The organism is Amycolatopsis sp. NPDC024027 (genome assembly GCF_040638975.1).
Lineage (GTDB): Bacteria > Actinomycetota > Actinomycetes > Mycobacteriales > Pseudonocardiaceae > Amycolatopsis.
Genome location: NZ_JBEZYY010000027.1, coordinates 1 through 57,210, shown reverse-complemented (window position 1 = coordinate 57,210; position 57,210 = coordinate 1). Strand labels below are relative to the sequence as shown.

The 57,210-nt window shown below is 71.7% G+C and carries 49 protein-coding genes and 1 other RNA gene (1 of these 50 only partly in view); 33 read left to right on the top strand and 17 right to left on the bottom strand.

Annotation, left to right across the window (positions count from 1 at the left end; translation table 11 throughout):
• Together AB0F52_RS43395 and AB0F52_RS43390 are read right to left on the bottom strand one after the other, a co-directional pair.
• Positions 1-239 carry the 5' portion of a hypothetical protein gene (locus AB0F52_RS43395; RefSeq protein WP_360183854.1) on the bottom strand. Its footprint begins 169 nt before the window's first position, so only the first 239 of its 408 coding nucleotides appear in the window; its start codon is at positions 237-239; its stop codon lies off the left edge, out of view.
• Positions 236-814, bottom strand: a complete 579-nt coding sequence (locus tag AB0F52_RS43390; RefSeq protein ID WP_360183852.1) for a sigma-70 family RNA polymerase sigma factor — start codon at positions 812-814, stop codon at positions 236-238. The genes AB0F52_RS43395 and AB0F52_RS43390 overlap by 4 nt, the downstream gene beginning before the upstream one ends.
• Positions 815-1,062: 248 nt before the next feature.
• On the opposite strand from AB0F52_RS43390, the gene AB0F52_RS43385 reads away from it, so the two are divergent.
• The 12 genes from AB0F52_RS43385 (at position 1,063) to AB0F52_RS43330 (ending at position 16,460) form a co-directional block, all read left to right on the top strand.
• Complete coding sequence (locus AB0F52_RS43385) at positions 1,063-1,731, top strand: DUF4142 domain-containing protein (RefSeq protein WP_360183850.1); 669 nt, start codon at positions 1,063-1,065, stop codon at positions 1,729-1,731.
• A gap of 8 nt (positions 1,732-1,739) precedes the next feature.
• Positions 1,740-2,552: a ferredoxin gene (locus tag AB0F52_RS43380; protein WP_360183848.1), complete on the top strand. Its 813-nt coding sequence runs from the start codon at positions 1,740-1,742 to the stop codon at positions 2,550-2,552.
• A complete protein-coding gene (locus AB0F52_RS43375) occupies positions 2,549-3,784 on the top strand; it encodes an FAD/NAD(P)-binding oxidoreductase (RefSeq protein WP_360183846.1) in 1,236 nt (411 codons plus the stop codon). Before AB0F52_RS43380 ends, AB0F52_RS43375 begins: the two co-directional genes overlap by 4 nt.
• A gap of 20 nt (positions 3,785-3,804) precedes the next feature.
• Positions 3,805-4,200, top strand: an RNA gene (gene rnpB / locus AB0F52_RS43370) — RNase P RNA component class A.
• 199 nt (positions 4,201-4,399) lie between these two features.
• Positions 4,400-5,254 carry a hypothetical protein gene (locus tag AB0F52_RS43365; protein ID WP_360183844.1) on the top strand — a complete coding sequence of 285 codons (855 nt, stop codon included), beginning with the start codon at positions 4,400-4,402 and terminating at the stop codon, positions 5,252-5,254.
• A 457-nt stretch (positions 5,255-5,711) separates the two neighbouring features.
• Positions 5,712-5,978, top strand: coding sequence for a hypothetical protein (locus AB0F52_RS43360; protein WP_004562703.1), 267 nt, complete (start codon positions 5,712-5,714; stop codon positions 5,976-5,978).
• A 12-nt stretch (positions 5,979-5,990) separates the two neighbouring features.
• Complete coding sequence (locus AB0F52_RS43355; protein WP_360183841.1) at positions 5,991-6,527, top strand: hypothetical protein; 537 nt, start codon at positions 5,991-5,993, stop codon at positions 6,525-6,527.
• A gap of 3 nt (positions 6,528-6,530) precedes the next feature.
• The gene (locus tag AB0F52_RS43350; protein ID WP_360183839.1) at positions 6,531-9,482 is read left to right on the top strand and encodes an ATP-binding protein; all 2,952 of its coding nucleotides are present in this window, start codon (positions 6,531-6,533) and stop codon (positions 9,480-9,482) included.
• Positions 9,479-11,563 (top strand): magnesium transporter, encoded by a 2,085-nt coding sequence (locus tag AB0F52_RS43345; protein ID WP_360183837.1) that lies wholly within the window; start codon positions 9,479-9,481, stop codon positions 11,561-11,563. Before AB0F52_RS43350 ends, AB0F52_RS43345 begins: the two co-directional genes overlap by 4 nt.
• A 3-nt stretch (positions 11,564-11,566) precedes the next feature.
• A complete protein-coding gene (locus tag AB0F52_RS43340; RefSeq protein ID WP_360183835.1) occupies positions 11,567-12,169 on the top strand; it encodes a hypothetical protein in 603 nt (200 codons plus the stop codon).
• 2 nt (positions 12,170-12,171) lie between these two features.
• On the top strand, positions 12,172-13,173 hold the full coding sequence (locus tag AB0F52_RS43335) for a C40 family peptidase (RefSeq protein ID WP_360183833.1): 1,002 nt from the start codon (positions 12,172-12,174) through the stop codon (positions 13,171-13,173).
• Between the two features lie 3,101 nt (positions 13,174-16,274).
• Positions 16,275-16,460: a hypothetical protein gene (locus AB0F52_RS43330; protein ID WP_360183831.1), complete on the top strand. Its 186-nt coding sequence runs from the start codon at positions 16,275-16,277 to the stop codon at positions 16,458-16,460.
• On the opposite strand, the gene AB0F52_RS43325 is transcribed toward AB0F52_RS43330, so the two are convergent.
• Positions 16,457-17,401 carry an ATP-binding protein gene (locus tag AB0F52_RS43325; RefSeq protein ID WP_360183829.1) on the bottom strand — a complete coding sequence of 315 codons (945 nt, stop codon included), beginning with the start codon at positions 17,399-17,401 and terminating at the stop codon, positions 16,457-16,459. The two genes, AB0F52_RS43330 and AB0F52_RS43325, sit on opposite strands and share 4 nt — an antisense overlap.
• A 127-nt stretch (positions 17,402-17,528) precedes the next feature.
• On the opposite strand from AB0F52_RS43325, the gene AB0F52_RS43320 reads away from it, so the two are divergent.
• Both AB0F52_RS43320 and AB0F52_RS43315 read left to right on the top strand, forming a co-directional pair.
• On the top strand, positions 17,529-18,935 hold the full coding sequence (locus tag AB0F52_RS43320; protein WP_360183827.1) for an RNB domain-containing ribonuclease: 1,407 nt from the start codon (positions 17,529-17,531) through the stop codon (positions 18,933-18,935).
• The gene (locus AB0F52_RS43315) at positions 18,932-19,705 is read left to right on the top strand and encodes a helical backbone metal receptor (protein ID WP_360183825.1); all 774 of its coding nucleotides are present in this window, start codon (positions 18,932-18,934) and stop codon (positions 19,703-19,705) included. The genes AB0F52_RS43320 and AB0F52_RS43315 overlap by 4 nt, the downstream gene beginning before the upstream one ends.
• Here AB0F52_RS43315 and AB0F52_RS43310 read toward each other — a convergent pair.
• The 4 genes from AB0F52_RS43310 to gabT are packed head-to-tail and all read right to left on the bottom strand — an operon-like array spanning position 19,638 to position 23,298.
• Positions 19,638-19,970: a hypothetical protein gene (locus AB0F52_RS43310; protein ID WP_360183823.1), complete on the bottom strand. Its 333-nt coding sequence runs from the start codon at positions 19,968-19,970 to the stop codon at positions 19,638-19,640. The genes AB0F52_RS43315 and AB0F52_RS43310 overlap by 68 nt on opposite strands.
• A gap of 39 nt (positions 19,971-20,009) precedes the next feature.
• Positions 20,010-20,519 carry a hypothetical protein gene (locus AB0F52_RS43305; protein WP_360183821.1) on the bottom strand — a complete coding sequence of 170 codons (510 nt, stop codon included), beginning with the start codon at positions 20,517-20,519 and terminating at the stop codon, positions 20,010-20,012.
• A gap of 5 nt (positions 20,520-20,524) precedes the next feature.
• Positions 20,525-21,952: an aldehyde dehydrogenase family protein gene (locus AB0F52_RS43300; protein WP_360183819.1), complete on the bottom strand. Its 1,428-nt coding sequence runs from the start codon at positions 21,950-21,952 to the stop codon at positions 20,525-20,527.
• Complete coding sequence (gene gabT / locus AB0F52_RS43295) at positions 21,949-23,298, bottom strand: 4-aminobutyrate--2-oxoglutarate transaminase (protein ID WP_360183817.1); 1,350 nt, start codon at positions 23,296-23,298, stop codon at positions 21,949-21,951. The genes AB0F52_RS43300 and gabT overlap by 4 nt, the downstream gene beginning before the upstream one ends.
• 101 nt (positions 23,299-23,399) lie before the next feature.
• On the opposite strand from gabT, the gene AB0F52_RS43290 reads away from it, so the two are divergent.
• Both AB0F52_RS43290 and AB0F52_RS43285 read left to right on the top strand, forming a co-directional pair.
• Positions 23,400-24,851: a PucR family transcriptional regulator gene (locus AB0F52_RS43290; protein ID WP_360183815.1), complete on the top strand. Its 1,452-nt coding sequence runs from the start codon at positions 23,400-23,402 to the stop codon at positions 24,849-24,851.
• A 25-nt stretch (positions 24,852-24,876) separates the two neighbouring features.
• Positions 24,877-25,275: a hypothetical protein gene (locus tag AB0F52_RS43285; protein WP_360183813.1), complete on the top strand. Its 399-nt coding sequence runs from the start codon at positions 24,877-24,879 to the stop codon at positions 25,273-25,275.
• Here the strand turns inward: AB0F52_RS43285 and AB0F52_RS43280 are convergent.
• Complete coding sequence (locus tag AB0F52_RS43280) at positions 25,272-25,979, bottom strand: cache domain-containing protein (RefSeq protein ID WP_360183811.1); 708 nt, start codon at positions 25,977-25,979, stop codon at positions 25,272-25,274. The genes AB0F52_RS43285 and AB0F52_RS43280 overlap by 4 nt on opposite strands.
• A 33-nt stretch (positions 25,980-26,012) precedes the next feature.
• Positions 26,013-26,747, bottom strand: coding sequence for an FCD domain-containing protein (locus AB0F52_RS43275; RefSeq protein ID WP_360183809.1), 735 nt, complete (start codon positions 26,745-26,747; stop codon positions 26,013-26,015).
• A gap of 110 nt (positions 26,748-26,857) precedes the next feature.
• Here AB0F52_RS43275 and AB0F52_RS43270 point away from each other — a divergent pair, with 110 nt between their 5' ends.
• The 5 genes from AB0F52_RS43270 to AB0F52_RS43250 all read left to right on the top strand — a co-directional run bounded on the left by AB0F52_RS43270 (position 26,858) and on the right by AB0F52_RS43250 (position 32,287).
• Entirely contained in the window at positions 26,858-28,279 is a 1,422-nt protein-coding gene (locus tag AB0F52_RS43270) for a gamma-aminobutyraldehyde dehydrogenase (protein WP_360183807.1), read from the top strand.
• 8 nt (positions 28,280-28,287) lie between these two features.
• A complete protein-coding gene (locus AB0F52_RS43265; protein ID WP_360183805.1) occupies positions 28,288-29,361 on the top strand; it encodes an ABC transporter ATP-binding protein in 1,074 nt (357 codons plus the stop codon).
• Positions 29,362-29,371: 10 nt separating this feature from the next.
• Positions 29,372-30,574: an ABC transporter substrate-binding protein gene (locus AB0F52_RS43260; RefSeq protein WP_360183803.1), complete on the top strand. Its 1,203-nt coding sequence runs from the start codon at positions 29,372-29,374 to the stop codon at positions 30,572-30,574.
• A gap of 76 nt (positions 30,575-30,650) precedes the next feature.
• Positions 30,651-31,481: an ABC transporter permease gene (locus tag AB0F52_RS43255; protein WP_360183801.1), complete on the top strand. Its 831-nt coding sequence runs from the start codon at positions 30,651-30,653 to the stop codon at positions 31,479-31,481.
• Positions 31,482-31,489: 8 nt separating this feature from the next.
• Entirely contained in the window at positions 31,490-32,287 is a 798-nt protein-coding gene (locus AB0F52_RS43250; protein ID WP_360183799.1) for an ABC transporter permease, read from the top strand.
• Here AB0F52_RS43250 and AB0F52_RS43245 read toward each other — a convergent pair.
• Positions 32,284-33,063: an SDR family NAD(P)-dependent oxidoreductase gene (locus tag AB0F52_RS43245; RefSeq protein ID WP_360183797.1), complete on the bottom strand. Its 780-nt coding sequence runs from the start codon at positions 33,061-33,063 to the stop codon at positions 32,284-32,286. The genes AB0F52_RS43250 and AB0F52_RS43245 overlap by 4 nt on opposite strands.
• 59 nt (positions 33,064-33,122) lie before the next feature.
• Between AB0F52_RS43245 and AB0F52_RS43240 the strand changes: the two genes are divergently transcribed.
• Positions 33,123-33,674 (top strand): TetR family transcriptional regulator, encoded by a 552-nt coding sequence (locus tag AB0F52_RS43240; RefSeq protein ID WP_360183795.1) that lies wholly within the window; start codon positions 33,123-33,125, stop codon positions 33,672-33,674.
• Here the strand turns inward: AB0F52_RS43240 and pip are convergent.
• On the bottom strand, positions 33,660-34,604 hold the full coding sequence (gene pip, locus AB0F52_RS43235; RefSeq protein WP_360183793.1) for a prolyl aminopeptidase: 945 nt from the start codon (positions 34,602-34,604) through the stop codon (positions 33,660-33,662). The genes AB0F52_RS43240 and pip overlap by 15 nt on opposite strands.
• Before the next feature lie 427 nt (positions 34,605-35,031).
• Between pip and AB0F52_RS43230 the strand changes: the two genes are divergently transcribed.
• Both AB0F52_RS43230 and AB0F52_RS43225 read left to right on the top strand, forming a co-directional pair.
• A complete protein-coding gene (locus AB0F52_RS43230; protein ID WP_360183791.1) occupies positions 35,032-35,961 on the top strand; it encodes an undecaprenyl-diphosphate phosphatase in 930 nt (309 codons plus the stop codon).
• Between the two features lies 1 nt (position 35,962).
• A complete protein-coding gene (locus AB0F52_RS43225; protein WP_360183789.1) occupies positions 35,963-36,835 on the top strand; it encodes a cytochrome c oxidase assembly protein in 873 nt (290 codons plus the stop codon).
• On the opposite strand, the gene panB is transcribed toward AB0F52_RS43225, so the two are convergent.
• Positions 36,832-37,695: a 3-methyl-2-oxobutanoate hydroxymethyltransferase gene (gene panB, locus AB0F52_RS43220; RefSeq protein WP_360183787.1), complete on the bottom strand. Its 864-nt coding sequence runs from the start codon at positions 37,693-37,695 to the stop codon at positions 36,832-36,834. The two genes, AB0F52_RS43225 and panB, sit on opposite strands and share 4 nt — an antisense overlap.
• Before the next feature lie 238 nt (positions 37,696-37,933).
• On the opposite strand from panB, the gene lysX reads away from it, so the two are divergent.
• The 3 genes from lysX (at position 37,934) to AB0F52_RS43205 (ending at position 42,553) form a co-directional block, all read left to right on the top strand.
• The gene (gene lysX, locus AB0F52_RS43215; protein ID WP_360183977.1) at positions 37,934-41,257 is read left to right on the top strand and encodes a bifunctional lysylphosphatidylglycerol synthetase/lysine--tRNA ligase LysX; all 3,324 of its coding nucleotides are present in this window, start codon (positions 37,934-37,936) and stop codon (positions 41,255-41,257) included.
• Positions 41,258-41,320: 63 nt separating this feature from the next.
• On the top strand, positions 41,321-41,890 hold the full coding sequence (locus AB0F52_RS43210; RefSeq protein ID WP_360183785.1) for a hypothetical protein: 570 nt from the start codon (positions 41,321-41,323) through the stop codon (positions 41,888-41,890).
• A gap of 72 nt (positions 41,891-41,962) precedes the next feature.
• On the top strand, positions 41,963-42,553 hold the full coding sequence (locus AB0F52_RS43205) for a DinB family protein (RefSeq protein ID WP_360183783.1): 591 nt from the start codon (positions 41,963-41,965) through the stop codon (positions 42,551-42,553).
• 129 nt (positions 42,554-42,682) lie between these two features.
• Here AB0F52_RS43205 and AB0F52_RS43200 read toward each other — a convergent pair whose 3' ends face one another.
• Positions 42,683-43,216 (bottom strand): methylated-DNA--[protein]-cysteine S-methyltransferase, encoded by a 534-nt coding sequence (locus AB0F52_RS43200; protein WP_360183781.1) that lies wholly within the window; start codon positions 43,214-43,216, stop codon positions 42,683-42,685.
• 93 nt (positions 43,217-43,309) lie between these two features.
• Here AB0F52_RS43200 and AB0F52_RS43195 point away from each other — a divergent pair, with 93 nt between their 5' ends.
• Both AB0F52_RS43195 and AB0F52_RS43190 read left to right on the top strand, forming a co-directional pair.
• Entirely contained in the window at positions 43,310-44,638 is a 1,329-nt protein-coding gene (locus AB0F52_RS43195; protein WP_360183975.1) for a S8 family serine peptidase, read from the top strand.
• 8 nt (positions 44,639-44,646) lie between these two features.
• A complete protein-coding gene (locus AB0F52_RS43190) occupies positions 44,647-45,261 on the top strand; it encodes a VOC family protein (protein WP_360183779.1) in 615 nt (204 codons plus the stop codon).
• Here AB0F52_RS43190 and AB0F52_RS43185 read toward each other — a convergent pair.
• The 3 genes from AB0F52_RS43185 to secA2 form a co-directional block, all read right to left on the bottom strand.
• Positions 45,258-46,979, bottom strand: a complete 1,722-nt coding sequence (locus AB0F52_RS43185; protein ID WP_360183777.1) for an NAD+ synthase — start codon at positions 46,977-46,979, stop codon at positions 45,258-45,260. The genes AB0F52_RS43190 and AB0F52_RS43185 overlap by 4 nt on opposite strands.
• Positions 46,980-47,143: 164 nt before the next feature.
• Positions 47,144-47,377, bottom strand: coding sequence for a hypothetical protein (locus AB0F52_RS43180; protein ID WP_360183775.1), 234 nt, complete (start codon positions 47,375-47,377; stop codon positions 47,144-47,146).
• 169 nt (positions 47,378-47,546) lie between these two features.
• Complete coding sequence (gene secA2, locus AB0F52_RS43175; protein WP_360183773.1) at positions 47,547-49,886, bottom strand: accessory Sec system translocase SecA2; 2,340 nt, start codon at positions 49,884-49,886, stop codon at positions 47,547-47,549.
• 143 nt (positions 49,887-50,029) lie between these two features.
• Between secA2 and AB0F52_RS43170 the strand changes: the two genes are divergently transcribed.
• The gene (locus AB0F52_RS43170; protein ID WP_360183771.1) at positions 50,030-51,604 is read left to right on the top strand and encodes an alpha/beta hydrolase; all 1,575 of its coding nucleotides are present in this window, start codon (positions 50,030-50,032) and stop codon (positions 51,602-51,604) included.
• Here AB0F52_RS43170 and AB0F52_RS43165 read toward each other — a convergent pair whose 3' ends face one another.
• Positions 51,605-52,222 carry an LppX_LprAFG lipoprotein gene (locus AB0F52_RS43165; RefSeq protein ID WP_360183769.1) on the bottom strand — a complete coding sequence of 206 codons (618 nt, stop codon included), beginning with the start codon at positions 52,220-52,222 and terminating at the stop codon, positions 51,605-51,607.
• Positions 52,223-52,309: 87 nt separating this feature from the next.
• On the opposite strand from AB0F52_RS43165, the gene AB0F52_RS43160 reads away from it, so the two are divergent.
• The 3 genes from AB0F52_RS43160 to AB0F52_RS43150 all read left to right on the top strand — a co-directional run bounded on the left by AB0F52_RS43160 (position 52,310) and on the right by AB0F52_RS43150 (position 56,557).
• A complete protein-coding gene (locus tag AB0F52_RS43160; protein WP_360183767.1) occupies positions 52,310-53,590 on the top strand; it encodes an MFS transporter in 1,281 nt (426 codons plus the stop codon).
• A gap of 61 nt (positions 53,591-53,651) precedes the next feature.
• Positions 53,652-54,995 carry a type I glutamate--ammonia ligase gene (gene glnA, locus AB0F52_RS43155; RefSeq protein ID WP_360183765.1) on the top strand — a complete coding sequence of 448 codons (1,344 nt, stop codon included), beginning with the start codon at positions 53,652-53,654 and terminating at the stop codon, positions 54,993-54,995.
• Positions 54,995-56,557 (top strand): amidase, encoded by a 1,563-nt coding sequence (locus tag AB0F52_RS43150; protein WP_360183763.1) that lies wholly within the window; start codon positions 54,995-54,997, stop codon positions 56,555-56,557. The genes glnA and AB0F52_RS43150 overlap by 1 nt, the downstream gene beginning before the upstream one ends.
• Positions 56,558-57,210 lie beyond the last annotated feature (653 nt).

Here is a 57,210-nt window from a genome sequence, read left to right as displayed (position 1 = left end):
GGGCCGGCCACCGGCCCCCGCAGGGCCGCCGCCCCGGCCGACTTCCGGCGCCGGGCCGCACCGTCGCCCGGCGGCAGGTAGCCCAGCCGCACCGCCTCCGCCAGTGCGCCGGCCACCGGGGCGAACCCGGAGACCCGGCCCCGGCAGCGGGCGCAGCCCAGCAGGTGGGCTTCGAACTCTTCCGGATCATCGTGGACGCCGAGCCCGTAGGCCGCGGCGTCCCCCTTCCGCTCCCTCATCGGATCGTCACTTCCCCGAGCGCCTTCCGCAATTGCCGCATCGCCGTGTACAACCGCGATTTGACAGTTCCCTCGGGAATTCCGAGAATTTCCGCCGCCTGTCGAACGGTGTTTCCCGCGAGATAAGTCTCGTAGATGACGGACTGATATTTGGCGTCCAGTTCCCGCAATGCCCCAGTAATCGTTAGCGCGGCTAACGAGCTGTCCGTGCGGTCCGTGGACTCGGCGTTTTCCGGGATCTCCAGAGCGACCTCCTGCGGGCGGACGCGGCGATTCCTCCAGCCGTCGATGACGATCCGCCGAGCCACCGTGAGCAGCCATCCGCGCAGCATTCCGGGCTCGCGTTCGAGCGTGTCGGAGTGCTGCCAGGCGCGGATCATGGTCTCCTGCACCACGTCTTCCGTCCACTGTCGATCATGGTTGGTCAGGCTCATGACCTGCGCAAACAGGGTGGCGCGGAAGTCTTTGTAGAGCAGTGGGACGAGATCGTCTCCTGCGGCGGGGCCGGTGTCGACCGCGGTCGCGGACGACGCGTAGCCGACGTGGCCGCGACCTTCTCTTCCCGGTACTTCCATAAAGCTCGCAACCTCACCTGACTGGCGGACCGTGGGGTCATCGGAGCGTAGCGCAAAATCACTTAATAGGCCATATGCATTAGTTTCACGCCTCAATTCGAGGCAGTGTGGGCGCGTGTCGTCGCGGACCGGTTCACAATGTGTCTTGTGATACACGTCACAGGTCACTAAAAGGTGACGGTGAGAACCGGATCGCACCTTCTCCCCGTAACAGGAGGTGAGGACTCCTTTGCGAAGGGACAACGGGGATGCCGCTCCGATTCGTGGCGTTGCTGGCCGCCGCGACCGCGCTCGTGCTGGGCTGTGCCGTGCCGGCGTCGGCCGGGGAACTGCAGCAGTCCGACCGCGCCCTGCTGACCCGGCTCAAGCAGCACACGCTGTGGTCCGTGCCGTCGAGCAGGCTCGCCGCCGACCGGGCCACCAACCGGCGGGTGCGGGCCGTCGCCGTCCGCATCGCCGACGACCAGGCCCGCCTCGACGTCGCCCTGCGCTCGGTCGCCGACCGGCTCGCCGTCACCCTGCCGGGGGAGCCGACCGACCAGGAGCGCGGCTGGGCCGACGAGATCGCCGCCGGCTCCGGCGACGCGTTCGACCGCGCCTACGTCAACCGCCTCCGCGCCGAGTACGGCACGCTCTTCGGGCTCGCCTCCGACGTCCGCGCGGGCACCCGCGACGACGACGTCCGCGCGTTCGCGCAGACCGCCGTCGACACCTCACTCGGGCACCTGACGCTCCTGGAGAGCACCGGGCTCGCCGAAACCACGTCCCTGCTCGTCTCCGCCACCGAGGACGACACCCTCGGCGGCGGTGCCCTCGCCGCCGGTGCCGTTCTGGTGGCCCTCGCCGCCGTCGCCACGTTCGGCCTGCTTCGCCTGCTCGGAACCCCCGGCAGGCCCTCGCCGCGCACCCGGAGGTAAGCCGCCCCATGTCCCTTTCCGCCGCGCTGATCCCGGTGTCGCCGCACGACACCGGGATCGCCGAGGCCGCCGCGCTGTCCGGCCGCCTCACCTACCTCTGCATGTGCCTGACGCTGTGCTGGGGCGTGCTGGCCGCCACCGGCTGGGTCCGCCGGTTCAGCGGCCAGGACGCGATCCGCACCGGGCACGTCGTGCTCGCCGCGTTCACCCTCGCCACCGGGACCATGCACGGGCTGACCTTCCTCTTCCTGGAGGACGACCCCTTCGGCGTCGCCGACCTGCTCCTCCCCTTCTACGACGGCACGCCGCGGCACGCGCTGGGCATCGCCGGCCTCGAGCTCGTCATCGCCGTGTCCGTGACCGCGGGGCTGCGCCGCAGCGCCGGCGACGGCCGCTGGCTGCGCTTCCACCAGGCCGGGTACCTCGCCATCGGCCTGCTCGCGGTGCACGCCTGGCTCGGCGCCATCGCGAGCGGGCACCTCGCCGTCGTCTGGCTCACCGGCATCACGCTGCTCGTCCCGCCGGTGCTGCTGTCGGTCCTGCGCGTGCTGCCTGCCGCGGTGCTGGCCCGCGCCGGCCTGGTGACGCCGCCGCCGGCCGGGGACGACCCGGAGCCGGCCACCGTGCGCGTCGACGTCGACAGCGAGCGCTGCCACGCCTACGGGGTCTGCCAGTCCGAGGCCCCCCAGGTCTTCCAGCTCGGCCTGGACGGGCAGCTCGCCTACGAGAAGCGCCCGGGTGCCCAGCTCGTCCCGCACGTCCAGGCGGCCGCGCGCGCCTGCCCCATGAGAGCCATCCACCTGTTGGGAGCCACCCGATGAGCGAACGCATCGTCATCGCCGGAGCCGGCCTCGCCGGCCTGCGCGCGGCCGAACGGCTGCGCGAACTCGGGTTCGACGGCGAAGTCGTCGTCCTCGGCGCCGAACCCGACATCGCCTACCACCGGCCGGCGCTGTCCAAGCAGCTGCTCACCGGCGCGGTCAGCCGGGCCGACACGCTGCTCGCCGACCCCCTCGAGGTCGACGCCGAATGGCGGTTCGACACGCCGGTCACCGCGCTCTCGCCGAACCGGCAGGTCGTCCACCTCCGCGACGAGGAACTGCACTACGACGGCCTGATCATCGCCACCGGCGTCGAGCCGCGCCGGATGCCCGGCGCGCCGCACGGCCACCCGCGCGTGGTCGTCGTCCGCACCCTCGCCGACACGATCGCCCTCCAGCGCGCCCTCGCCGGCAACCCCGGCCCGGTCGCGGTGATCGGCGACGGCTTCATCGGCTGCGAAGTCGCCTCCAGCCTGCGCGAGATGAACCGCGAGGTCGTCCTCTTCGGACGGGCGAGGTCCCTGCTGGCCGACGTCCTCGGGCCCGACATCGGCGAGTGGCTGACGGCGCTGCACACCGCCCGCGGCGTCCGCCTCGAACTCGGCACCACGATCCGCCGCTGGCGGCCCGCGCCCACGCACGTCGGCCTCGAGTTCGCCGACGGCCGCGCCCTCGAGGTCGCCTGCGTCGTCGTCGCCGTCGGCAGCGTCCCGGCGGTCTCCTGGCTGCGCGGCGCCAAGCTGCCGCTCGACGACGGCGTCGTCTGCGGACCCACCTGCCACGTCGTCGGCTCGTCGACGATCGTCGCGGCCGGCGACGTCGCCCGCTGGCCCAATCTCCGCTTCGACCCCACGCCTCACCGGGAGGAGCACTGGCTCAACGCCGTCGAGATGAGCCGCGCCGCCGCCCAGAACCTCCTCGCCGGCCCCCAGGGGTCGCCGGCCTACACGCCGGTGCCGCGCTACTGGTCCGAACAGCACGGTGTCCGCATCCAGGTCGCCGGCCGGCCGTCCCTGGCGACCGACACCGTGCTGCTGGAGTCGCCGGTCCCGGGCACCCGGCCCATCACCGGCTTCGTCCGCCAGGGCCGGCTCGTCGGCCTGATCGGCCTCGACAGCCCCGCCGCCGTCCTGCACTGGACGGCCGAACTGGCCCGCCAGCACCCGGTGCCCGCCGAGTCCCCGCCCGAGGTCCGGCCCCGCCACCGCACCGGGGCGGTGGCCGGCTACTGAGCTACGATCCAGCACGCGGACGAGCTGGCAGGGCGGTCGCGGGCCGGGGCGACCCGGCCCGAGGAAAGTCCGGACTCCGCAGGGCAGGGTGGTTGCTAACGGCAACCCGGGGTGACCCGCGGGAAAGTGCCACAGAAAACAGACCGCCCCCGTTCTCGAACGGGGGTAAGGGTGAAACGGTGGTGTAAGAGACCACCAGCGTCCCGGGCGACCGGGACGGCTAGGTAAACCCCACCCGGAGCAAGGCCAAGAGGGAGCCCCCGGGCTCCTGCGCAGGCGTTCGAGGACGGCCCGTCCGAGCCTGCGGGTAGGCCGCTGGAGCCTGCCGGCGACGGCAGGCCGAGATGGATGGCCGCCGCCCCGCGAGCCGCAAGGCGACCGGGGAACAGGATCCGGCTTACATGCCAGCTCGTCCGCCTCTCACGTGCTCGAAGAGGCATCTCGCGTGATTGGAGAGGCATCTCGCGTGCTTGGAGGGGCATCGGCGTGATGCCCGCCTGATCACGTGAGATGCCCCTCCAGACACACGTGATGCCCGCCCGCTCACGCGAGATGCCCCGTTCGGCCCGTCGAAGTGTGGTTCCCCGCCTGGTTACCCGGTAGTAGGGTGCTGGTATGTCGGGTGACGAGAAGCGGTTCAAGGCGGCTTTCGATTCTCTGCACGCTTTCTCGTACTTCGCGCCCGAAGTCGATGCCGCGCTCACCGGCATCGGCCTGCGGCCGGGCCGGATGCCGTACTTCGCGAGCCGGTCGGCGGCCATGGGGGCCGTCGGGCCCGAGGTCGTCGCGGCCACCTTCTACAACTTCAACCCCGAGGTCGTCGCCCGCGTGATCCCGCGCGCCTGGACCCTGGCGACGCCGCAGCAGGTCCTGGACGCGCGGCTCGAGGGTGTCGACAAGGCGCTGACCCGCCTGCTCGGCGACCACGTCAAGAGCGACGAGGTCGCCGAAGCCGCCGAACTCGCGCGCGAGGCGAGCAGCGGGTGCACCGGCGAAGGACGTCCCCTCTACGCCGCGCACGCGGGGCTCGACTGGCCGGGGGAGCCGCACCTTGTCCTCTGGCACGCGATCACCCTGCTCCGCGAGCACCGCGGCGACGGCCACATCGCCGCCCTCCTCTTGAACGGCTTGAGCGGCCTGGACGCCCTGGTCACCCACGTCGCCACCGGTCGCGGGTTCGCCACCGCCCCGGCCAAGCTGACCCGCGGCTGGAGCGACGAGCAGTGGGCGGCCGCCGAGGCCGCGCTCACCGGCCGCGGCATCCTCGACGCCGAGGGCGGGCTCACCGAGGCGGGCACCGCCGTCCGCGCCGCCGTCGAGATCGCGACCGAGTCCGCCGCGCGGGCGCCGTGGCTCCACCTCGGTGCCGAGCGGACGGCCCGGCTCGAAGACCTGTGCCGCGGGCTCAGCCGCCGGATCGTCCAAGCCGGCGCTTTCCCGGACGGCGTCTTCCGCCGGCCCATGAGCTGATCGACCAGTCAAGATCACGCTATGTAGTGAAAAAGTTGTGAAGTTTCGGGCACCCCGTGACGGACAGCACTCGCGTCGAAGATCGACATGGGCGCCGACCGGCCAACCGTTGTCACAGAGCGGACTCGGGGGACGCGGCCGTTCGTGTCATGCAACACTGTTCCAGGCCGCACAACGGCCAGAGCACCAGTACCCACAGTGAGCAAATCCCGAGCAATGGGGTGAGTTCGTCAGCACACTGAGAAGTATGGGTGGTCGGGGTTCAACCCGAGGGCCCTTGCCGCGATGATGGTGGGCGTGGAGATTTCGTGTGCCATCCGCGCCACGCCGGTTGACGAGCCAGCCGGTCTCTACGCTGTGCACTTTGACCACTACCCCTCGTAGCCCCCATGATGTTGTTCGAAGCACCGCCTGAGCCAGAACCGCGCGGGCTCCACCGCGCACCGGGAGTATCGCGATGATGACCTTGACCACCCTCGACACGCTGGCCGCCGGCGAACTGGGCACGGGCAACGTGCGCCAGTGGCTGCTCGACAACGTCATCCCCCTGGTGCTGCTGGCCGTCGCACTCCTGCTCCTGTGGCTGGGCGGCGGTAAGGGCGACAACGCCGGTGTCATGCGCCGGCTCGCCGGCGTGGTCATCGCGCTCGCCATCATCGGTCTCGCGGTCAGCGGCGCGGGCGTGAACGTGGGCCAGTGGATCGCCGGCCTGTTCACCGGCTGAGACGGGGTCCGCGTGCGCATCAGGACCGACGACGAGGTGTACCGGGTCGACGCCGTGTGGCTCGGCCCGCCGAAAGCGACTTTTCCCTGGAGAGCCCGGTACGTCGCGTGGCTCATCGGCATCCCGACGTTCTTCGTGGTCCTCGGCGTCGAACGCTGGGCCGGGTGGAGCTTCGGGTTCTTCTCGACGGCGTGGGGCTTCATCGCCACCATCGCGATCACCCGGCTGCTCACGGCCAAGATCAGCCACGAGCGCCCGCTCGGCACCGTGGTCGCGATGGCGGGCCGCGAGCTGAACACCCCCCGGGTACGGACCACGGGCACCGGAGGCGCGGTCAGCGCCAGCCGCGTCCGGGTGCGGGCCGAGCGCCCGCTGCCGAAGCACCGCCGCAGGCGGCAGTACCAGCACCACGGCGGCCCGCCGGGTGCCACTCCACCCTTGCCCCCGCCACCACCCTCAACGGGGGCGCTTCGCGCCACTGCGCCGGTTTACCAGGGAGCACCACGAGCGCGCCGGAGCCGGGGCAACCCGGCTCGGGCCGGGAGGTAGTCGTTGTTCGGTCGCGGCGGTAGCCGAGGAAAACGGGGTCGGGACACCCACTCGGGCGGATGGCAACCGCCCGAGCAGGTCCGCGCGTCGCGGAACGGCTCGGGGAACAAGGCGCGCCTGCCCGGTGAGCAGGCGATCCCCGCGTACACCCCGTCGATCGCGGTGCGCAGCATCGACGGGCACCTGGTCCGCACCGGCGTCGAGGTCTACGCCTGGTACCGGCTGGCGCCGCAGCGCTGGTCGTTCCGTTCGGACTCGCAGCGGCGCGACCTGATCGCGGCCATCGCCGGCCAGTACGCCGAGCTGCAGGGCCGCTGGCTGCACCTGCGCGTGACGAACCGCCCGTACCCGATCCGGATGTGGGCCGAGGCGCACGTCTACAACGCCCACAACCGCCCCCACGACGTCCCGGGCGCGCTGTCCTTCGACGACTACCTGATCGGCGAGCAGCAGCAGCTGATGGGCCGCTCGATGGCCGAAAAAGAGGTCTACATCGGCGTCCAGGTGCAGACCCGGCGCATGGTCGACCGCGCGGTCGAGCGGGCCGCGCCGGTGCTGCGCAAGATCCTGCCCGAGGCCGTCGACGCCGAGCTGACCGCGCTGGACTCCGAGGTCGAGCACCTCGACCAGGTCATCGGCAGCGCCGGGCTGGAAGGCCGTCCGGTGCACGCCGAGGAGATGTCCTGGCTGATGCACCGCTCGTGCTCCCTCGGCCTGCCCGCGCCGCGGAACATGCCGGCCGTGCCGGGCGCCGCCTGGGAGCCCGAGGACCTGGCCAGCTTCACCGACGCCGCCGACTACTACGCCGACCCGTACGCGCCGACGGTGACCGTCCGCGGCCGCACCGGCTCCAACGCCGGCGTCTCGCGGCACCTGGCCGTGCTCACCGTCGGGCAGATGCACGGCCTGCAGATCCCCGAGGTCGACGACCCGTGGATCCAGCACGCCGACCGGCTGCCGGCGGCGGTCGAGGTGTCCGCCCGGATCTACGTCCGGCGTCCCGAAGAGGTCGCCAGCGAGCTGCAGCGCCAGATGAACAAGGTGCGCTCGCAGGTCAAGCACTACACCGACGAGCACGAGCTCGAACCCCCGCAGTCGCTGTCGCGCCAGGCCGGCCGGGTGCTGGAGATCGACGACGAAATGACGTCGGGCTTCACCGCGCTGGCCACCCGAGTGCGTTCCTGGTGGCGGCTGGCGGTGTCCGGCCCGACCGAGCGCGACGCGCTGCGCCTGGCCCAGCAGCTGCTCGACCTGTACAAGCCGAAGATCGCCATCGAGCACCCCGAGGCCCAGTACGCGATGGCCCGGGAGTTCATCCCGGGCGAGCCGCTGGCCTCGGCCGCGTACATGCGCCGCGGTTCGGTGGTCTGGGCGTCCTCGGCGGTCCCGACGGCGACCGCGGAGGTCGGCGACCGCCGCGGCATCCTGCTCGGCGAGACCTGCACGGCGACCCGGCGCCCGGTGGCCTGGGACCCGTGGATGGCCCAGGAGATCCGCGACGGCTCCGGCCTGACGGCCATGGTGGCGGGCCTGGGTGGGGGTAAGTCGTTCCTCGGCGGCGGCATCGTCTACAAGACGCTGCGCGCCGGGGCCAACTGGACGATCCTCGACCCGTCAGGTCCGTTGTCCCGCCTCTGCGACCTGCCGGAGCTGCGGCCGTACGCGCGCCCGATCAACCTGCTCAACGCCCAGCCCGGGATCCTGAACCCGTACCGGGTGGTCGCCGAGCCGCTGATCGAGCACTTCATGGACGAGGACGACCCCGAGCGCTCCTGGCGCCGCGAGAAAGCCCTTGCCGGTGCGACGCGACGCCGTCTGGTGCTCGACGTGCTGAGCGGTGTGCTGCCGTACGAGGTCTCGCGGATGGCGCAGACGCGGATCGTGCTGCTGCGCGCGGTCCGCGCCGTCGGCGGCCGCTTCGACGCCGATCCGGGCCAGGTGATCGATGCCCTGCGCCGGGATTCTTCGGAACACCACGAGCACGCCGGCGTCGTCGCGGACTTCCTCGACGAGATGCGCGAGCGGATGGCGCTGCTCATCCCGGAGACGGACGCGGACCCGTACTCGGAGACCCGTGACGACCGCCTGACGGTCCTGACGATGGCCGGGCTGACCCTGCCGAAGGACGGCGTCCCCCGCGAGTACTGGACGGACGCGGAATCCCTCGGCGTCGAGATGCTGAACCTGGCGGCGTGGCTGACCCAGCGGTCGGTGTACGAGAAGCCGAAGGAGATGCGCAAGGGCGTCTGGATCGACGAGGCGTTCTTCCTGTCCGAGGTCCCGACCGGGCGCGTGCTGATGAACCGCTTCGCGCGTGACTCGCGCAAGTGGAACGTCCGGGTGCTGCTGTCGTCCCAGATTCCGGCGGACTTCTTGAAGATCCAGGGTTTCGTGACCCTGCTGGACTCGGTGTTCGTGGGTCGCTTGGACGACGACGACGCCCAGGCGGACGCTCTCCGGCTGCTGAAGGTGCCCGTCGGAGTCGGGTACGAGCAGGTCGTGGCGGCACTGGGCCGACGTCCCGGCGCCCAGCAGCGCGGCTTGGAGCGGGACGTCGAGCCCCGCCAGTTCATCTTCGGCGACGGCGCCGGCGGCGTCGAGCGCATCCGCGTCGACTTCTCCGGCCCGCATCTGGACCACCTGCGGGCGGTCATGGACACGACCCCGGGTTCGAAGGACGCGGCGCCGTCACGGCGTCCGGGCAACGAGCTGGCGCTGCCACCGGACGAGAAGAAGCCGTACGTTGCGGTCCCGCCGGAGGACGACATCGAGCTGGAGCAGGACTTCGAGCTGGCGGCGGAACTGGAGGTCGGCCTGGCCGACGAGAACCTCCTGGGCGCACCGGACCCATTGGCGTCCGAGACAGGCGAAGTGGAGGGCGGCGTCCAGCCGTCGAACGGGCAACAGCACGCCCGGACCGGCGGAAAGGGCGGCACCGGCCGGGACGCCGCATGAACACCGTGCTGACGCTGGCGGTCCTGCTGACGTTGGCCGCGGGGTGGCACTCGCTGAAGCGGCGGATCAAGGAAGGTCCGCGGCCGGGGCGGCGCACGCCGGGGCGCAAGGCGACGATGTTCGCCGTCATGGTGGTTCTGGGCTTGCAGGCCATCGCGACGGCCCCGGCGGCGAGCGCGGCGGCCTGTGGCGAGGCCCCCAACCCCGAACGCCCCGGCGCGGGCATGGTCGGCGCGATCGACCCCGCCGAAGGCCACGGCGAGGCGGGCAGCCCGTACGTCGACTACAGCTACGCCGGGTTCGTCTGGAACACCTTCGAGACGAACTGCTCCGGCATCAGCCTGACGCCACCGGGCTCGACGCTCGACACCTGGGGCGGCAACCAGCTGTTCAACCTGGGCAAGAACATCGTCGGCGCGACGAACTCGCTGCATTACACCGTGCTCGAGGGCGGCTTGCTCAACCCGCTCTACAGCGCGGTGAAGTCGGGTGCGGAGAAGGTCTACAACAACATCTACGCCCAGCTGTTCGGGCTGGTCGCGCTGGTCATGTCGATCATGTTGTTCCGCAACATCTGGCGCGGCGACCTGGCCGCGGTCAGCAAACGGGCGCTGTACGCGATGGCGGGCGTCTGGCTCGCCGCGTCATCGCTGGCGATGCTGCGGTACTTCGACCCCATCGACAAAGCGATCGTCCAAACGACGACGAACATCCAGGCCGGGTTCGTCGACGACGCCGACAACCGCGTCGTCCGGCACGTGCTCCCGACGAGCCTGCACAACGAGATCGTCTACAAGAACTGGATCCGCGGGGAGTTCGGTTCGCCGACCGCACCGCAGGCCGACCAGTTCGGCCGTCCGTTGCTGGACGCGCAGGCCTTCACGTGGGCGCAGCTGCGCAACGGCGACGACGGCAACCAGGCCGTCATCGACGGCAAGAAGAACGCCTACAAGGACATCTCCACCAAGCTCGGCCCGGCCACCGGCTACTTCACCGGCGAGGCCGGCGGCCGCACCGGCGCCGGGTTCCTCTCCCTCGGCCAAGCTCTCGTCTACTCGCTCTTCCAGCTTCTGGCCAAGGCCAGCGTCCTCCTGGCCCAGGTCCTCATCCGCCTCTTCGCGCTCACCGCCCCGCTGATCGGCCTCGTCGCCCTCCTGCACCCGGATATCCTGCGCCGCGCGCTCAAGGTCGCCGGCGGGGTCGCCTTCAACCTCGTCGTGCTCTCGGTTCTCGCCGGCGTGCACGCCCTTCTGCTGCAGGCCATCTTCGACGCCGGCAACTCGCTGAACATGCTCACGCAGATGGTGCTCGCCGGGCTCATCACCGTGCTGCTGTTCATGGTCGGACGCCCGGTGCGCCGCCTGTGGCAGATGGTCGAGATGTCGGTCAGCATGGTCGGCGCCGCCGTGCCGTCGCCGGGCGGCGGGATCTTCTCGCGGTTCCGGCGCAACCGCAGCGGGCCGACCCCGCAGGACGAGTTCTGGCAGAACGTGCGCGACACCGACGACGTCGTCGACGGCGAGCAGCGCGGTCCGCTCGGCGCCACCGCGGGCGGTGGCCGCTTCCGGCCGGAAGCCACGATCTTCGCCAACGCCCAGCGCCTCGACAACTCCTCGGGCGCGTCCCGGCCGGCCGCCGCCTGGTCCGGTGCGTGGCCGGGGGCTGTCCGAGCCGGCGGCTCCGCGGGCGCGCTGCCCGCGGGCGGCCGCCCCGGCGCCCCGGTGTTCGGCCAGTACAACCCGGCCAGCGGCGACGGCGGCGAGTACGTCGTCGTCGGCGCGGGTGGCCGTCCGACGACGCGGGAGGAGAGCCGGCGCGTCGACACCTCGCCGGTGGCCGACCGGCGCTGGAGCGACGAGCCCGAGCCCGTCGTCGTGCCGTCCGACCTGCGCGCGCCCGAATCCGGCTTCAGCGACTTCCCGGCGCAGGACGCGCCACGGGTGCCGGGCGTGCGCGCCCAGCCGCGTCGCGTCGACCCCGAAGTCGTCGCGGGCAAGCCGGTCTTCGTGCTGTACCGGCCGTCGCGGGGCATCGAGGTCCGCGAGGAACCGCGGGACACCGACCACGTCATGGGGCGGTGACCGATGCCGATCCGCACCAACCGCGGCCGCGCCGCGGTCTACCGGCGCCTGTGGGGCTGGCCGCTGCGCTCGCCCCGCCACCTGATGGGGACGCTGATCTTCCTGGCGATCCTGGTCACCGCGCTCGGTGTCGTGCTGCCGAAGGTCGTCGGAAAACCGCAGGCCAAGGCGTCGCCGCCGGGTCCGGGGACGACCACGTCGATGACGACGACCGCCCCGGGCGCCGCGGCGCCGGTCCCGACGTCCAACCTGCCGACCCGGCTGTCCACGCCGCTGGCCACCCCGACGCCGACGACGCCGAACGCCGACGCGCTCCGCGTCGCCAAGCAGTGGGCCACGGCCTGGGTCAACCACCCGGCCGGGATGACCTCCGAGCAGTGGCTGGCGCAGCTGAAGCCGTTCACCACCGAGGAGTACCTGCCGGTGATGTCGACGGTCGAACCGGCGAACATCCCGGCGACGAAGGTCACCGGTGAGCCGGTTGCCGGTACGTCGTACCCCAAGTCGGTCCAGGTCACCATCACGACCGACGGGCCGAAGCTGGCCATCACGGTGGTGAGCACGAACGCCGGCTGGCGGGTCGCCGACTACGACCAGGCGAGCTGACCGTGCGGCGCCTGGGGTTGTGGCTGGGGCTGGTCGTGTTCCTCGCGATCGGCGCCCTGGTCGTGACCGCGGTCGCCGCGAAGGTCGTCATCGACAACCAGCAGGCGCAGGCCCGGGGCGTGTCCCTGACGAGCTGCGACGCTTCGGTCGGGCCGACGCAGCCCGGCCAGGGCGACCGCGGCAAGGTCGACGCGTCGAAACTGGACGACGAGCAGCGCGGCACCGTCGCGGTGATCATCTCGATCGGCAAGCAGCGGTCGCTGGCGCCGCGCGCGTGGCAGGTCGCGATCCAGGCCGGGATGACCGAGTCCGGGCTGCGCAACCTGACCTACGGCGACGCCGACTCCCAGGGCATCTTCCAGATGCGGCCGTCGATGGGCTGGGGCTCGGTCGCCGAGATCACCAACCCGACGTACGCGGTCAACAAGTTCTACGACGTGCTGCTCGCGGTGCCGGACTGGGAAAACCGGCGGCCCGGCGAAGCGGCGCAGGCGGTGGAGCGCTCGTATTTCCCGGACCGCTACCACAAGTGGGAGCCGATGGCGGCGACGCTGGTGGAGTCGATGGGCCAGGTCGTCGACGTCGTCGCCTGCGGTACCGGCATGGGGGCGCTGCTGCCGCCCAGCCAGGTCGCCGCGAAGGCGATCAGTTTCGCGCTGGGCGAGCAGGGGAAGCCGTATGTGTGGGGCGCCACGGGACCGAATTCCTACGACTGTTCGGGGCTGATGCTGCGGGCCTACGAGTCGGCCGGGATCATCCTGCCGCGCACGTCACGCGAGCAGTACCACGCGGGCGCGATGCTGCCGGTACGGGAGGCGCAGCCCGGTGACCTGCTGTTCCTCTCCACCGACCCGTCGGACCCCACCGCGATTCACCACGTGATGATGTACCTCGGCAACGACAAGGTCGTCGAAGCGCAGCAGACCGGCGTCCCGGTGCACACCCGGAACTTCTCGTTCGGCGAGCGCCAACTCGTGCCGCAGGCGGTCCGCCCCGGCGTTTAGCATGGGTCGCGAGGGCCTGGACAGGATCGCACCGATTCACCCGACGTCGCGGCGCCTTCCACGAGCAGGTGGCCGCGTACTGGCAGAGGATGAGCACGTGGGACGCAAATTCGGCAGGAGGGGCAAGCCCGGAGCGGGCGAGCCCCGGGACCCGGCGGCGCTGTTCGGCGCGCCTCAGCCGCCCCGGCAGAGCGCCCGGCCCGCGTCCAGCACCCCGCTCGCCGACCAGCTCGGCCAGGGCTACCCGGGGGTGGACGCGGGGTACGTGGTGCTGCCTCGTTCGCTGGCCGAAGGCATGTCGCTGCCTTGGCAGCACCAGATGGCGGCGCTGCTGGCCCAGTTCCACGCGGAGCACGCGGGGCTGGCGTGGCCCATTTACCGCGTGGTGCCCTCGCGCTACGAGAAGCTGGCGGACCTCGACGAGGAGCAACTCGCGGAGGCGGGCTACCTGGTCGAGATGGACGCGGACGGCGAGATGGTCTACCGCGAGCGCAGCGGCCGCAAGGTCGAGGATCCCGAGAACACCTCGGTGCTGGTATCGAGCCTGGACCCGATCCCGAAACCGGCGCCCCGGCAGGCACCCCCGGCGGCCTCCCCGTCCGGCCACGTCCCGGCGGCGGCGCCGGCACCGATGAACATCGGCCCGGCGCCGGTGTGGCGAACGGTGCCTTATCCGCCGGCTGCGCAGCCGGTGCCGGGGGCGCCTGAGCAGCACGTGTGGGCACGTTCTGCTCCGGAGGACGCATCGCAGCCGGGCCGCCGCCACGACCCGGTGCCGCCGGCTTCGGCTTCGGCGGAGCCTCAGTGGTCGGTGGCGGCCGAGTCGGAGCTGCCGGGCCCGGTGAAGGCACCGCAGTCATCCCCACGACACGCGGCGGCGCCTGTGCAGGAGGAGCGCGGCGTGGCAGGGGAGCAGCGGTCATCGGCTGTGGAGCCGGCTGCTGGTCCGGAAGCTCCGGAGGCCCCGGCTGCTGCGCCGGCGCCCGCTGAGCCTGCGACCCGGCCTGAGAGCTTGGCGTCCGAGCCTGGGGTGTCGTCGTCCGAGACGGTGGCACCCGAGCAGGCTGCGGCTTCGATGAGCGAGCCTGCGGCGGGAGTGATGCCTAGCCGCGAGCCGCGGCCGGCTGCTGGGCCGGCTCCGACTCCGCAGGATGCGGATCGTCCGGAGGTCGCCGCCTCGGCTCCGGGCGAACCGGCGTCGGCAGATGCGGTGAGGCAAGAGGTTGCCCCGGCCTCGGACGAGTCGGTGCCTCGGGACATTGACCAGCCAGGGGGCGCTACTTCGGCATCGAGTGAGTCGGCGCGGCGCGGTGTGGAGCCGGAGTCTGCAGTCTCGGCATCGGGTGAACCTGCGGATCGGCAAGAGGTCCCGGCTTCGGCAGCAGCCGAATCGTTGTCGCAAGAGGCGGATCGACCGGAGACCGCCCGATCCGCCTCGGCGCCGTGGGATGTAAGCCGGTCCGAGGCTGAGCCAGAGGCGGCGCCGGACTTCGACCAGCCGGAAGTTGCCGTGCCGCAGGAGGCCGAGGGGACCGTATCGGCACCCGCCGGACCGGCGCTGCAGGACGCAGCTCACCCGGAGGTGGCGGAACCCGCGGCGCCGTTGAGCGAGCCCCCAGCTGAGGCGGCTGCACCCACGCCCGAGCCCCCGTCGGCCGAGGCAAGCCTTCCCGAGGCGGCCGCGCCCAATCCGGTGGAACAGGAGCCGGTCCATCCGGTGGCGCCCGACTCCCAGCCGAGCTCATCCACCGCGCCGCTGGAAGTGCCATCTGCGACATCGCCAACTGCGCCCGGTGGCGCGCAACCGGCCGCCGAACGAGAGGCGCCCTCCGACGCGGTTCCGCAGCCAGCGGAGGCTTCGGCCGGCGCGCCCGCTGCCGTTGAGCCGCAGGCAGCGCCCGATGCGGTTTCGCAGCCGACGGCGGCTCCGGTCAGCGCGCCCCCAACCCGTGAATCGCAGGCGGCGTCCGATGCGGTTCCGGAGCCAGCTGCGCCGGGAAGCGCGCAACCGGCCGCCGTACCGCAGGCGGCTTCCGATGCGGCTTCGCCGCCTGCGGAGGCTTCGGCCAGCGCACCGTCGGCCCCTGAATCGCGGGTGGCGCCCAATTCGGTTTCCCAGCCGACGGCCGCCTCGGGAGTGCAGCAGCCCGCCGAATCGCAGGTCGCGCCCGATGTGGCTTCCCAGCCGATGACCTCCCCGGGCGATGCACCTCGGCCCGCTTCTCCGGAGACACAACCTCCGATGATCGGCTCGCATCTGCCCAAGCCGCCCTGGGGACTCGCCGACGTTCCGGCGCCCGGTTTCGGCTCGGTACCAGGTCCCAGCCCGGCGCCGACGCACGGCGCCAGCCCCGTGCCGGGTGCTGCCCCTGTCCAAGGCGCCGGTCCCGCATACGGCACCGGCCAAGTGCCGGCCGCAGCGCCCGGCCACGGCACCGGCCCGGCCGCTACTCCGGCGGCACCCGGCACCACGCCGGAGCCCAAGCCCGTGCAAGGTGCCACCCCGGCACCCGGCACCACACCAGTTCCCCACCCCGCGCAGGGCGCCCCCGCACCCGGCACAACCCCGGTTGCCCACCCCGCGCAAGGCATCAACCCGGCACCCGGCACCACGCCGATTCCTCACCCGGCGCAAGGCATCACCCCCGCACCCGGCGCCACCCCAGCACCCGGCGCCACCTCAGCACCCGGCCCCACCCCACCCCAGAGCCCCACCCCACCCCAGAGCCCCGCCCCACCAGTACGTCCCAAGCCGGTCTTCCCGGGTCCGGAATCGACCCCCCAGCCGTTCCCCGCCCGGCACGCCGCCCCGGCTCGGCCCGTCTTCCCCGGCCCCGGGACCATGCCGCCCGTTCCCCCTGCCGCGCCGAATGCCCGGCCCGTCTTCCCCGGTAAGGACACTCCGCTTCCGCAGCCCTCGCGCCAAGAGCCCGAAACCCCGCCCCGGGGTACCGCGCGTGGCTGGTTCGATGAGTTCCCCGAACCCAAAGAACCCAAAGAGCCCGAAGAACCCCAGGACTTCGGCCCCACCGGGCACCCGACCGAGATCCCCTACCGGTACAAGCGCTGACAGCCCGGCCCGTGGGTGCGAACCTAGGACCATGTCCAAAGACCCGAACCCGGACCAGGGGTGGTACTACAACACCCGCACCCACCAGGTCGAGCACCTCGAACGCAGCCGCAGCATCGACCTGCTCGGCCCGTACCCGGACGAGGCCACCGCCCGGCGCGCCCTCGAAATCGCCCGGGAGCGCACCCGGCGGGCCGATGCCGAAGAAGACGACTAAACCGTCAGCCGCGGGCTGAGGACGAACTCCGGGTCCACCTGCGAGACGAGGTCGGCGCCCGCCCAGGCCTGGGCGTTTCGCAGGTGGAACTCGACCGCTTGACGCTGGTAACGCGCCCAGTCGCGCTGCTCCGCGTCCACCGTCGCGTGCATCGAACGCAGCGTCGAGAGGTTGCGCGGCTCGAGCTCGGTGATCGGCCGGGCCGTGCCGCGCTCCGCCGCCCGCACGTGCCCCGACGCCGACATCCAGCCCAGCAGCGCGCCGCCGACCTGGTCCTGCAGGAACTCGACGTCGTCGGCGTCCGTCACCTTGTTGCCGACCACCACGAGCCGCACGCCGAAGTCGCGGGCGTAGTCCGCGTACTGGCGGTACACGCCCACACTCCGGACCGTCGGCTCGCACACCAGGAACGTCACGTCGAACCGGGTGAACAGCCCCGAAGCGAACGCGTCCGCGCCCGCCGTCATGTCCATCACGACGTATTCGCCGTCGACGTCGACCAGGTGGTTCAGCAGCAGCTCCGCCGCCCCCACCTTCGAGTGGTAGCACTTGACGCCGAGGTCGTCCTCGTCGAACTGGCCGGTGACGCCGAGCCGCACGCCGCCCAGCTGCCGGAAGCACGCCGAAAACACCGGGTTGTCCTCGAACGGCCGGACCAGCCTCGACCCGCGGCCCGGAGGGGTCGTCTTGATCATCGACGCCGCGTCCGGGATGCGCGGGTTGTCGCCGCGCAGGTAGTCCTTGATCAGCGCCATGTTGTCGCCCAGCGTCGGCCAGGCGAGCGCTTCCTCCTCGGTCGCGCCGAGCGCCACCGCGAGGTGCTGGTTGATGTCGGCGTCGATGGCGAGCACCGGCAAGCCGGCGTCGGCGAGGTACGCCACGAACAGCGACGACAGCGTGGTCTTGCCGCTGCCGCCCTTGCCGACGAACGCGATCTTCACGGGAAAGCCCTTCCGGTAATGATGACGGTTTTCATTTTTACCCGGGCAACGTACACCCGACCGGCCCGCGCCCGATCGGGCGATCAGGAGGCCCGGCTCGGGTTAGGGTTGGGGGGTGCCTCCCCTCGTGATCAGGACACACTCGGCGGGCGGGGACTTCGGCCCCCTGCGTGCCGAGTTTTCGCTGCCGGAGTCGTTCGGGCCCGACGTACTGGCCGAGGCGGAGGCGGCGGTGCTGGATCCGCTGGCCAGCGCGGGTCCCCGGGAGGACGCGACGGACCTGCCGCTGGTCACCATCGACCCGCCCGGCGCCAAGGACCTCGACCAGGCGATGGTCGTCGAGAAGACCGCGCACGGCTTCCGCGTGCACTACGCCATCGCCGACCTCGCCGCGTTCGTCCCGCCCGGCGGCGCGCTCGACCGCGAGGCGCGCCTGCGCGGGCAGACGCTCTACCTGCCCGACGGGAACGTCCCGCTGCACCCGCCGGTGCTGTCCGAAGGCGCGGCGAGCCTGTTGCCCGGCGAGGTCCGGCCCGCGGTGCTCTGGACCATCGAGACCGACGACGCCGGCGAGCCGACCGCCACCCGGGTCCGCCGCGCGCTGGTCCGGTCCACCGAGCAGTTCGACTACGAGACGGTGCAGGCCGCGCTCGAAGCCGGGAACCCCCACCCGTCGGTGGCCGCGCTGCCCGAGCTGGGCCGGCGGCGCCGCGAACTGGCCGTCCGGCGCGGCGCGGTGGAGCTGCAGCTGCCGGAGCAGGAGATCACCGGCGACCCGGACGGCGGCTGGGTGCTCGCCCGCCGCCCGCGCACCGCCGTCGACGCCTGGAACGCCGAGATCTCGCTGCTCACCGGGATGGCCGCGGCGCGGATCATGCTCGACGCGCGGATCGGCGTCCTGCGGACGCTGCCCGACCCGGAGCCCGAGGCCGTCGACTGGCTGCGCCGCTCGGCCGAAGCGCTGGGCATCGCGTGGGCTCCGGAAGCGACCGTTTCGGAGTTCTTGTCCCGGCTGGACCCGGGACAGCCGGCGTCGATGGCGCTCTACGCCGACACGACCCGGCTGCTGCGCGGCGCCGGCTACACGGCGTTCGACGGCGAGCTGCCGGCACTGACGACGCACGCGGGCATCGGCGGCGCGTACGCGCACGTCACCGCTCCGATCCGGCGGCTGGTCGACCGGTTCGCCACGGAGATCTGCCTCGCCGTCTCGGCCGGCCGCGAGGTCCCGGAGTGGGTGCGCGCGGCGCTCGACGACGTCCCGGCGCGGATGAGCGCGTCGGACACCCTCGCCGCGAAGGTCGAGCGCGCGTGCATCGACCAGGTCGAGGCGTGGGTGCTGGCCGAGCACGTCGGCGGCGAGTTCAGCGCGGTGGTGCTGCGCGCGGACGAGAACAAGGCGGAGATCCTGGTCGAGGACCCGACGGTGATGGCGAAGTGCGCGGGGGAGCGGCTGACCGCGGGCGAGCGGATCGCCGTCCGGCTGACCGCGGTCGACGTCGACAAGCGGAAGGTGTCGTTCGAACGCGCATGACCTACCTCGTCGACGATCTCGGTGAGCCGGTGCCGCTGTCCGGACCGGCTTCGCGGGTGGTGTCGCTCGTGCCGTCGCTGACCGAAGCGGTCGAGGTCAGCGCGCCCGGCCGCCTCGCCGGCGCGACGGACTACTGCACGCATCCCTCCACTTTGGACGTACCGCGCGTCGGCGGGTCGAAGTACCCGAAGCTGGACCGGGTGCTCGACCTGGCGCCGGACCTGGTGCTGGCCAACGCGGAGGAGAACCGCCCGGAGGACGTGGAACGCCTGCGCGCCAACGGGATCCCGGTGTGGGTGATGGCCGCGGCGGCTTCGGTGCCCGCGGCTTTGGGTTCGCTGCGCCGGATCTTGACGCAGGCGTACGACCTGGACGAGCCGGACTGGCTGGTCGCCGCGGAAGGGGTCTGGCGCGAAGTCCGGCCGGTGCGGTTCCACGCGGTGGTCCCGGTGTGGCGCAAGCCGTGGATCGTCCTGGGCCGCGACACGTTCGCGGGCGACGTCCTGCGCCGGGTGGGTGTGGCGAACGTGTACGCGACCGCGGAGGAGCGTTATCCACGGCCGGACGTGGAGGAGCTGCGGGCGCATTTCGCGGCGGATGCGGACCTGCTGGTGCTGCCGGACGAGCCGTACGCGTTCACCGAAGAGGACGGCCCGGACCACTTCCCGGACGCGCCGTACGTGCTGGTGTCGGGCCGGTATCTCACCTGGTACGGGCCGTCGCTGGTCGACGCGCACGCCGCGTTGACGGAGGCACTGGCCGGGCTGTGAAGCCGAAGCCGGCCTCCAGGGCGGCGCGCACGGCTTCGGCGACCTCGGCCGGGCGGACGGGCTCGGTCGCCAGGTGCAGCCAGTTGTCCGGTCGCGGCCGCCCGGTGTCGACGACCAGGGTGGCGCCAGGCCGGTCGGCGAGCTCGACCGCGAAGGTCATCGTGGCGCCGATCCCCTGCGAGTAGGTCGGCTTGCGGCGGATCGTCCAGCGGTAGTCCGTGCCGTCGACGGTGATGAGCCGGGAACCCTTGCGGGGCAACGTCATGTGTATTCCTCCCGGCCCCGAAAGTACGCCGGGGCCGGGTCAGGGGCGATCGAGTTTCCGGAGCCAGGCTTCGAGGCGGTCGAAGTGCTCGCTCGTCAAGCCGGTGTGCGCGTCGACCGGGATCAGCTCGGTCGGCACCTCGGTGCGGCGGCCGAGGAACGCCTGCCGGGCCTCGGGGAACAGGTCGAAGTCGTCGTCGAACCAGGCCAGGGGGCGGCCCGCGGCGAAGCGGGCCACCGGGGCGAACTTCCACGCCGGCTGGGGCTCGGGGAACTCGATCACCGGCAAGGGAGGCAGCCCGATCACCGGACCCACCTGGCGGTTGGCGCGGTGCTCCCAGCTGGTCGCCCAGGCCAGCTCCGCGTTCGCGGAACCGGCCAGAGCGAGCAGCGTGGGGCCGTGGGCCGGGTTCAGCCAGATCCGCAGCCGCTTGCGGCTCCAGCGGGAGAGCCGCAGCGACTGCTCGACGTAGCCGGCGGGCTTCGCGTGGCGCGGCGCCGCCCACGGGCTCAGCGGGCCGTCCACGTCGAGCAGGATCAGCGGTCTCACACGGCTTACAGCGTCAGACCGGTCAAGACCGTTACCCGCTCCTCCGTGAAGTCCGCCATCGCCGCCGCCGGGCCTTCGCGGCCCACGCCCGAGTCCTTCACCCCGCCGTAGGGCATCTGGTCCGCGCGGAAGCTCGGCACGTCACCGACGATCACGCCACCCACCTTCAAAGCGGCCGAAACCTCGAACGCCGTCGGCAGGTCGCGGGTGAACACGCCCGCCTGCAGCCCGAAGCGGGACGCGTTGATGCGCTCGATCCCCTCGGGCACCGAATCGACTCGGACCAGCGAAACCACCGGCCCGAACACCTCCTCGGCCAGCACCGCCGCGTCCTCCGGGACGTCCGCCAGCACCGTCGGCTCGACCGTCGTCCCCGACCGGGAACCGCCCGCCAGGATGCGGCCACCCGCGGACACCGCCGACGCGATCCACGACGAAACCTGGGAAGCGGCGTCGACGTTGATCAGCGGGCCGACGTCCACGCCCTCCGCGCGCGGGTCGCCGGTGCGCAACGCCCGGACCTCGGCAAGCACCTTCGAGGTCAGCGCGTCGAAAACCGAAGTGTGCGCGTACACCCGCTGCACCGAGATGCACGACTGCCCGGCCTGGTACATCGCGAAGGTCGCGATCCGCTGGGCCGCGAAGTCCAGGTCCGGCCAGTCCGGGCAGACCAGGACCGCGCCGTTGCCGCCCAGCTCCAGCGCCACGTGCTTGCGCGGGACGCGGTCGCGGATCGCCCACCCGACCGGGACCGAGCCGGTGAACGACACCACCGGCAGCCGCGGGTCCTCGACGAGGCGAGCCGACGTCTCGTTGTCCACCGGCAGGATCGACCACGACCCCGCCGGCAGGTCCGTGCCGGCCAGGATCTCGCCGAGCAGCAACGCCGTCAGCGGGGTCGCCGGCGCGGGCTTGAGCACGATCGGCGCGCCGACCGCGATCGCCGGGGCCACCTTGTGCGCCACCAGGTTCAGCGGGAAGTTGAACGGCGTGATGCCCAGCACCGGGCCGCGCGGCACCCGCCGCACCAGCGCGAGCCGGCCGGTGCCGCCCGGGTCCGTGTCGAGCCGCTGCAGCTCGCCCGAGAAGCGGCGGGCCTCCTCCGCCGCCCAGCGGAACGTCGACACCGCGCGCCCCACCTCGCCGCGCGCCCACTTCAGCGGCTTGCCCGACTCCGCCGTGATGAGCGAAGCGATCTCCTCGGACCGCTCACCCAGCGAACGGGACACGTGGTCCAACGCCCCGGCGCGGACGTGCGCGGGCAGCGTCGCGAACTCGTCGGCGACGTCGTGGGCCGCCTGCACCGCGGCCTCGACGTCCGACGGAGAAGGAACGAAGTGGGACCCCGCCGAAGAACCGTCGTAAGGATGCTCGACCGAAGCGATCGCGCCGCCGGTCACCGGCTTCCCGGCGACCCAGAACGGGAACGTCACGCGCGGACCTCCGTCCGGACCGCGTGTTCGAGCACCGAGAGGCCCTCGTCGAGCAGGTCGTCGGCCAGCGACAGCGGCGGCAGCAGCCGGACGACGTTGCCGTAGGTCCCGCAGGTCAGCACGACGACCCCGGCGCGGTGACAGGCCGCCGCGACGCGCTTGGTGAGGTCGGCGTCCGGCTCCGCCGACCCGGGCTTCACGAACTCCGCGGCCAGCATCGCGCCGCGCCCCCGGACGTCGCCGATGACCCCCGTTTCCGCGGCCAGCGCTCGCAGCCGCGGCAGCACCAGGCCTTCGATGCGCTTGGCCGACGCGGCGAGGTCCTCGGCCTTCATCGTCTCGATCGAGCCGAGCGCCGCGGCGCACGCGATCGGGTTGCCGCCGTAGGTGCCGCCGAGGCCGCCCGGCGGGACGGCGTCGAGCAGCTCGGCGCGGCCGGTGACGGCGGACAGCGGCAGGCCGCCCGCGATGCCCTTGGCCGTCGCGATCAGGTCCGGTACCACGTCTTCGTCGGTGGAGGCGAACCAGGAACCGGTGCGGCAGAAGCCGGTCTGGACCTCGTCGGCGACGTACACGACGCCGTTTTCGCGGCACCAAGCCGCGATCGCGGGCAGGAAGCCGCGCGCGGGCTCGATGAAGCCGCCCTCGCCCTGGATCGGCTCCAGGACCACCGCGGCCACCTGGTCGATCTGCTTTTCGATCCGGTCGATGGCCAGCGCCGCCGCTTCGGGGCCGGGCAGGCCGTCGCGGAACGGGTACGAGCCCGGCACGCGGTACACCTCGGGCGCGAAGGGGCCGAAGCCGTGCTTGTAGGGCACGGATTTCGCGGTCATGCCCATCGTGAGGTTGGTGCGGCCGTGGTAGGCGTGGTCGAACACGACGACGGCCTGGCGCCCGGTCGCCACCCGCGCGATCTTCACGGCGTTCTCGACGGCTTCGGCGCCCGAGTTGAACAACACCGACTTCTTCGCGTGGTCGCCCGGCGTCAGCTCGGCCAGCGCTTCGCAGACTTCGACGTACCCCTCGTACGGCGTGACCATGAAACAGGTGTGGGTGAACCAGCAGGCCTGCTTGCGGACGCGGTCGACCACCGCCGGCGCGGAGTGCCCGACGTTGGTCACCGCGATGCCGGAGCCGAAGTCGATCAGCACGTTGCCGTCGGCGTCGGTGAGCAGGCCGCCGCTGGCGGAGGTGACGTAGACGGGCAGCACCGAGCTGACCCCGGCGGCGACGGCGGCGGCGCGGCGCTGCTGCAGCTCGCGCGAGAGGGGGCCGGGGATTTCGGTCTGCAGCCTGCGCTGGCGGGGTGCCGGGGCCTGCGGCGCGGCGGTGGTGCTTGCGGTCACGGCGTGCTCCTGGGAAGTCGGTGGACGTCCTCAGGATGCGTGCCGGTCCGGGCGCCGTCAGCTGGACGTTCTGGCCAATTCGGCGCGTAGGATTGGCCGTTATGGCACTCACTCTGGCCAGGCTGGCCGCCGAGCGCCCGCTCGGGCTGCGGGTGCTGACCGGCGAGGACGTCCTGGACCGCCCGATCGGCTGGGTCCACCCGACGGAGCTGACCGAACCGCAGGCCTTCCTCGAGGGCGGCGAGCTGCTGCTGACCACCGGTCTGGCCCTGGACGAAGAGACGTCACCGGCCTACGTGCGCCGCCTCGTGGACGCCGGGGTCGCCGGCCTCGGCTTCGGCGTCGGGCTGAGCCACGACGAGGTCCCGCGGGCCCTCGTGGCGACGGCGGCCGAGGTGGGGCTCCCGGTGCTGGAGGTGCCGCGGAAGACGCCGTTCATCGCCATCACCCGCGCGGTTTCGCGCGCGGTGGCGGCCGACGAGTACGCGACGACGGTCCGCATCGGCCGCGCCCAGCAGGACCTGACCCGCACGGCGGCCGGCAAGGGCGGCCCGGCGGGGGTGCTGCGCAAGCTGGCGAAGCTGGTCGACGGGTGGGTGCTCCTCTTCGACCGCACGACTGTCACCGAAGCCACCCCGGCGAGCGCGCGTGCGTACGGCGTTCTGCTGCGCGAAGAGCTGGAGCGGCTTCGCACCGGCACCCGGGCCGTTTCCCTCGACGGCCGGGAAGTCGTTCTCCAGACTCTCGACACCGGCGCCCGGCGAGTGCTCGCCGTCGGGACCGCGGAGCCGCTCGACACCGCGGGGCGGCACATCGTGAACACCGCGGTCTCGGTGCTTTCGCTGGCGCTGGAACAGGATCGCGCGCAGGCGGCGGCGCGGGAGGCGTTGCGGACCGGGCTGGTGGAGTTGCTCGCCGGCGGCCAGGCCGAACTCGCGCTGCGTGTGCTGACCGCGACGGGCGAGAAGCCGCCGGAGCCGCCGTGGTCGGTGCTGGTGTTCCTCGGACCGCCCGCGGCCCGGCGCAGGCTGCTCGGGGCACTCGAGGGAGAGCTGTTCGCGGCGCGATCCGGCGCGTCGGTGGTCGCCTTCGGGCCGGCGAGCGTCGTCGAGCCGGTAGCCGACGCGGCCCTGCGGGTGGGCGGCCTGCACGGCGGGGTGGCGGGGCCGGTCGCCCCGCGCGAGTTCTCCGCCGGGCTCGAACAGGCGGAGCTGGCGGCCCAGGCGGCGGAGGCCGAGGACAAGATCCTGGTCTCGGCCGCCGAGCACTCGGCCCGCGGCCTGCTCTCCCTCATCGACCCCGTGGTGGCCCGCGTCTACGGCGAGAACCTGCTGGGCCCGCTGCGCCGCCACGACGAAACGGGCCGCGGCGACCTCGTCGAGTCGCTGCGCTGCTGGCTGGAGCACCACGGCCACTGGGACGTGGCGGCCGCGCGGCTGGGGGTGCACCGGCACACGCTGCGGAACCGGATCGCGAAGGCGCAGGAGCTGCTGGGCCGCGATCTGGACTCACCGGGCGTCCGCGCGGAACTTTGGGTGGTGCTGCAAACCTGAGCACCCCGACGGGCGTCTTCGGTAGGTGACCGGGAAACGCGCGGCTGTGGTGGCGGTCGTCGTGGTGCTGCTCGCGGCGGGCGGGTTCGCCTTCCTGCCGTGGACGGCCAACCACTTCGGGTACGCCCTGCCGGGCGCCGGCGGGCTCCCGTACCGCATTCACCACGCCGGCCGGGATTACCACAGCAACGCGACCTGCGCCGGCGCCGCCTGGTGTGCCGCCGGCCAGCCGCCCTGCGTGCCGCCGGCCCGGTTCGGCGGCGACGAAACGTCCCTGACCCAGGTCGACGAGGTGAGCACGTTGTTCGGACCACCGCACGCCGTGTTCCTCACCCGGCCGGTGCCCGCGGGAACTCCGTTCACCGTTCTCGTGCGAGCCGGTCCGGGCTGTTTCGTGGGATACGCGCTGATGGGTGGGCCTTAAGCCCCGGTCACCAGGACGATCGGCGAATCCCCGCACCGCCGCAGCGCCGGCCCGGGCGCCGCCCCGGCCGACCACCACGCCGGGACGTCGGCTTCGCGCACCAGCGACCCCGTCGGCTGCCGGACGCTGTTCGACACGATCACCCGGCCCTGCGCGTTCAGCAACGCCGCCCCGCGGCCCAGGGAACGCAGCCGGGGGCGCACCGCGCGTTCGAACTCGCGCACGTAGACGTCCGCCCCCACCACGCCCGCGAACGCACCGCCGCGGACGACCGGGATCGTGAACGTCAGCGTGTACTCGTCGGTGCACAGGTAGTCCACGTACGGGCCGTTGATGTGCCGCCGCCCGGTGTCGCGGGGGACCGTGAACCACGACTGGCGCGTGTAGTCCAGGAAGTTCTCACTCGCCGGGTCGAGGCTGATGAACAGCTGGGCCGGCGGAGACCCGGCGGTCCACCACTCGAAGCCGAATTCCGAGTCGGCGAGCACGCGCGGTGCGCTGACGAAGCCCGCGCCGATGATCAGGCCGTCCAGCGCCTCCGTGACCTGCGGCCGGATCCGGTGCAGCGCGGCGGCGGCCGGCGTGTCCGCCAGTACCGACTCGGCGGCCGCCTGCACGGGCTTGAGCCGCTCGAAAACCCCTTCCACCAACGCGGAAACCTGCTCGACGACCTCGTCGCCGGCCAGCGTGCGGGTGTCGTTCACGGTGCTCACCTCGATGCGCGGAGTAGCGGAAGTTTACGGGGTGAGCAGGGCGAGGTGCACGTCCGCGAGCCGGTCGAGGGCGGCCAGCAGGTGCTCCTCCGTCAACTTGCGGGCCAGGTCACCGTCCGCGGAGGAAATCGCCGCGGTGATGGCCGCGTGTTCCTCGCACGAGGGAGCCGCGGGCCCGAGCGGCAGCCACAGCAGCCCGCCGAGCTCGCTCTGCAGGTGAACCTCTTCGTGCGTCAGCCGCGGCGACTGCGCGGCCGCCGCGACCTCCAGGTGGAACTGCCGCTCCGCCCGCGTGAAGTCGATGCCGTGGGCCGTGCGGAGGTCGTCGGTCGCCAGCCGCAGCCGGGCGACGTCCTCGAGGGAGCTGCGCTCGGCGGCGAGCTTGGCGGCGGCCCCGGCGATCGCGAGGTAGTGGTCACCGACGTCCCGGAGGTCCGACAGCGACACCTCGCGCAACCGCGAGCGCCACGCGTCCGGCGGCGGGTTGGCCGGCGCGCGGACGAAGCTGCCGCCGCTGCGCCCTCGCCGTGTCTCGACCAGCCCCTGCTGGCGCAGGGCCACGAGCGCTTCCCGGACCGTCACGGTCGAGACGCCGAACTGGGCGGCCAGGTCGGCTTCGCTGGGCAGCTGTTCGGAGTCGGCGAGCAGGCCGAGCGTGATGGCGTCGACCAGCCGCGCCGCCACCGCCTCCGCCCGCCCGACCTGGCCGAGCGGGGCGAACATGGCCGATCGCGCGCTGTGCGACATGCCCTTGCTCATCGTGATCCTCGCCGGTCGGAGTACCCGTTCGCACCAATCTTGCCCCATCCCCTTGTCCTATTACATATGAACTCATATGTTTTAGCTCCCGTCAGCACCGAGGAGTGAGCGTGCAGGAGCTGAAGCACTACGTCGGCGGCGCGTACGTCGAGTCCAAGTCGGGCCGGACGGCCGAGATCACCGACCCCGTCACCGGGCGCCCCTACTGCACCGCCCCGATCGCCGGACCCGAAGACGTCGACAACGCGCTGCAGGTCGCCGCGACCGCGTTCGAGACCTGGCGCACGACCACCCCCGCCCAGCGCCAGCTCGCGCTGCTCAAGCTCGCCGACGCCCTCGAAGCCCGGGCCGAAGAGATCGTCCGCGCCGAGTCCGCGAACACCGGCAAGCCGATCGCGTTGACGATGGCCGAAGAGATCCCGATGGTCCTCGACCAGGTGCGGTTCTTCGCCGGGGCCGCGCGCGTGCTCGAAGGCCGCGCCGCGGGGGAGTACCTCGAAGGCCACACGTCGTTCGTCCGGCGGGAGCCCGTCGGCGTCTGCGCCCAGGTCACGCCGTGGAACTACCCGCTGCTGATGGCCATCTGGAAGATCGCACCCGCCCTCGCCGCCGGCAACACGGTCGTGCTCAAGCCCTCCGACACCACCCCGGCGTCCTCGCTGCTGCTCGCCGAGATCGCCGGCGAGTTCTTCCCGCCGGGCGTGTTCAACGTGCTCTGCGGCGACCGCGACACCGGCCGCGCGCTGGTCGAGCACGACATCCCGGCCATGGTGTCGATCACCGGCTCGGTCCGGGCCGGCATCGAAGTCGCGAAATCCGCCGCGAACGACGTCAAGCGCGTGCACCTGGAACTCGGCGGCAAGGCGCCGGTCATCGTCTTCGGCGACGCCGACCTCGAAGCGGCCGCGGAGGCCATCGCCGTCGCCGGGTACTTCAACGCGGGCCAGGACTGCACGGCCGCCACCCGCGTACTGGTCGCCGACGACGTGCACGACACCTTCGTCGCCGCGCTCACCCGGCAGGCCGCGCAGACCAAGACGGGCAAGCCGGACGACGAAGACGTCGCCTACGGCCCCCTCAACAACGCCGCCCAGCTCGAAAAGGTGGCCGGGTTCGTCGACCGGCTGCCCGCTCACGCGACTGTCCACTGTGGAGGACATCGGGTCGGCGGCGAAGGCTACTTCTACGAAGCGACCGTGGTCTCCGGCGTCCGCCAGGACGACGAGATCAGCCAGCACGAGATCTTCGGCCCGGTCATCACCGTCCAGCGCTTCTCCGACGAAGCGGAGGCGCTGAAGGCCGCGAACGCCGTGCAGTACGGCCTGGCGTCCTCGGTCTGGACCCGCGACCACCAGCGGGCGATGCGCGCCGCCGCGAAGCTCGACTTCGGCTGCGTCTGGATCAACACGCACATCCCGCTGGTCGCCGAGATGCCGCACGGCGGGTTCAAGAAGTCCGGCTACGGCAAGGACCTCTCGCTCTACGGCCTCGAGGACTACACGCGCGTCAAGCACGTGATGAGCGCACTGTGAGGGTCGCGATGCCGAACCAAGCACCGTCCGAGACCCGCGAAGAGCCCGCGGCACCCGAAAGCACGCGCCCGGCCATCCGGCTTTCCGGGCTGCGCAAGCACTTCGGTGACGTCCACGCGGTCGACGGCGTCGACCTCGACATCCCGCCGGGCGAGTTCTTCTCGATGCTCGGCCCGTCCGGCTCCGGCAAGACGACGGTGCTGCGCATGATCGCCGGGTTCGAGCTGCCCACCGCGGGCACGATCGAGCTCGACGGCCACGACGTCAGCCGGCTCGCGCCGTTCGAACGCGACGTCAACACGGTGTTCCAGGACTACGCGCTGTTCCCGCACATGAACGTGCAGCAGAACGTCGAGTACGGCCTGCGCGTCAAGCGCGTCCCGAAGCGGGAACGGCGGGAGCGCGCGCTCGAGGCGCTGAAGACCGTGCGGCTGGAGGAGTACGGCTCCCGCAAGCCCGCGCAGCTCTCGGGGGGCCAGCGCCAGCGCGTCGCCCTGGCCCGCGCGCTGGTCAACCGGCCCAAGGTGCTCCTGCTCGACGAACCCCTGGGCGCGCTCGACCTCAAGCTGCGGCAAGCCATGCAGCTCGAGCTCAAGCAGATCCAGCGGGACGTCGGCATCACGTTCGTCTTCGTCACCCACGACCAGGACGAGGCCCTCACCATGAGCGACCGGATCGCGGTGTTCAACGACGGCAAGATCGAGCAGGTCGGGCCGCCCGAAGAGGTCTACGAACGGCCCGCGAGCGCGTTCGTCGCCGGGTTCGTCGGGACGTCGAACCTGCTGGGCGGCCGCGGCGCCGAGAGCGTCATCGGCCGGCCGGGGCTGTTCAGCATCCGGCCGGAGAAGATCCGCATCGACGGCGACCTGTCCGAACCCGCCGCGGCCGGGCACACCAGCGCCACCGGCACGGTCACCGACGTCGTCTACGCCGGGGCGACCGTGCGGTACGCCGTCGCGCTCGACGCCGGGGGCCGGCTCTCGGTGGTCCGGCAGAACACCGAAGGCGCCGCCGGGTTCGGCGACGGCCGCGTCCGGCTGAGCTGGCGGAACGAACACAGCTTCCAGGTTCCTGGTCAGTGAAAGGGTTGTCATGAAGAACAGGAAGACGCGGCTCGCCGGGGTGCTCGGCGCCAGCCTGCTGTTGGCTGCATGTGGCACGTCCGGCTCGAACTCCGCCGCCCCGCCCGGCGCGCAGGGGTTCACGCCGCCGAAGCTGGAAGCGCTGAAGGCGCTCGGGCAGCCGGAGGGCCGGCTGAACGTCCTGGCCTGGCCGGGGTACGCGGAGAACGGCTCGAACGACCCGAAGGTGAACTGGGTGACGCCGTTCGAGCAGCAGACCGGCTGCAAGGTGAACGTCAAGCCGTTCGGCACGTCCGACGAGGCCGTCACGCTGATGAAGACCGGGCAGTACGACGTCGTGTCCGCCTCCGGGGACGCATCGCTGCGGCTCGTCGCTTCCGGCGACGCCGAGCCGGTGAACACCGCGCTCGTGCCGAACTACGCCGATATCCAGCCGTTCCTGAAGAACAAGCCGTGGAACAGCGTCGGCGGCGTCTCCTACGGCGTCCCGCACGGCTGGGGCGCGAACCTGCTGACCTGGCGCACCGACAAGGTGACGCCGGCGCCGGCGTCGTGGTCGGTGGTGTTCGACGCGAACTCGCCCTACAAGGGCAAGGTGATCGCCTACGACTCGCCGATCTACCTCGCCGACGCCGCGCTGTACCTGCAGGCGCACCAGCCGGACCTCGGCATCAAGAACCCGTACGCCCTCGACGACAAGCAGTTCACCGCCGCCGTCAACCTGCTCAAGCAGCAGCGGCCGCTCGTGTCCGAGTACTGGTCGGACTACCTCAAGGAGTCCCAGGCTTTGAAGAACGCCGACGCCGTCGTCGGGACCGCCTGGCAGGTCACGGTCAACCTGACCAAGGGCGAGGGTGCGCCGCTCGAAGCCGCCGTGCCGAGCGAGGGCGCGACCGGGTGGTCGGACACCTGGATGGTCGCGGCGAAGTCGGCGCACAAGACGTGCGCGTACAAGTGGCTCGACTACATCGTCAGCCCGAAGGTCAACGCCCAGGTCGCCGAGTACTTCGGCGAGGCGCCGGCCAACCCGAAGGCGTGCGCGGAGATGACGGACAAGACGCTCTGCGACACCTACCACGCCAACGACGCCGGGTACGCGGCGAAGATCGCCTACTGGACCACGCCGATCCAGCAGTGCCTCGACGGCCGCACGGACGTGAAGTGCAAGGACTACGGCGAGTGGACCCGCGCCTGGACCGAAATCAAGGGCTGACCCCTCGGACCCCGGACGCGGCGGGCTGTGTCCCCCCACTCCGCCCGCCGCGTCCGGCCTCATCCTGCGAGGCAAGATGACCGCCTTCTTCTACCGGAGACCCAAGCTGCGCCTGGGTTTCCTGTTGTCGGCGCCGCTGCTCTGGCTGGGCCTGGCCTACCTGGGCGCGCTCGCCGCGCTGTTCGTCACGGCGTTCTGGCACACCGACAGCTTCACCGGCCAGGTCGTCATCGACTGGTCGCTGGGCAACTTCGAGACGCTGTTCACCGACGCGGTGTACCGCACGATCACCTTCCGCACGGTCGGGATCGCGGCGCTGGTGACGGTGATCGACGCGGTCATCGCCTTCCCGATGGCCTTCGCGATGGCCAAGCTCGCTTCGCCGCGCGCGCAGCGGATCCTGGTGATCGCGGTGATGACGCCGTTGTGGGCGAGCTACCTGGTGAAGGCGTACGCGTGGCGGTCGATGCTGTCCGGCAACGGCGCCCTGAGCTCGGTTTCGCCCGGGTACGGCGTCACGGCGACGATCATCACGCTGTCCTACCTCTGGCTGCCGTACATGATCCTGCCGATCTACGCCGGCCTCGACCGGCTGCCCGACTCACTGGTGGACGCTTCCGGCGACCTCGGCGCGCGCTCGTTCCGGACGTTCCGCTCGGTGATCCTGCCGCTGACGTTCCCGGCGATCGTGGCGGGCTCGATCTTCACGTTTTCGCTGTCGCTGGGCGACTACATCGCGGTGAAGATCGTCGGCGGCACGTCCCAGATGCTCGGCAACGTCGTCTACGACAACATCGGCGCGGCGAACAACCTCCCGTTCGCGGCGACGGTGGCGACGGTGCCGGTCGTGATCATGCTCGGCTACCTGGCCGCGGTGCGCCGCACCGGCGCGCTCGACAACCTCTAGGAGCCTTCATGCGTACCTCCCGGGTGTTGTTGTGGACGGCGCTGGGCCTCGGCTTGGCGGTGATCTACTTCCCGCTGGTGGTGGTGCTGCTCAACTCGTTCAACGCGGACACGACGTTCGGCTGGCCGCCGTCGCGGTTCACGCTGGAGTGGTGGAGCCGGGCCGCGTCGAACGAAGGGGCGTTGCACGCGCTGTGGACGAGCGTCGAGGCGGGCCTGGCGGCGACGGCGATCGCGCTGGTGCTCGGCACGATGGCCGCGTTCGCCTTGCAGCGCCACCGGTTCTTCGGGCGCAACCCGGTGTCGCTGCTGATCATCCTGCCGATCGCGCTGCCGGGGATCGTCACGGGCATCGCGCTGAACAACGCGTTCCGGACCATCCTGGGCATCGACCTCGGCCTGCTGACGGCGATCATCGCGCACGCGACGTTCTGCATCGTGGTGGTGTTCAACAACGTGGTCGCGCGGCTGCGCCGGATGGGCGGCAACCTGGAGGAGGCCTCGATGGACCTCGGCGCGACCGGCCTCACGACGTTCCGGCTGGTGACGTTCCCGATGCTGCGTTCGGCGTTGCTGGCGGGCGGTTTGCTGGCCTTCGCGCTGTCGTTCGACGAGATCATCGTGACGACGTTCACCCTGGGCACGGGCATGGAGACGCTGCCGATCTGGATCTACGACAACCTGTTCCGGCCGAACCAGGCCCCGATCGTGAACGTGGTGGCGGCGGTCCTGATCGTGGCGTCGACGGTCCCGGTGTACCTGGCCCAGCGCCTCTCCGGCGACACGGCTTCGGGTGGCCGCCTCTAGGCGACCGACCGGATCGTGCCGCCGTCGACGCGGATCGTCGCGCCGCTCACGTACGCCGCCGCCGGGCTGGCCAGGTAGCCGACCGCGGCCGCGATCTCCTCCGGGCGGCCCAGCCGGCCGACGTCGTTCGGGACCAGGTCGCGGGCCGCGGCGCGCTCGATGTCCTCCCACGACGTCCCCCACCCGTGTGCCGGGGCGATTTCCGTGAGCAGGTCGCGCACGGAGCCGACCAGGATCGCGCCGGGGGACACCACGTTCGACGTCACGCCGGTGCCGGCGAGGTCGCGGGCGAGGGACACCGCCAGGTTGTGCCGCGCGGCCAGCGTCGCCGTGTAGTGCGGCTGCATCGCCGGGGGCTGGATCGCCAGGCCGCCGCCGATCTGGACCACCCGGCCCCACCCGCGCTCGCGCATGGCCGGTACGCAGCGCTGGATCATCCGGACCGCCGAGACGACGTTCGCCTCGTACATCGCGGTCCAGGCCGCCGCCGTCGCGTCGGTCCACCCGAGGTGGTCGTACGTGCCGGCGTTGTTGACCAGGATGTCGACGTCCCCGGCCGCCTCGGCGACCGCGTCGGCTCCGGCGTCGGTCGACAAATCGCCCAGGGCGACCCCGGCCGCCCCGATGGCCGCCGCCACCTTCTCCGTGCGGGCCGCGTCCCGGCCGTGGACCACGACCGAAGCGCCTTCCGCGGCCAGCAGCCGCGCGATCGCCTCGCCGAGACCCGCGCTCGAACCGGTGACCAGAGCGCGTTTACCAGCGATTTCGAGATCCATGAAGCACCTTCTCCAGAGGTATACAGCTGTAGACTTAGGCTAAGTCTACACTCGTATACATGAGACCTCGCAATGCCGCCGCGACCCGGGAAGCGATCCTGGCGTCCGCGCTCGAAGCGTTCACCCGGGCGGGTTACGACGGCGTCGGCGTGCGCGAGATCGCCGAGGCCGCCGGCGTCACCGCGATGCTCGTCAACCGCTACTTCGGCTCGAAGGAAGGCCTCTTCGCCGAGGTCGTCGAGGCGGCGATGGCCGAGCGGACCGTGCTCACCGGCGACCCGGCGACGCTCGCCGCGGACCTCGCGGCCTCGCTCGTGCGCCGGACCGCTCCGGAGGCCGCGCGGCTCGACCCGTTCCTGCTGATGCTGCGTTCGGCCCCCAACCCGCGGGCCGCGGACATCCTCCGCGCGGGCATCGAGCGGCACGTCGAGAAGCACCTGACCGACCTGCTCCCGGGGCGGGAGCCGACGGGACCGGCGCTGGCCCTGTCCGTCATCGCCGGGTTCTGGGTGATGCGCACGCTCCTCGGCAGCACCGCGCTCGCGCACGCCGACGAAGCCGTCGTCGTGGCGAAGCTGGAGAAGGTGTTCGAGGTGCTACTCGCGGAATGAGTCCGTCGCCGCCCGCAGTGCCGCCAGGACGCCCGGGTCCGTCACCGCGTGCCCGGCTCCCTCGAGCAGCTTCAGCTCCGAACCGGGCCACGCCCGGTGTAGCTCGTACGCCGTGACCGGCGGGCACACCGTGTCGTAGCGGCCCTGGACGATCACGCCCGGGATGCCCGCGAGCTTGCCCGCGTCGCGGATCAGCTGCCCGTCGTCGAGCCAGGCGCCCTGGGTGAAGTAGTGGACCGCGAGCCGGGCGAACGGCCACGCGAACGCCGGGTCCGCGTACTGGCGGACGAACGACTCCTGCGGCAGCACCGAAACCGTCGCGCCCTCCCAGGTGCTCCACGCCACCGCCGCGTGGTGGCGGACCTCCTCGGCCGGGTCGTCGAGCAACACCGCGTACCCCGCCAGCGGGTCCTGCCGGAGTGCCGCCGGGAGCGGGGCGAGGAACGCTTCCCACTCGCGCGGGAACAGGTGGGCCGCGCCGCCGCGGTAGATCCAGTCCAGCTCGCTCTGCCGCACGGTGAACACGCCTCGCAGGATGATCTCGCTGACGCGCGCCGGGTGCGTCTCGGCGTAAGCCAGGGCGAGGGTCGCGCCCCAGGAGCCGCCGAAGAGCTGCCAGCGCTCGATGCCGAGCCGCGCACGCAGCAGTTCCATGTCGGCGACCAGGTGCCACAACGTGTTCGCGGTGAGATCGCCCGCGTCCGGCGTCGATCGGCCCGAGCCGCGCTGGTCGAACAGGACGATCCGGTAGACGTCGGGGTCGAAGTGCCGCCGGGCCATCGGGGCGATCCCGCTGCCGGGACCGCCGTGCAGCACCACGACCGGTTTCCCGGCCGGGTTGCCCGCCTCCTGGCACCGGATCCGGTGCCCGTCACCGGTTTCCAGGAATCCCTCGGCGCGAGGGGAGATCGGCGGGTAGAGCTCGTCCATGCGAGTCACTGTGCCGTATGAGATGACTGCCTGCCCCCTACGATGATCTGCCTCATGGAGGTGACACTTTGCCGTAGGGTCTCGGCAGTCGCCCCGACGCCCCGCCGCCGGGCGCCGGGACGACGGCCGAGAAAGGTGGGGACCCGCCCCCGCCGCCGGGCTGAGCGGGTCCCCGGTTCAGGGGTGTCAGCGGGGGCAGGCAGTCCGCTCACGCATTTCGATCCTCCTCGTCGAGGGTGCGAAGTTCGTCGTGGCGGCGACGGGCTAAACGCTAAGCCACGAGCCGAACACCAGTCAAGAACATGATTGAAGTTCATATATGTGAACATCAGCTGTGGGGACGCTGAGCTGGGGTGTCCCCCTTGCCTCGCGCTGACGAAAGGGCCGGTAGCTTCCGTGTCGGGATTCGGCGAAAAAGGGGTACGGAATGTCCGCGGTGACCTATGTTGAGGCGATTGTCGTCGGCGCCTTGCAAGGGGTGTCGGAATTGTTTCCGGTGTCCAGTCTCGGCCACAGCATCCTGCTGCCCGCCTGGCTCGGCGGCTCGTGGCAGCGGGACCTGAGCATCGGCAAGGAGTCGCCGTACCTCGCGGTGCTGGTCGCGATGCACGTCGCCACCGCGCTCGCGCTGGTCCTGTTCTTCCGCAAGGACTGGGTGCGGATCATCCGCGGGCTGTGGACGTCGATCCGCTACCGCGAAGTGCGCACGCCGGACCAGCGGCTCGCGTGGCTGCTGGTGCTCGCCACCATCCCGGTCGGGCTGGCCGGACTGCTCTTCGAAAGCCTGCTGCGCGACTACCTCGGCAAGCCGGTGCCGGCGGCGATCTTCCTCGCCCTCAACGGCGGTGTCCTGTACGCCGCCGAGAAGTTCTCCAAGCCCGGCAAGGCGGCTGCGGAAGGGGACACAGTGGACTTTTCGACCGAAGACACGCTGGTCATGCGGGCGGTCTCGGTCGAGGAAGCCACCGACGTCCGGCTGGCGAAGCTGCGGGTCGGGGAGGCGGTGCTGATCGGCGCCGCCCAGATCCTCGCGCTGCTGCCGGGCATCAGCCGCTCGGGCATCACGATGGTCGCCGGCCTGCGCCGCGGGCTGGGGCACGAGGACGCGGCGCGGTTCGCCTTCCTGCTCGCCACGCCGGTGATCCTCGCCGCGGGCGTGCTCAAGATGCCGACGCTGTTCGCCCCCGAAAACCACGCTTCGCTCGGCCCCGCACTCGTCGGCAGCGTTATCGCCGGGGTCGCTTCGTACATTTCTGTCCGATTTCTCACCGGATACTTCGAAACGCGCACTCTGACCCCGTTCGCCATTTACTGCGTGGTCGCCGGAATCGGCAGCCTGATCTTCTTCGCGGTCTGACGTGCCGCTGACGTTCGACGCCCCGGCGGTCCTCGGCGTGCTCGCCGCGGGTGTGCTCTACGTCCGCGCGGCCCGCCGCCGCCGCGACTGGCCGCCGGGCCGCACGACGGCGTTCCTCGCCGGGCTCGCGACGATCCTGGTCGTCACCTGCTCACCGCTGGCCATCTACGACACGACGTTCTTCTGGGTCCGCGCGGTCCAGACGGTCACGCTGCTGATGATCACGCCGCTGCTGCTCGCCCTGGGCGCGCCGATCCGGCTGCTCCTCGACACCGTCGAGGCCCCGTGGCTGCATCGGCACGGTCGCGGCCCGCTCGCCCGCGCGCTGACGTTCCCGCCCGTCGTCACGGCCGTCCTGGTCGCCCCGCTGCTGGTGCTGTACCTGACGCCGCTGTACGACCTCACGCTGCGCTCAGCGGTGGCCGACGGCCTGGTCCGGCTGGTGCTCGTGCTGGCGGGCTTCACCTACTTCTGGTCGCGCCTGGGCCTCGATCCGACGCCGCGGGAGGACCCGCACCTGGTGTCGGTGTGGATCGCGTTCGCCGAGGTGATCTTCGACGGCGCGCTCGGCCTGGTGCTGTGGCTGGGCCCGCTGCTCGCCCCGGCGCACTACGCGGCCGCGCACCCGGGCTGGGGGCCCGATCCCCGCACTGACCAGATCATCGGCGCGGGCGTGCTGTGGATCGGCGGCGACGTCGCGGGCCTGCCGTTCGTGGTGGCGCTGTTCATCCGCTGGGCCCGCGACGACGAGCGGCGCGCGAAGCAGATCGACGCCCGGCTGGACGAAGAAGCCGCTTCGGGCGCCGCATCGACGTCGGGACTGTGGTGGGAGACCGACCCGGCCCTTTCCGACCGGTTCAAGGGCCGGGGTTAGTCGTGGAACGCGTGCTCCGGCGCCGGGAATTCACCTCGGCGGACGTCCTCGGCGAACGCGGTCGCCGCGTCCTGCAGCACCGTCGCCACGTCGGCGTAGCGCTTGACGAACCGCGGCGCCTTGCCTCGCCGCAGCCCGGCCATGTCCTGCCAGACGAGCACCTGGGCGTCGCAGTCCGGGCCCGCGCCGATGCCGACCGTCGGGATCTTCAGCTCCGCCGTGACGCGCTTCGCGGCCTCGGCGGGCACCATCTCCATCACCACCGCGAACGCCCCGGCCTCCTGCAGCGCCAGCGCGTCGGCGAGCAGCACGTCCGCCGCTTCGCCGCGCCCCTGCACCCGGTAGCCGCCGAGGTTGTGCTCACTCTGCGGGGTGAAGCCGATGTGCCCCATGACCGGCACCCCGGCCGAGGTCAGCGCCTCGACGTGCGCGGCGAACCGCCGGCCGCCTTCGAGCTTCACGGCGTGCGCGCGGCCCTCCTTCATGAACCGCACCGACGTCTCCAGCGCCTGCTGCGGCGAGAGCTGGTAGGAACCGAACGGCAGGTCGGCGACCACCAGGGCCCGCTTGACCGACCGGGTGACCGCCCGGACCAGCGGCAGCAGCTCGTCGACCGTCACCGGCAGCGAGGTGTCGTAGCCGAAGACGTTGTTGGCCGCGGAGTCGCCGACGAGCAGCACGGGGATCCCGGCCTCGTCGAACAGCGCGGCGGTGTACATGTCGTACGCGGTGAGCATGGGCCACGGCTCGCCGCGTTCCTTGAGCTCGCGCAGGTGGTGGACGCGGACCTTCCGGCCCGAAGCCGGCTTGGCGGCGGGTCCGGTGCCGTAGGGGGCGGGTTCTTCGGCGCTGGCAGACATCGTCGTCGACCGTCCTTCCCTCGAGGCCTCGTCGAGGTCCCCGGGTCGTGGAGCAGAGGTGTTTCAAAGAGTGACACGCGCCCGGACCGCCCCCAACCGCGTGCGACAAGCTTCACACCCCCGGGGACCACGGGCGGTCAGCCTTCAGGTTGATGTCGGGGGACAACCAACCCGGGTTCACTTACGTCAAGAAGAGGGCATGACCACCGACCGGCCGCGAAAGGCGACGAAACCACCCATGGGAAACCTCGCGAGCTCGCGCCGTCGCCTCCCCGCCTGGAAGGCGAAGGCGGGCGGCATCGTCGCGACCGTGGTCCAGCTGGCCGCGGTGTTCTCGGTGATCCTGCTCTTCACCGGCGGCGCGCACGGCCGCCTGCTCAACGGCATCGACATGGCCTTCTCCGGCCTCAGCGTGCCGACCAGCGAAAGCCTGATCATGGTGCTGCTGCTGGGCGTGCTCGGGGCCGCCCTGCGCCGCCGCAAGAAGGCCGCGCTGTACACGCTGGTGCTGTTCCAGGTCGGCGGGCTGCTGCTCACCCTGGTCCTCCAGGCGACGCTGCTGTGGTCACCCGAACTGCTGACGCTCGGCCCGAAGCAGGTCCGGCACATCCCCGCGCAGCTGTGGGTGCTGACCGTCGCCGACGTCGTCTCGATCGCGCTGATCGTGTTGCTGCTCGCGCTGCGCCCGGCGTTCCCGGCCCGCCTCGCGCCGAGCGCCTGGCGTGACGGCCTGAGCATGCTGTTCGGCGGCTTCGCCGTGGTCATCCTGGTCGGGTGGGGCCTGACCGAGGCGTTCCCCGGCCACCTCGGCGACACGTGGGAGCGCTTCGCCTGGGTCGTCAACCACGCCACGGGCGAGAACCTGCAGCTGCGCCGGATCGGCGTGGGAGACGGGCCCGGCTGGCTGGACGTGCTCCTCGACCTCAGCGCGACGGCGGTCGCCACCGCGGCGCTGTACCTGCTCTTCCGCGGGGTGCGCAGCCGCGCCCTGCGGACGGACGAAGACGAGCTCCGCCTGCGGAAGCTGCTCGCCGAACACGGCGAGGACGACTCCCTCGGCTACTTCGCCACCCGGCGCGACAAGAGCGTCGTCTTCGCGCCGAACGGCCGCGCGGCGGTGACCTACCGCGTCCTCGGCGGCACCAGCGTCGCCAGCGCCGACCCGGTCGGCGACCCGGAGGCGTGGCCCGACGCGGTCCGCGCGTGGCTCGACGAGACGCGCCGGTACGGCTGGACCCCCGGCGTGCTCGGGGCGAGCGAACGCGGCGCGAAGGCGTACACCGGGGCGGGCCTGCGGGCGCTGGAGATCGGCGACGAAGCGGTGCTCGACGTCCGCGAGTTCAGCCTGGCCGGCCCGGAGCGGCGCTCGGTGCGCCAGGCCGTCAAGCGCATCCAGCGCGCCGGGTACACCTCGCGGGTCCGCCGCCACGGCGAGATCCCCGACGGCGAGATGACCGAGCTGCTCGTCCGGGCGCAGGCCTGGCGCGGCGCCGAGACCGAACGCGGGTTCTCGATGGCGCTCGGCCGGCTCGGCGACCCCAGCGACGGCCGCAGCGTGATGGTCGAGGCCTACGACGGCCACGGCGAGCTGCGCGGGCTGCTGTCGTTCGTCCCGTGGGGGCGGCGCGGGCTTTCGCTGGACCTCATGCGCCGCGACCGCGACGCCGAAAACGGCCTCAACGAGTACATGATCGCCGAGACGGTCGCGGCCGCGCAGCACCTCGGCGCGCAGCGGATCTCGCTCAACTTCGCGATGTTCCGCGCGGTGTTCTCCGAGGGTGAGCGGATCGGCGCGGGCCCGGTGCTGCGGGCCTGGCGCGGGATCCTGAGCGTCTTCTCGCGGTTCTTCCAGCTGGAGTCGCTGTACCGGTCCAACGCCAAGTACGGGCCGGACTGGGAGCCGCGCTTCCTCTGCTACTCGTCGGCCCGGCGGCTGCCGCGCGTGGGCATCGTCGCGGGCGCGCTCGAAGGGTTCGTCCCGACCGGACGGGCGCGGTCGCTGCGGCTGGAGACGGTCAGCGACGACTTCGTCGCGCGCGTCAGGGAGATCGAGGAGTCGGCGGCGGCACCCGCGCCGAAGGCCTGGCGGCGGCCCGAACAGGTCCGCGTCCGCATCGCCAAGCTGGACAAGCTCCGCGAGGCCGGCATCGACCCGTACCCGGTCGGCTTCCGCCGCGACGACCACATCGGGGACGTCGTGGCGAAGTACGGCGACCTGGCCCCGGACACCACCACCGGGCACCGGGTCCGGATCGCCGGGCGGGTGCTGAACCTGCGCATCCTCGGTGGCCTGTGCTTCGCCCGCGTCAAGGACTTCAGCGGCGAAATCCAGCTGATGCTGGAGGCCGGCGAGCTGGACCTGACCCGCTGGCGGACCGGCGTCGACCTCGGCGACCACGTCGGCGTCAGCGGCCAGGTCGTGACGTCGAAGCGCGGCGAGCTCTCGGTGCTCGTCGACGAGTGGACGGTCACCGCGAAGTGCCTGCACCCGTTGCCCGACAAGCGGAAGGGCCTCACCGACCCGGAGACGCGGGTCCGGCAGCGCTACCTCGACCTGGCGGTCAACCCGGACTCGACGAACATGCTGCGGCTGCGGTCCACCGTGGTCCGCGCGGTGCGTGACCGGCTGCACCACGCCGACTACCTCGAGGTCGAGACGCCGATGCTGCAGACGGTGCACGGCGGCGCCAACGCCCGGCCGTTCGTCACCCACATCAACGCCTACGACATGCGGATGTACCTGCGGATCGCGCCCGAGCTGTACCTCAAGCGGCTGTGCGTCGCCGGCGTCGAACGCGTCTTCGAGCTCAACCGCAACTTCCGCAACGAAGGCGTCGACGCGACCCACAACCCCGAGTTCACGATGCTCGAGGCGTACCAGGCGTACGCGGACTACGACACGATGCGGACGCTGACGCGCGAGCTCGTCCAGCACGCGGCCGAAGCGGCGTACGGCGCCCAGGTCGTCCGGCGGCCGGACGCCGACGGGAAGGTCGTCGAGTACGACATCTCCGGCGACTGGCCCGTCGTGCCGGTCCACCAAGCCGTCTCGGCGGTGTTCGGCGAGGAGATCGGCTCGGGGACGCCGGTGGCCGAGCTGCGCCGCCTCTGCGTGGCCGCCGGGGTGCCGGTGGGGGAGGACCCCGGCCACGGCGACCTCGTGCTCAAGGCGTTCGAGCACCTCGTCGAGGGGACGACCGTGCTGCCGACCTTCTACACCGACTACCCGACCGACGTCTCGCCGCTGACCCGCCAGCACCGGGTGGACCCGCGGCTGGCCGAGCGCTGGGACCTCATCGCGTTCGGGTCCGAGGTCGGCACGGCCTACACCGAGCTGACCGACCCGATCGAGCAGCGGCGGCGGCTCGAGGGGCAGTCGCTGCGCGCGGCCAGCGGTGACGTCGAGGCGATGGAGCTGGACGAAGATTTCCTGCTCGCCTTGGAGCACGGCATGCCGCCGACCGGCGGCCTCGGCCTGGGCGTGGACCGGCTGCTCATGATGCTCACCGGGGCCTCCATCCGCCAGACGGTCCTGTTCCCCTTCGTCCGGCCGCAGGCATAACGACTCGGTGGACCTGGTCACGGCGACGGGCCGTGGCGCGGCCGGTCGCTTACGCTCTGCCTCGTGCGCACGGCTCGGATCGCCTCGGCCCTCCTGATGGGGGTGGCCGTCCTGGCGTATTCGGGCTGGCTGCTGGAGTTCTTCCTGCTCACCGGGGTCTCCCCGGTGGAGGACCCGGCCGAGGCGCTGCTGCTGACCGGGCCGCCGGTGTTCCGGGTCCTGCTCGCCGTGTCCGGGGTCGCGTTCGTGCTCGCCGGGCCGCCGCTGCACCGGCTCGGGCCGGTCCAGTGGACGGCGCGGCTCAGTTCGATCTCGGTGAGCGCGTTCGGCGTGCTCGTGCTGCTGCAGGCCGCCTACCCCGAGCGCAGCGACCTGCTGTCGTCGCTGCTCAACGTCGTCCTGGTGGCCGGGGTGATCAGCCTGATCCTGTGGTGGCCGCCGGGCTGGCGCGCGCTCGCGGTCGTGGGCCTGGTGCTGGTGCTGGCCACCTGGGTGGCCGTCGTGCTCGCTCGGCAGCTGGACGCCTACGAAGGCGTCTTCACGCGGGCCCAGCTGGTGGTCCGCGCGGCCCTGTACGCCGCCGGCGGGACGTACGCCTTCGTCAAGCCCGCGCCGCGGCACGCGCACCGATAGCCCGATTCCCGCCCGGAATGTCGGTGGTGGGTGGCACGATCGCCGCAGGTGTCCCAAGGCGGAAGGATCGACATGGCGGGAAACGTGCGCCCGGTGGCCGACGAGCGTGACGGGCTGCTGAGCTTCCTGGAGCAGCAGCGGTACGTGCTCAGACTCGCGGCACACGGCCTGACCGACGAACAGGCGAGGCTCGCCTCGACGAAGAGCACGCTGTCGGTGGGCGGCCTGATCAAGCACGTCGCGAGCACCGAGTACAGCTGGATGGACACGGTGCTGCAGGTGCCGCAGAAGCCGTTCGGCGAGGCGGTGGGGGAGTGGGAGGCCGCGCACCGCCTGGGCGAGGACGAGACCCTCGAAGGCGTGCTGGCCCGCTACGACGAGGTGGCCGCCCGCACGGCGGAGGTCATCGCGGGTATCGACGACCTCGGCCAGGCGGTCCCGGTGCCGAAGGGCGTGCCCTGGTTCCCGCAGGACGTCGAGGCCTGGTCGGTCCGCTGGGTCCTGCTGCACCTGATCCAGGAGACGGCCCGCCACGCGGGCCACGCGGACATCATCCGCGAGCACATCGACGGCGGCACGGCAATCCCCCTCATGGCCGCCGCCGAGGGCTGGCCCGAGTCCCCCTTCATCAAGCCCTGGACCCCAGCGTCCCAACCAGCCTGACCGGCGGCTCGGCTCGCGCCCGCCTCCGGCCCGCGAGCCGACCCCCCAATCACGCGAGATGCCCTTCCAATCACGCGTGATGCCTCCCCAGTCACGCGTGATGCCCCTCCGAGCACGCCGCGGGAAGGCTCAGAACAGCGTCGGCTCGTCCGCCAGCGCGCCCTCGATCACGAGCATCCGGCGTTTCGTCCCGACCCCGCCCCGCGCCGAGAACCCGCCGTCCTTCCCACCCGCCGCCAGCACCCGGTGGCACGGCACGATGATCGGGAACGGGTTGTGCCCCATCGCCTGCCCGACGGCCTGCGCCGACCCCGGCTGCCCGAGCCGGTGCGCGATGTCCCCGTAGGTCAGCGTCTTGCCCGGCGGAATCGTCCGCGCGATCTCGTACGCGCGCCGGTTGAACGCCGGCACCCCGGAAAAGTCCAGCTCGACCGAGGCCAGCTCCTGACGCGCACCGCTCAGCAACGCCACGATCCCGTCCACCGCGGCCCGCACCGGGGCCGGCGGCGGCCCTTCGACGGCGTCCGGGAACCGCCGGACCAGCCAGGCCCGGGTCCGTTCCGCGCTGCCCTCGGGCAGCGACGTCCCGATCACGACGTCGTCGCGCCAGGCGAGCCCGCACGCGCCGATCGCCGTGTCGAACACCGTGAACCCCGTCGTCATGCCGTCCAGCCTACGACCGAAGAGGGGTACCGCCGTGCCGCGAATGATCGCTAAGTTCGGTTTGGGCGAATTCGAGGAGGACGCGTGCGGCGAATGATCCTGGCCACCGCGCTCATGCTGGGCTTGATCGCGACTCCGGCGGCCGCCGACCCCCTGGTCATGCCGCACGTCGTCGTCGCGCACCACACGGGGTGGGCCGAGCTCGTCATCAGGCAGGCCGGCGGGACCGTCGTCGCGAGCTACCCGCAGATCGGCGTCGTCGTCGCGTACACCGCGAAGGACGACTTCTCCGCGAAAGTCCGGAAGACGCCGGGCATCGACGCCGTCGGCGCGACGCGCACCGCGAAGGTCCCGAAGGCGTTCTTCGCGCCCCGCAAGGACCTCCGCTACACCGGCCCCGGCTCGCCGAACACCAGCCAGGTCCCACCGGAGGGCACGGCGTGGGACGTCCCGGCGCTGCACCTCCCCGAAGCGCACCAGGTCACCGACGGCAGCCGGCGCACCCTCGTCGGCGTCCTCGACGTCGGCGTCGACGACACCCACCCGGAGCTGAAGACCGCGTTCGACGCGAAGAACTCCGTCTCCTGCCTGTCCGGTTGGCCCGACCGCGGCCCCGCCGCCTGGCGCCCCACGCTCGACGGCCACGGCACGCACGTCGCGGGCACGATCGCCGCGGCCCGCAACGGAACCGGTGTCGTCGGCGTGGCGCCGGGAGTGCGCATCGCGGCGGTGAAGCTCGCCGAACTCGACGACACCGAGACGGCCGAGAGCATGGTCTGCGGGTTCGTCTGGGCCGCCGAGCACGGGTTCGCCGTCACCAACAACAGCTACCGCTCGATCCCGTGGCGCTACAACTGCGACGACCAGCCGGACCAGGCCGCGGCGAAGCTCGCCGTCGGCCGGGCGGTCGCGTACGCGCAACGCCGGAACGTCCTCGTCGTCGCCTCCGCCGGCAACGCCGGGATCGACCTCGACACGCGCTCGGTGGACAAGGAGAGCCCGGCCGACAGCACGCCGGTGGAGCGCCGGATCGACCCGACCTGCACCCGGCTGCCGCACGAACTCCCGGGTGTCGTCGGCACCGGTGCGCTCGACGAAAAGCTCGTCAAAGCGAGCTTCTCGAACTACTCGGCGTCCCGGATCAGCGTCGCCGCGCCCGGCGCGCGCGTCTGGTCGACCTGGCCGAACGGCGAATACCGGTCCGCGAGCGGGACCTCGATGGCCGCGCCGCACGCGAGCGGCGTCGCCGCCCTGATCGCGAGCGAGCACCCGCACTGGAGCGCCGAGCGGATCAAGCGCGCGCTCTACGCCACGGCGACGCCGCTCCAGTGTCCCGACGTCGTCTGCCGGCCGACCCGGAACGGGACGACCTACTACGGCCACGGCATGGCCGATGCGGCGAGCGCCGTCGGCGCGGGATGATGGCGCTCGTGCTCGATCACCTCGTCTACGCCGGTCCGGACCTCGCCGACGCCGTCGCCGGGGTCACCGCCCTCACCGGAGTCACGCCCGCGCCGGGTGGCCGCCACATCGGCGTCGGCACGGCCAACCACCTCGCCGACCTCGGCGCGGGGATGTACCTGGAGGTCATCGGCCCGGACCCCGCCCAGCCGGACCCCGAAGCGCCCCGGCCGTTCGGCATCGACGAGCTGACGGAGCCCGCGCTGGTCGCCTGGGCCGTCCGCACGACCGACATCGACGCGACGGTCGCGGCGGCCCGCGCCCACGGCTTCGACCCGGGCGACCCGATGGAGATGTCCCGCGAAACCGGCGACGGCGAAACGCTGCACTGGCGCCTGACCCCGCCGAGCGTCCCGGGCACCCTCGCGCCGTTCCTCATCGACTGGGGCAGCACCCCGCACCCGACGACGCGGGACCTGCCGTCCCTGCCGCTGCTGATGGTCACCGGCACCCACCCGGACCCGGATTCGGTGCTGACGGTGCTGGACGCGCTCGGTCTGGAGCTGCTGGTCCGCCGGGCCGCGAAAGCCGGCCTGACGGCGGCCCTCCGGACTCCGGAGGGCCGCCAGGTCGCCCTGAGCTAGGCCTTGCCCTCGCGCCACAGGTTGGTCATCGGCAGCCGCCGGTCGCGGCCGAAGGCCTTGAACGTGATCTTCGTGCCCGGCGGGTACTGGCGCCGCTTGTACTCGGCCTTGTCGACCATCCGCACCACGCGGTCGATGGTCTCCGGGTCGAAGCCCGCGGACACCAGGTCGGCGTACCCGCGGTCGCCCTCGACGTAGTCGTCGAGGATGTCGTCCAGCAGCGCGTAATCCGGGAGCGAGTCGGTGTCCACCTGGCCCGGCCGCAGCTCGGCCGACGGCGGCTTGGTGATGGAGTTCTCCGGGATCGGCGGGGTCTCGCCGCGTTTCGCTGCTTCGGCGTTGCGCCAGCGGGCGAGCTGCCACACGTGCGTCTTGAAGACGTCCTTGATCGGGGCGAACGCGCCGACCGCGTCGCCGTAGATCGTCGAATACCCGACGGCGAGCTCGGTCTTGTTGCCGGTGGCCAGCACCAGATGACCGTCCAAGTTGGACAGTGCCATCAGGAGCATGCCGCGCGTTCGCGCCTGGATGTTCTCCTCGGCGAGGCCGGTCAGGGAAAGCTGGTCGACGTACACGCGCACCATGTCCTCGACCGGCTCGACCCGGTAGTGCGCGCCGATCCGCTGCGCCAGGTCGGCGGCGTCGTCCTTCGAGTGCCCCGAGGAGTACTTCGAGGGCATCGAGACGCCGTAGACGTTGCCGCCGCCCAGCGCGTCCGCCGCCAGCGCCGCGCAGACCGCCGAGTCAATGCCGCCGGAGAACCCGAAGATCACCGACGAGAAGCCGTTCTTGTGCACGTAGTCCCGCAGCCCGACGACCAGCGCGTGCCACACCTCGGCCTCGTCCGACAGCGGCTCGCTGATCACCGGCGTGGCCGTCGGCTCGTACGCCGGCAGCGGCTCTTCGCTCAGGACACGCCGCCGGACGTGCAGGCCCTCGTACGAACCGTCGCCCGCGTACCCGGTCTTCGGCAGGTCCATGTCCAGCACGAGCAGGTGCTCGACGAACTGCGGGGCGCGGGCCAGCAGCGTGCCGTCCGCGCCGACGACGAGCGAGTCGCCGTCGAAGACGAGGTCGTCCTGCCCGCCGATCTGGTTGGTGTAGACCAGCGGCGCCCCGGCTTCGGCGGCGCGCCGGGCGATGAGCGGCAGCCGCTGCTCGTCCTTCGACCGCTCGTACGGCGACGCGTTCGGCGCCACGACGAGGTCGACGCCGGCGCGGCCGAGCGCCGAGATCGGCCCGCCGTCCTGCCAGAGGTCCTCGCAGATGACCATGCCGATGTCGAGCCCGTGGAACCGGACGACGTCGAGCGTGGTGCCCGGCTTGTACCAGCGGTGCTCGTCGAAGACGCCGTAGTTGGGCAGGTGGTGCTTGAACTGCCGGGCGACGACCTCGCCGCGGTAGAGCGCCGCGGCGGCGTCGCGCGGGCCGACGTCGTCGAGGTCGAGGTAGCCGATGTAGGTGAGCACTTCGCCGCAGCCGGCCTCGTCGAGGCGGCGCGCCAGCGACTCGACGCCCTGCCGCGAGGCGGCGGCGAAGGTCTTGCGCAGCGAGAGGTCCTCGATGGGGTAGCCGGTCAGGGACATCTCGGGGAAGACGACGACGTGGGCGCCGGCTTCGGCGGCCCGCCGCGTCCACTCGACGTGCAGATCGGCGTTGCCGTCGAGGTCGCCGACGGTGGGGTTGACCTGGGCGAGCGCGATGCGCAGTTGCGGCATGCCGCCATTCTGGCTCACGGTCATCCGGAAGGCCGAGCGAATGTGGGCGAAATGCCACGCTCAGGCCGAGGCCACGGCGTCCCGGTGCTTGAGCTTCGCCATCCGCCCGTTCCGGTGGTGCCGGACGACGCCTGCCAACTCCGGGTGCGCGAGCAACCACGTCATCAGGCCGTCGAAGTGACGCGGGACGTCGCCGAACTCCTCCGCGGTGGCATGGGCACCAGCCGGTGCTCGCCGAGCTGCTCCGGATCGCCGTTGACCTCCGGACCGCACAGCTCGTAGGTGCCGGGCGCCGCACCGGGAAGCCGCTCCCGCGCCTCCTCGAAAAACTTCGCGAACGCCGACTGCCCGACCGGCTCCCAGCCGACGGTCTTCCCGGTTTCGGGGTCGGTCTGCACGGCCTCGAACCCCTCCGGCGCCGCCTTGCCCGCCTTCTCCGCGCGCCGCGCCCACCGGGTGCCGGACTCGTCGAGCCGGGCGCAGGTGCCGTCGTCCTTGCGGGCCAGGGCCGGGACAAACGAGAAACCCCCGCCCGGACGAACCGGACGGGGGCCTCCGCAAGAGGAACTACTTCCGCTTGATCATGCTCCGGACCTTCTTGATGGTCTGCTCGAAGTCCGAATCGAACGGGTTGTCGTGCACGAGGTACGTCCACGTCGTGTTCGCGCGCCGCACGCCCGCGTCACCGAGGTCGATGCCCTCGTCGGTCAGCTCCGCCTCTTCGAGCGTCTTCGCCGCCCGCGAATCGGCCTCGGCGATGATCTTGTGGAACTCCGGGATCGCCGCGCGGTGGAACTCGTCCAACGGCGTCTCCCGGGCCAGCGCGCGCAGGTGGATGCTCTCGCGGACGTCGGTCAGGTACGCCAGGTGGTCGGACCAGAGCTGGTCGACGTGGAACAGCAGCACCTCGCGGCACATCTGCTCCAGCTTGTCCTGGTCGTCGAGCTTCTCCTTCAGCTCGCCGAACTTCTCCGGGTGCGCCTTCTCGAGCTGCTCCGCCGCGTACGCGGTGCGAAGCACCTTGTCGCGGTGCACCAGCAGGTCCCGCCGCTGCCGCTCGATCAGCCGCGTGTAGCGCCAGGTGTTGCGGTGGATCTCCAGGTCGACGCCCTCGGCGACGCGCTGGGCGTGGTTGAGCTGCCGCAGCGCCGCCGGGTCCTTGATCTCGCCGGTCTCCTCGTCGTCGGTGATGCCCTCGGGCACGTCCGGCGCGTTCGACAGCACGAGTTCGTCGTTCAGGCTCGCGAAGAAGATCGCGCTGCCCGGGTCGCCCTGGCGGCCGGACCGGCCGCGCAGCTGCCCGTCGAGCCGGCTCGACGGGTACCGCGCGGTGCCGATGACGTGCAGCCCGCCCAGCTCGACGACCTCTTCGCGGGTCGCGCCGTCGGTGCCGCCCAGCCGGATGTCGGTACCGCGGCCGGCCATCTGCGTGGACACGGTGACCGCGCCCTTCTTGCCGGCCTCGGCGATGATCGCGGCCTCTTCGGCGTCGTTGCGCGCGTTGAGCACGACGCACTCGAGGTCGACCTTCGCGAGCTTCTCGGCCAGCTCTTCGGACTCGGCGACGTCCTGGGTGCCGACGAGGATCGGCCGCCCGGTCTCGTGCACCGTGCGGATCTCCTCCTCGATCGCGCGCAGCTTCTGCGACGGCGAGGCGAAGACCCGGTCTTCGAGGTCTTCACGGATGTTCGGCGTGTTCGGCGGGATGACCGCGACCTCGAGCTCGTAGAACTCGCGCAGCTGCTCGGCGACGGCGACCGCGGTACCGGTCATGCCGGCGACCTCGGGATAGCGCGCGAGCAGCGCCTGGACGGTGATCGAGTCCAGGATCTCGCCGCGGTCGGTCGCGGTGACCTGCTCCTTCGCCTCGACGGCCGCCTGGAGGCCGTCCGGCCAGCGCTGGAGCTCGGCGACGCGGCCGCGGGCGGCGTTGATGAGCTGCACCTTGCCGTCGCGGACCAGGTAGTCGACGTCGCGGGTGAGCAGCGCGTGCGCGTGCAGGGCGACGTTCACCGCGGGGAGCCGGTCCGACGCCGTCTCGCCGTAGAGGTCGTCGACCTCCAGGCCGAGCGACTTCGCGACGACGGACGCGCCGGCGTCGGTCAGCCACGCGTTGCGGCCCTCGCTGTCGGTCTCGTAGTGCAGGCCGAGGCGCAGCCGCCGGACGACCTTCGCGACCTCGTCGTCGGCGTCGGTGTGGTCGATCGAGCCGGCCATCACCAGCGGGACGCGGGCCTCGTCGACCAGCACCGAGTCCGCCTCGTCGACGATCGCGACCTCGGGGGCCGGCTGGACGAGGTCGCCGACCGACGTCACCAGCCTGTCCCGCAGGACGTCGAAGCCGATCTCGGCCACGGCGCCGTACGTGACGTCCTTGGCGTAAGCCTCGCGACGCTCTTCGCGGGAGTGCGCGGGCTCGACCCAGCCGACCGACACGCCGAGCAGGGCGTACACCGGGCCCATCCACTCGGCGTCGCGGCGGGCCAGGTAGTCGTTGACCGTGACGACGTGAACGCGCTTCCCGCGGATCGCGTAGCCGGCGGCGGCGAGCGCACCCGCGAGGGTCTTGCCCTCACCGGTCTCCATCTGCACGACGTGCTTGGTGAGCAGGCCCATCGTGCCCAGCACCTGCACGTCGAACGCGCGCTCGCCGAGGGCCCGCCGCGCGGCCTCGCGGCCCAGCGCGCACACCTCGACCAGCTGGTCGTCGCCGAACGCGGTGTCCTTCAGCGTCTCGCGAAGCTTGCCCGCCCGCTCGGTCAGCTCCTCGTCGGAGAGCTTTTCGAGCTCGGGTTCGAGCTTCTCGACCGCGGGCAGCAGTGCTTCGTAGCGGGTCAGCTCGACGCTGCCCGGCCGCTGGATGATCCGGCGGAGCTTCTTGCCCACCCGGCTGATCAGTGCTGCCACCCCTGGTCTCCCGTTCTCTCTCGCTCGACCGGCCTCCACCACCCAACGCGACGGTGGTGCGTTCGAGTTCCGCGGCCGGATGGGACGATCCAACCGTGTTCTCACATCCCAGCGCCAGGTCCCGTAGTCGCAGGATCACCGCAATGGCGACATCCGTGCTGTTCGCGGCCTCGCTGACCGCGTGCACGTCCTCCGGCAAGACCGAGCCGCCCGCGCCGACGACCGAGTCGCACCCGCCGTCCGGGCCGGTGCCCGCCGGTCTGGAGCGGTTCTACGGCCAGAGCCTGAGCTGGGCCGACTGCGCACCTTACGCGACATCGGAAGACTCGCGGTCGGCGTTCCAGGCGAAGGACGTCCAGTGCGCGCGCCTGACCGTGCCGCTGGACTACGCGAAGCCGGACGGCGACACGATCACGCTCGGCCTGCTCCGGCGCAAGGCGACGGACGCCGGGGCGCGGATCGGCTCGCTCGTGGTCAACCCGGGCGGGCCGGGCGCGTCGGGCATGGTCGCGGCCGCCGGGCTGGCCAGGCCGATGACGAGCACCGGGCTCGGCAAACGCTTCGACCTGGTCGGATTCGACCCGCGGGGGATCGGGGCGAGCCAGCCGGCCATCCACTGCCTGACCGATCGGGAGCGGGACGCCGACCGCGCGGACGACAGCGAAACCGACGGCTCGCCGGGCGGCGTGCTGAAGCAGGAATCGCAGGAAAAGGACTTCGCCGCCAAGTGCGCCCAGCGCACCGACGACGGCACCGGGATGCTGGCCAACGTCGGCACCCGCGACGTCGTGAAGGACCTGGACGTCCTCCGCTCGGTCCTCGGCGACGAAAAGCTCACCTATTTGGGCTACTCCTACGGCACCCGGATCGGGTCGGCGTACGCCGAGGCGTTCCCGAAGAACGTCCGCGCGATGATCCTCGACGGCGCGGTGGACCCCGAGCAGGACGCGGTCGAGTCGCTCGTCGCGCAGGGCCAGGGCTTCGGGACGGCGTTCACGCAGTTCGCGAAGTCGTGCACGGCCCAGCAGGACTGCGCGCTCGGCGCGGACGCCGGCGGCGCGGTCAAGGCGTTCCAGGACCTCGTCCGGCCGCTGATCGACTTCCCGGTGCCGGTCGGCGACGGCCGCAAGCTCTCCTACGAGGACGCCACCACCGGCGTCATCCAGGCGCTCTACCAGGAAAGCCTCTGGGACACCCTGAACACGGGCCTCAACGAGCTGAAGCAGCAGCGCGGCGCGACGCTCGAGAAGCTCGCCGACATCTACAACGAACGCGACTCCGACGGCAAGTACGGCACCACGCAGGACGCCTTCACGGCGATCCGCTGCGTCGACGACCCGCGCGTCACCGACCCGGCCGTCATCCTCAAGGCGCAGGAGGAGTACGTGAAGGTGGCGCCGTTCCTCGACGACGGCCGCCCGGCTTCGGCGGCTCGGGACGCCTGCGCGTTCTGGCCGGTGCCGAACACCTCGGAGCCGCACGTGCCGAACATCGAAGGCCTGGCGAAGACGCTGGTCATCTCGACGACCAACGACCCGGCGACGCCGTACCAGGCCGGCGTCAACCTCGCGAAGGGCCTGAAGGGCGCGCTGCTGACCTTCGAGGGCACCCAGCACACGGTGTTCCTGCAGGGCGTGAAGTGCGTGGACCAGGCGGGCACGGACTACCTGCTCGACGGCACGGTGCCGCCGGACGGCAAGCGGTGCTCGGGGCAGTAGTTACCGCTGCTCGGTCAGCGACAGCTCGATCATCACCGGGCTGAGGTGGTTGTCCGGCGGCGGGATCTGCACCCACAGCCGGACGAACCGCCGGGGCAGGGCGTCGGAGACCCACACCTTGACGTTGAGGTCGGCGTCGATCGGCGGGAGCACGCTGTGCGCGACGGTGGCGGGCACCCGGCCGGCGACCCGCAGTGCGGGTGCGCCGTCGACGTTCTCGCGGCCTTCGGTCTTGGCGTCGGTCATCCCCTCGAGCAGCCGCTTCAGCGCACCTTGCGGGCCGAGGAACGCGCTGACCCGGTACTCGTCGGGCAGTGAGTCCTGCCCGTCGCGCACGGCGAACGGGAACTTGGTGTGTCCGTCACCGTCCTGGACGTCGGCCGTGCCGGTCGCGGTGCCGCCGTCGCCGAGGGTCGCGTCGCCTTCGATCTGGCGGAGCGGGAAACCCGGCAGCACGCCGTTGACGCCGGCCGCGAAACGCACGCTCCGCACCGAGGCGAACGACGTCGCGGCCTCGCGGACCAGGTCGGCGCCCGCCGGGAAGGGACCTCGCGTATCGGGCGAGCCCGTGCAACCGGCCGTCAGGAGGAGCGCGAGCAGCAACGCGAGGCGGGGCATGGCGAAAGCCTACTGTTGGCCCAATCCTTGCGGATGATGTCCTTCCGGCCACTTTCCAGCTCATGCGCGGGCGATGAGACTGCCTGGGTGACCGTTGAGACCCGTCCCGTCCCGAAGCTGCACCGTGCGTGGCTGATCGCCGGCGCCGCCTTCGTCGCGTTGCTCGCCTCCGCCGGCTTCCGCGCCGCTCCCGGCGTCCTGATCGACCCGCTGCACGAAGAGTTCGGCTGGTCCCGCACCACCATCAGCTCGGCCGTGTCGGTGAACCTCGTGCTCTTCGGCCTCTTCGCGCCCTTCGCGGCGGCGTTGATGGAGCGCTTCGGTATCCGGCGCGTCTCGGCGACGGCGCTGACCGTCATCGCCCTCGGCGCGGGCGGCACGGTCTTCATGACCGCGAGCTGGCAGCTCGTGTTGTGCTGGGGCGTGCTGGTCGGGCTGGGCACCGGCTCGATGGCCATGGGGTTCGCCGCGATGGTCGCCACGCGGTGGTTCGTCCGCAGCCGCGGCGTCGTCACCGGCGTCCTGACCGCCGCGGGGGCCACCGGCCAGCTGATCTTCCTGCCGCTCATCGCGAACCTGGCGGTCGGCTCGGGCTGGCGCACGGCGTCGCTGGTGATCGCGATCGCCGCGCTCGCCGTCGTCCCGGTGGTCCTCCTGCTGATCCGCGACCACCCGGCCGACGTCGGCACGACGGCCTACGGTGCGCCCGCCGGCGCCGAGGTCGCGCGGCCGGCACCGAAGACCGGCTCGGTCCGCCGCGCCCTCTCCGTGCTGCGCCAGGCCGCCCGCACCCGGACGTTCTGGCTGCTCGCGGTCGGCTTCGCGATCTGCGGGGCGACGACCAACGGCCTGGTCGGCACCCACTTCGTCCCGGCCGCGCACGACCACGGCATGCCGCAGACGACCGCCGCGGGCCTGCTGGCCCTGGTCGGCGTCTTCGACGTCGTCGGGACGATCTTCTCGGGCTGGCTCACCGACCGCATCGACCCGCGGATCCTGCTCGGCGTCTACTACGCCCTGCGCGGGCTCTCGCTGGCGCTGCTGCCGCACCTGTTCACCGACTCGGTGCAGCCGAGCATGTGGGCGTTCATCCTGTTCTACGGCCTCGATTGGGTGGCCACGGTCCCGCCGACGGTCGCGCTCTGCGTCCGCGCGTTCGGCGACGCCGGCCCGATCGTGTTCGGCTGGGTGTTCGCCTGCCACCAGCTCGGGGCCGCGTTCGCCGCGTCGGCCGCCGGCCTGGTCCGCGACCAGCTCGGGAACTACACCCTGGCCTGGTATTCGGCCGCCGTGCTGGCCGTCATCGCGTCGGTCGCTTCGCTGGCCATCACCCGGGCGAAGAAGCCCGTGGCGGTACTCGCGACGTGACTTCGGCGGCTACGGCGCGTCGCGAAACATGTCGTTAACACGCTGTGGTTAGGGTGCGGCCATGGATCGCCAGCAGGAATTCGTGCTCCGCACGCTCGAGGAGCGCGACATCCGTTTCGTCCGTCTCTGGTTCACCGATGTGCTGGGGTTCCTCAAGTCCGTCGCGGTCGCGCCGGCCGAGCTCGAAGGCGCCTTCAACGACGGGATCGGCTTCGACGGCTCGGCCATCGAGGGCTTCGCCCGCGTCTACGAATCGGACATGGTCGCCAAACCCGACCCGGCCACGTTCCAGGTCCTGCCCTGGGAGACCCCCGACGGCGGTCCCTACTCGGCCCGCATGTTCTGCGACATCGCGATGCCCGACGGCTCGCCGTCGTGGGCGGACCCGCGGCACGTGCTCCGCCGCCAGCTGTCGAAGGCCGCCGAAGCGGGCTTCACCTGCTACGTCCACCCCGAAATCGAGTTCTTCCTGCTCTCGACGATGCCGGACGACGGCAGCGAGCCGGAGCCCGCGGACAACGGCGGCTACTTCGACCAGGCCAGCCACGCCACCGCGACGCACTTCCGCCGGCACGCCATCGAGACGCTCGAGGCGATGGGCATCTCGGTCGAGTTCAGCCACCACGAAGGGGCACCGGGCCAGCAGGAGATCGACCTCCGCTACGCCGATGCGCTGACGATGGCCGACAACGTGATGACGTTCCGCTACGTCGTCAAGGAGGTCGCGCTGACCCAGGGCGTGCGCGCGACGTTCATGCCCAAGCCGTTCACCGACCAGCCCGGTTCGGGGATGCACACGCACGTCAGCCTGTTCGAAGGCGATCGCAACGCCTTCTACGACGCCGAAGACCCGCACGAGCTGTCGGGGACCGGCAAGGCCTTCGTCGCCGGAGTGCTGCACCACGCGAAAGAGATCTCGGCGGTCACCAACCAGTGGGTGAACTCCTACAAACGCCTGATCAGCGGCAGTGAGGCCCCGACGACCGTCTCGTGGGGCCGCGCGAACCGCTCGGCGCTCGTCCGCGTCCCGATGTATTCACCCGGAAAGGCGTCATCCCGACGGGTGGAGATCCGTACCCTGGACTCGGCGTGCAACCCGTACCTGGCGTACTCGGTCATCCTGGCCGCCGGGCTGAAGGGGATCGAGAAGGGCTACGAGCTGCCGCCACCCGCCGAGGACAACATCTGGCAGCTGAGCGACTCCGAGCGGCGCGCCGCCGGGTACTCGCAGCTGCCGCAGAACCTGGGGGAGGCGCTGGCCGAGATGGAGAAGTCGGAGCTCCTGCCGGAAGCGCTCGGCGAGCACGTCTACGACTTCTTCCTCCGGAACAAGCGCGTGGAGTGGGACAACTACCGCAGCGCGGTCACCCCGTACGAACTCCGAACCCTGTTGCCGGTGCTCTGATGGGGCGGCGGCCGGTGTTCCTCGCGATCCTGGCCGCCGCACTCGTGCTCGTCCCCGCCGCGCCTGTCGCGGCCTCGCCGGCCCCTTCGAGGTTCGACCTCGACTCGGCCGACATCCCGGCGCTGCAGGCGCGGATGACGTCGGGCCGGCTCACCGCGGTCGGCCTGACCAGCACTTACCTCGACCGGATCCACCGGATCGACGGCAAGGTCAACGCGGTACTGGCGCTCAACCCTTCGGCACTGGGCCAGGCTGCGTCGAGTGATGCCCGCCGTCGCGCGCACCGCCTCCGCGGGCCGCTCGACGGCATCCCGGTGCTGGTCAAGGACAACGTCGACACCCGCGACCAGTGGACGACGGCGGGGTCACGGGCGTTGCGCAGCCACCCGGCCGCGGACGCGACCCTGATCACGCGGTTGCGCGCGGCGGGCGCGGTGATCCTCGGTAAGGCGAACCTCTCCGAATGGGCGAACTTCCGCGCCGCGAAGCCGACGTCCGGCTGGTCGGGCGTGGGTGGGCAGACGAACAACCCGTACGTGCTGGACCGCAACCCGTGCGGGTCGTCCGCGGGGTCGGCGGCCGGCGTGGCGGCGTCGCTGGCCCAGGTGGCGATCGGCTCGGAGACGGACGGCTCGATCGTGTGCCCCGCCGGGATGACCGCGACGGTCGGGCACAAACCCAGCCTCGGCCTGGTCAGCCGCACCGGCGTGGTGCCGATCTCCGCCGAACAGGACACCGCGGGCCCGATCGCCCGCAACGTCGTCGACGTGGCCCTGACGCTGTCGGTCCTGCAGGGTCGCGATCCCGCGGACCCGGCCACGCTGACCTACCCGCGCACCCAGCCGGCGGACTACGCGAAGCTGCTCCGCCCGGGTGTTCTCCGTGGCGCGCGGATCGGCCTGTGGCGGCTGCCGGTGCTCGGCCCGGCCACCGACGCCGTCATGACTTCGGCACGAAACTCCCTGGTCAAGGCGGGTGCGACCGTCGTCGAGGTGTCGCTGCCCTACCAGGCGCGGCTGGGGGAGCTGGAGTTCCCGGCGCTGCTCACGGAGTTCCACCGCGACATCGACGCCTACCTCGCGACCCGCCCCCGCGGGCCGCGGAACCTGGCCGAGCTGATCGCCTACAACCGCGCGGACCCGCTGGAGCGCACGTGCTTCGCCGGGCAGGAGCTGTTCGAGCAGGCACTGGCCGCGCCGCCGCCGACCGACCCGGGTTACCTCGCCGGCCGCGCGGAGCTTTCCGACCTCGCGCGCCGATCGCTCGACGAGACCCTGGCCGCGTACGACCTGGACGCGATCGCGTCGCCGACCAACCCGCCGGCGTGGAAGACCGACTGCGCGGTGGGCGACAACGACGTGATCCCGTCCTCGACCCCGGCCGCGGTGGCGGGCTACCCGGACGTGACGGTGCCGGCGGGGTTCGCCGGACCGCTCCCGGTGGGGATCTCGTTCATGGGGTCCCGGTGGTCCGACGCCCGGGTGCTGGCGCTCGCGGCGGACTTCGAGCGGGTCGCTCCGGCCCGGGTCCCGCCGCGGTACCTGCCGACGTTGCCGTCGTAGTGGTGGGCTGATCCGCGTCTGTCGGCCGGGCTTCCCGCCGCGGAACCCGCCGACCTCGCCGTCGTAGGGGCGGGCCGATTCGCGTTGTCGGTCCGCTGCCCGCCGGGATACCTGCCGACCTCGCCGTCGTAGTGGCCGGCCGATCCGCGTCCGCCGGCCCGCCTTCCGCCGTCGTGGTGGTGGTTCGGCCGGCCCGCCCTCGCCGCCCGCTTCCCGCTGTCCGGCCCGGCGGGGCCGCCGTCGCCCTCCGTAAGCGCTCTGACCTGCAGCGATGGCGTTAAGTGACCCCCCTGTTTTGGGGCAGTTCCGGGGCATGTAATCTTCTCTTCGTCGCCAGGAACACCGGGTCACACCGGGGCCGCAAGCCCCGGAGACCAGGCCGGGACGAGCGGGTTGACACCGCGGATCGGACCGGGTAATGTTCAGCGTCGGCCCACGAGCGGCCGCCGACCCCCTACGACTAAACCCGTAGGCTGAGGCATGCTCGACCAAAAGCTTGTGAATATCGCTTGGAACAACTGCCGAGGATTTAGCCGCCGATAACGCGGATGGATTCAGAGTGTGTTGCTTGAGAACTCAACAGTGTGCTAGTGAACTAAGCCAGTAGAGCTTATGTATTGAACCTCGTATGAGGTTCCTTTGAGAGCATTAAT

Excerpts from the sequence above, each read along its gene's own strand:
- AB0F52_RS43390 (WP_360183852.1), bottom strand. The coding sequence starts at position 814 with ATGGAAGTACCGGGAAGAGAAGGTCGCGGCCACGTCGGCTACGCGTCG.
- AB0F52_RS43385 (WP_360183850.1), top strand. The coding sequence starts at position 1,063 with ATGCCGCTCCGATTCGTGGCGTTGCTGGCCGCCGCGACCGCGCTCGTG.
- AB0F52_RS43380 (WP_360183848.1), top strand. The coding sequence starts at position 1,740 with ATGTCCCTTTCCGCCGCGCTGATCCCGGTGTCGCCGCACGACACCGGG.
- AB0F52_RS43375 (WP_360183846.1), top strand. The coding sequence starts at position 2,549 with ATGAGCGAACGCATCGTCATCGCCGGAGCCGGCCTCGCCGGCCTGCGC.
- AB0F52_RS43365 (WP_360183844.1), top strand. The coding sequence starts at position 4,400 with ATGTCGGGTGACGAGAAGCGGTTCAAGGCGGCTTTCGATTCTCTGCAC.
- AB0F52_RS43360 (WP_004562703.1), top strand. The coding sequence starts at position 5,712 with ATGATGACCTTGACCACCCTCGACACGCTGGCCGCCGGCGAACTGGGC.
- AB0F52_RS43345 (WP_360183837.1), top strand. The coding sequence starts at position 9,479 with ATGAACACCGTGCTGACGCTGGCGGTCCTGCTGACGTTGGCCGCGGGG.
- AB0F52_RS43340 (WP_360183835.1), top strand. The coding sequence starts at position 11,567 with ATGCCGATCCGCACCAACCGCGGCCGCGCCGCGGTCTACCGGCGCCTG.
- AB0F52_RS43330 (WP_360183831.1), top strand. The coding sequence starts at position 16,275 with ATGTCCAAAGACCCGAACCCGGACCAGGGGTGGTACTACAACACCCGC.
- AB0F52_RS43315 (WP_360183825.1), top strand. The coding sequence starts at position 18,932 with ATGACCTACCTCGTCGACGATCTCGGTGAGCCGGTGCCGCTGTCCGGA.
- AB0F52_RS43310 (WP_360183823.1), bottom strand. The coding sequence starts at position 19,970 with ATGACGTTGCCCCGCAAGGGTTCCCGGCTCATCACCGTCGACGGCACG.
- AB0F52_RS43290 (WP_360183815.1), top strand. The coding sequence starts at position 23,400 with ATGGCACTCACTCTGGCCAGGCTGGCCGCCGAGCGCCCGCTCGGGCTG.
- AB0F52_RS43275 (WP_360183809.1), bottom strand. The coding sequence starts at position 26,747 with ATGAGCAAGGGCATGTCGCACAGCGCGCGATCGGCCATGTTCGCCCCG.
- AB0F52_RS43265 (WP_360183805.1), top strand. The coding sequence starts at position 28,288 with ATGCCGAACCAAGCACCGTCCGAGACCCGCGAAGAGCCCGCGGCACCC.
- AB0F52_RS43260 (WP_360183803.1), top strand. The coding sequence starts at position 29,372 with ATGAAGAACAGGAAGACGCGGCTCGCCGGGGTGCTCGGCGCCAGCCTG.
- AB0F52_RS43255 (WP_360183801.1), top strand. The coding sequence starts at position 30,651 with ATGACCGCCTTCTTCTACCGGAGACCCAAGCTGCGCCTGGGTTTCCTG.
- AB0F52_RS43250 (WP_360183799.1), top strand. The coding sequence starts at position 31,490 with ATGCGTACCTCCCGGGTGTTGTTGTGGACGGCGCTGGGCCTCGGCTTG.
- AB0F52_RS43245 (WP_360183797.1), bottom strand. The coding sequence starts at position 33,063 with ATGGATCTCGAAATCGCTGGTAAACGCGCTCTGGTCACCGGTTCGAGC.
- AB0F52_RS43240 (WP_360183795.1), top strand. The coding sequence starts at position 33,123 with ATGAGACCTCGCAATGCCGCCGCGACCCGGGAAGCGATCCTGGCGTCC.
- pip (WP_360183793.1), bottom strand. The coding sequence starts at position 34,604 with ATGGACGAGCTCTACCCGCCGATCTCCCCTCGCGCCGAGGGATTCCTG.
- AB0F52_RS43230 (WP_360183791.1), top strand. The coding sequence starts at position 35,032 with ATGTCCGCGGTGACCTATGTTGAGGCGATTGTCGTCGGCGCCTTGCAA.
- panB (WP_360183787.1), bottom strand. The coding sequence starts at position 37,695 with ATGTCTGCCAGCGCCGAAGAACCCGCCCCCTACGGCACCGGACCCGCC.
- lysX (WP_360183977.1), top strand. The coding sequence starts at position 37,934 with ATGGGAAACCTCGCGAGCTCGCGCCGTCGCCTCCCCGCCTGGAAGGCG.
- AB0F52_RS43205 (WP_360183783.1), top strand. The coding sequence starts at position 41,963 with ATGGCGGGAAACGTGCGCCCGGTGGCCGACGAGCGTGACGGGCTGCTG.
- AB0F52_RS43200 (WP_360183781.1), bottom strand. The coding sequence starts at position 43,216 with ATGACGACGGGGTTCACGGTGTTCGACACGGCGATCGGCGCGTGCGGG.
- AB0F52_RS43195 (WP_360183975.1), top strand. The coding sequence starts at position 43,310 with ATGATCCTGGCCACCGCGCTCATGCTGGGCTTGATCGCGACTCCGGCG.
- AB0F52_RS43185 (WP_360183777.1), bottom strand. The coding sequence starts at position 46,979 with ATGCCGCAACTGCGCATCGCGCTCGCCCAGGTCAACCCCACCGTCGGC.
- AB0F52_RS43170 (WP_360183771.1), top strand. The coding sequence starts at position 50,030 with ATGGCGACATCCGTGCTGTTCGCGGCCTCGCTGACCGCGTGCACGTCC.
- AB0F52_RS43165 (WP_360183769.1), bottom strand. The coding sequence starts at position 52,222 with ATGCCCCGCCTCGCGTTGCTGCTCGCGCTCCTCCTGACGGCCGGTTGC.
- glnA (WP_360183765.1), top strand. The coding sequence starts at position 53,652 with ATGGATCGCCAGCAGGAATTCGTGCTCCGCACGCTCGAGGAGCGCGAC.
- AB0F52_RS43150 (WP_360183763.1), top strand. The coding sequence starts at position 54,995 with ATGGGGCGGCGGCCGGTGTTCCTCGCGATCCTGGCCGCCGCACTCGTG.